The organism is Variovorax sp. P4_B10, from assembly GCF_056402375.1.
The window spans coordinates 1-57,671 of the sequence record NZ_JBFUHN010000042.1; the positions used below are offsets into that span (position 1 = coordinate 1).

Genomic DNA, 57,671 nt, shown 5'->3' on the forward strand with positions numbered 1-57,671 from the left:
CCGCTCAGGCGTCGGGTGACTCCAGGCCAGCGTCGCGGGCAGGCGCAGGCCGCTCCATCGCTCCAGGCGGCTGCGCAGCTCGAGTGCCATCAGGCTGTCGAGCCCGAGCGTGCGCAGCGGCTCGTCCCAACGCACCCGTGCGGCGTCGATGCGAACCACTGCAGCGATCTCGTCCACCAGGCGTGCCATCAGCACGGCACGCCGCGGCTGGCCGGGAGCGGCCGCACGCAGCGCATCGGCCAGCCCTCGCCCGGCCTCCTTCGGGGGGATGCGCCGGCTTGCACCGGCGCCTTCGGCGAGGAAAGGACGCGCCGCGGATTCGGGATAGTGCTCGGCCCAGACGCGAAGATCGAGCCGCATGACGGCGCTCGCGCCCCCCGGCCCGGCCAGCACCCGCGCCAGCGCCCGGAAGCAGGTGGCCGGCGCCATGCTGGGCAGCCCGCGCGCACCGAGCCGCTCGCCGCGTCGCGGRTCGGCAGCGGCCAGCCCCACCTGGGCCCAGGGCCCCCAGGCAACAGCATGCGCGGGAAGTCCGGCGGCGACGCGCAGGCCGGCCAACGCATCCACCGCCGCGTTGGCGGCCGCATAGTTCGCCTGGCCCGGCGTGCCCAGCATCCCGGCCGCCGAGGAGAACAACACGAAGTGCTGCAGCCGATCGGCGATGGTCAGGCGGTGGAGATGCCAGGCGCCGGCCCACTTGGCACCGAGCACGGTCGTCATGCGCTCGGGGGTCTGCGCGCCCATCACCGCGTCATCGATCACAGCCGCCGCATGGAAGATGCCGCGCAGCGGTGCCTGGCGCCGCACCTCGTCGAGCGCGCGGGACAGCGCATCGGCGTCGGCGACGTCCACCGCGAGCACCTTCACCACCACGCCGCGCCCGGTGAGCCGCGCCAGCGCCGCATGGGCCGCCGGTCCCGGCGCGCCGCGGCCGAACAGGGCAATGCACCGGGCGCCCCATTCGGCGAGTTGCTCGACCAGCCGCAACCCGACACCGCCGAGCCCGCCCGTCACGACATAGGCGCCCGAACCCTCCAGGCTCGGCGCCGCGGCCGGGCCGGCGTCCCTGGCGCGGCGAACCAACCGCGCCGCCAGCCGCCGGCCTTCGCGCAACGCGACATGGTCCTCGTCGCCACCGATGAGCAGGTGCTGCGCAAGCCAGCGCCCCTCCATGACCTGTGGCGCGGCCGCCAGATCGACGAGGCGCAGGGCCACCGGCACCTGCTCCGTGGCAGCCACGCGCAAGAAGCCGCGCAGCGCGCCCTGCCCGCACGCGGCGGCGCCCGGGCGCCCGGCGCGGAGCTCGGAAGCCACGACCTCGGCGCCACGGGTGACCAGCCAGAGTGCAGGCCCTTCGCCGTCGCTCACCAGCGCGGCCACCCGCTGCGTCAGGCGCAGCGCGGCGCTCGCCTGCCACGCCTGCGCGGCCATCGGATCGCTCGACCGGTCGTCCACCGCCGCCCGTCCGGCGAGATAGACGAGGTCGCTGCAGTCCGCGAGCGTGGCCGCCGTCAGGGCCGCGTCGATGGACTGGGGTGTATCCAGCCGCACCACCGCGACGCTGGCCCCGGCTGCGGTCAGTGCCTGGCGCAACGCCTCCGCCAGACCGTCCGCCACACCCGGGCCGCCTTCCAGCAGCAACCAGCGGCCGCGGCCGGCCGGCGCCGGCGCCTCCGGCAGCGCCACCCATGCGATGTCATGGAGCTCGGCGTCGGGCTCGGACTCGGCGCCCGCCACCGGCAGCACGGCTCGCCCGCAGGGTTCGCGCGTCCAGCCGAGGATGGGCAGGCGAACCGCCGGCCGCTGCGCGTAGAGAGCCTTGGCATCGGCGATGCCACCCACGCTGTGGATGCGCGCCAGCGCGTCCAGCAATGCCTGCGGCTCCGGATCGTCGCGTCGCAGCAGGCCGATCGCGGTCCCTGTCGTGCCCAGGCAATCGTGCAGCGCAGGCCCCAGCACGGGATGCGCGCTCACCTCGATGAAAAGACCGTGGCCGTCTTCGGCCAGCCGTTGCACCGTCTCCGCAAAACGCACGGGGGCACGCACATTGCGACACCAGTAGCCGGCATCGAGCGCTTGCCCATCGACCGGGCCGGCCGTCAGGGTCGAATAGAAGCGCACGCCCGCCCTCAGTGGCGCTGCCACCAGGCCGGCCAACTCGGCCGCCAGCGGCCCCAGCAACGCATCCGTCTGCGGACTGTGGCTGGCCACATCGACCTTGACCGTGCGACAGAAGACACCGCGGGCCTCGAAGCCGGCGCGCAAGGAGTCCAGGGCGGCCGTTTCGCCGGAGAGCACGGTCGTGCGGGGTCCGTTGATCACGGCCACCGTCACGGCATCGCGCCACGGCGCCAGCGCGGCCTCCGCGTCCGCAGCGGACAGCTCGACCAGCAGCATGCCGCCGCGTCCTGCAATGGTCTTCAGCAGTCGACTGCGATGAACGATGACGCGGGCGGCATCCCCTGGGCTCAGCGCTCCGGCGACACACGCCGCCGCCACCTCGCCCATGCTGTGACCGACCACGGCATCGATGCGCACGCCATGTGCCCGCAGCCAGGTGGCCAGCGCCACCTGCACCGCGAAGCTCAGGGGCTGGACCACGTCGATGCGATCGAAGCGGTCGGCGGCCCGCAGTTCGTCGACCAGCGGGCGTTCGGTCACGGCTTCCGCCGCCTGGCTGATGGCCAGGAAGGCATCGCGAAACACCGCGTCCTCGGCGAGCAGCCGGCGCCCCATGCCGGGCCATTGCCCGCCCTGGCCGGAGAAAACCAGCACGGTGCGCCCCGCCACGGCGGGGGCGGCTCCCGTCGCCACGCCGTCGGTCACCGTGTCGCTGCCACACCAGGCCGACAAGCGCCGGGCCAGCTCGGCGGTGCTCGCGCCGCGCACCACCAGCCGGTGCCGCCGGTGGTCTCGGCCATGCCATGCCGCGCGACACAGCGCCGCGATGTCGACCTCGGCATCCGCCAGCCATGCGGCGGTGCGCCTGGCGAGCGCGCCGAGCGCATCGGCACTTGCGGCCGACAAGGGCAGCAGATGCCCGGCCGTGCCGCACGCATCGCCCGCGGGCTCCCGCGCCGATGTCATCGATGCCACCGGCGCCGGGCCCAGCACCACATGGACGTTGCTGCCCGACCAGCCGAAGGCGCTGACGGCGGCGTGGGGGCTGGCATCGGTCCAGCGCGCCGGTGCCCCGGGCACGGTCAGTCCGGTGCCGAGGTCGATGTGCGGATTGAGGCTGCGGAAATGCGCAACGCCCGGGATCTCGCGGCGCTCGATGGCCAGCACCGCGCGGATGAGTCCTGCCACGCCGGCCGCGGCCTCCGTGTGGCCGATGTTGCCCTTGACCGAGCCGAGCGCGCAGGGTGTCCTGCGTCCGACGCCGTAGACACGCGCCAGGGCGTCCGTCTCCACCGGATCGCCCAGCGGCGTGCCGGTGCCGTGGCACTCCACATAGCCGACATCCGCCGCCGCAATGCGGGCCTCCGCGAGCGCCGCCTCGATCACGGCCTGCTGGGCGCGGCCGTTGGGGGCCGTGATGCCGTTGGTGGCGCCGTCCTGGTTCATGGCGCTGCCGCGAATCACCGCGCGAATCGGATCGCCGTCGGCCAGTGCGTCCGCCAGGCGCTTGAGCACCACCACGCCGCAGCCCTCGGACCTGACGAAACCGTCCGCGCGGGCATCGAAGGGCTTGCAGCGGCCATCCGGCGCCATCATGCCCATGCGCTCGGTGATCATGCCGAACAGCGGCGACAGGATCAGGTTCACGCCCGCCGCCAGTGCCAGGTCGGACTCGCGGCGGCGCAGGCTCGCGCACGCCAGGTGCACGGCGGCCAGGGACGACGCACAGGCAGCGTCGACGGTCAGGGCCGGCCCCTTCAGGTCGAGCTGGTAGGCCAGCCGCGCCGCCGCGATGGCATGCGAGGTGCCAGTGCCCAGGTAGCTGTCCAGTCCCTCGGGCCGGTCCAGGCGCACGTGGAGTTGCGAGAAATCGTCGTTGTAGAGACCGAGAAACAGGCCCGTCCGGCTGCCCGCCAAGCGACTCGCCGGAACCAGCGCGTCCTCCAGCCCTTCGTGGCACACCTCCAGCAGCAGCCGCTGACGGGGGTCCATGGAATGCACCTCGCGCGCGGCCAGGCCGAAGAATCCGCCGTCGAAGCCATCCACGTCGTCGAGGAAGCCGCCCAGCGGCAAGGCGTCGGGCTGCGGCATGCCCGCCAAGGCAGCCCGGCGCGCCGCCGGATACGGGCCGATGGCGTCCTGCCCGTCGCGCGTGCTGTCCCAGAACGCATCGGGCGTGTGGGCGCCGCCGGGGTAGCGGCAACCGATGCCGATCACCGCCACCGGCTCGGTGGCATCCGCTTCCAGTTCGGCCACGCGCGCGCGCAGCTGGCGGATCTCGGCCAGCGCACGGCGCATCAGCGCTTCGTGAGTCGGCGACTCGCTCATTCAGGCCCTCCCCAGCGAGGGAACCGCGTCCAGCGCGCGCTCCAGGAGCGTCGCCAGATCCTCGCCATCCTTCGGTTCGTCCGGCGCGGGCGCTGCCGCCAGCTGGGATGCCAGGTGGGCAGCGAGCTGGGCCGGGCTGGGGTAATTGAGGAAATCCGCCGGTCGAATGGCCAGGCCCAGCGCACGCTCCAGCCTGCGACGCAGGTCCATCAGCATCAGCGAATCGATGCCTGTGGCACGGAATGCCTTGCCGGGATCAAGCCGCTCCGAAGGCAAGCCGGCCACCGCTGCGACCTGACGGCGCACGATGGCATCGAGCTGCTCGCGCCAGTCCGCCAGGCCACGATCGAAGGCAAGGTTCGGCGTGACCTCGGCCACGGCCGGCGCCGACGAGGGACGCACCGGCGCCGTGCCCAGCAGGCGCGACAGCAACGGCGCGACGGCGGCATCCGGATGGGCGGCCGCCCAGGCCGCCCAGTCCACGGTCATCACGCCCAGCGCGGGATCGAAGGACCCGGCTGCTGCCGGGTCGCGCTGCGACGCGACGCACAGCAGTTGCGCCAGGCAATTCAATCCTTCGGCCACCTGGATCGGCCGCACGCCGGCCGGTGCCCAGTCGGCCCGGGCGGCCATGCCTGTCTCGGCCCAGAAGCCCCAGTTGACCAGGGTCACCGGCTTGCCGGCCCTGCGGCGCGCCGCCGCGAGGCCGTCGAGCGCCGCGTTGGCCGCCGCGTACGCGCCCAGTTCCGGCGAATCGATCAGCGATGAAAACGACGAGAACAGCACGAAGAAGTCGAGCGCCAGCTCGCTGGTGAGCTGGTCGAGCCACCACGCCCCATGCAGCTTGGCCCGGAAGACGGCATCGACCGCCACAGGATCCAGCCCCGACACCGGTGCCTGGTGAAGAACGCCGGCCGCATGCACGATGCCGCACAGCGGCGGCCGGTCGAGGGCCGAGCCTTGCAACCACGCCGAGAGCGCTGCACGATCCCCCACATCCACGGCGGACGTGGTCACGCTGACGCCGCGCGCCTCGAGTGCCATCACCGCATGCACCTGCTGGGCGACGGGGTCCTGTGCCGCCAGACCGGCCCACGCATCGCGGGGCGGCAATGCCGTGCGGCCCACCAGGTCGATGTGGCGGGCACCGCCATCGGCCAGCCAGCGCGCGATGCGCAAGCCGAGCCCGCCCAGCCCACCGGTCACCAGGTAGCGCCCGCCCGCCTTGGGCGCCCATCCGCCGCCCGGTGTCGGCATCGGGCGCCGGTCGAGCCGCGCCGCCAGGCGCTTGCCGGCGCGCAACGCAACCCGGGTTTCACCGTCATCGGCCAGGATCGCCTCGAGCAGCGCGGCAGCCTGGGCTTGCGCCGGCACATCGGGGTCGAGATCGACCAGCCCGCGCCACAGCGCAGGATGTTCTGCCGCGATGGCATTGCCGAGACCCCACAGCGGCGACTGCAGCGGCGCCAGCGCGTGCTGCCCGGCACCGGTCGATCGCGCCCCGCTGGTGACCACCGTCAGGTGCGCACCTGGAAGCACCGCCAGGCGCGCTGCCAGTGCGGCGACTTCGCTGAAGGCAATCACCGCCGCATCGGGATCCTGCGGCGCGATCGCCAGCGCGCGCAGGTCGATCACTTCGTGCTCGCCCGGCTCGCCTGGCACATCGCCCTGCACCATGCGCGCCGTGCCGCCCATGGTGCGGATGCGCGCCACCAAGGCCTGCGCCAGGCCGGCATCGGCCTCGGCACCGACCAGCAGCCAATGCCGGCCCCAGGCCTGCTCGGGCGGAGATGCGACGGGCTGCCAATCGACCCCATAGAGGCCCACCGCCAGCTCCGGCGCGCGGGCCTGCGGCAGGTCGGGCCAGAAGCGGGTCCGCTGCCACGGATAGGGCGCCATCGGCGTCCAGCGCCCGCCATCCGGATAGATGGCGCGCCATTCCACCGGCACGCCCACCGCATGCAGGCGCCCCGCGGCAGCGAGCAGGCAACGCAGCTCCGGCTCGTCCCGCCGCAGCGTAGCAGCGACGAGGTCGCCGGCATGGCCGGCCCGGGCCAGGGTCTGTTCCAGAGATCCCGCGAGCGTGGGGTGYGCAGACAGCTCCACGAACACCGAGTCGCTGCCGGCGAGCGCCAGGACGGCCTCCTGGAAACGCACGGGGCTGCGGAGATTGGCCGACCAATAGCCGGCATCCGCTTCCGGCCCTGTCAACACGGCCCCGGTCACGGTGGACAGCATCGTGCGAGCAGCCGCACGCGGCAGCAGGCCCTGGAGCGCCTTCACCAGCGGGTCCAGCAAGACATCCACCTGCGGGCTGTGCGAGGCCACGCTGACGCGCACCATGCGCACGAACACGCCCTCGCGCTCGAGCGCGTGCGCCAGCGCCGTCACGGCGGCGTCGGTGCCGGCAACCACCGTGTCTTCCGGCCCGTTGTGCGCCGCCACGGTCAAGGCACCCATGGCCAGCGCATCCTTGGAGCGCAGGCGGGCGATGGCCTCCTCGGTGGCCTCGCTGCCCAGTCCGACCAGGGCCATGGCACCCGCTCCGCGCACCGCGCCCATCAATCGGCTGCGCGTGCAGATCACCAGCGCTGCGTCATCCAGCGAGAGAATACCTGCGGCATGGGCCGCCGCGACCTCGCCCATGGAGTGGCCGATGACCGCGTCCGCCACCACGCCCCATGCGGCAAGCTGGGCCGTCAACGCCACCTGCAGCGCAAACAGCGCTGGCTGAACGACGGCGATGTCGTCCTGGCGCGGATCGTCGGCTGGCAGGCCCTGCAGCGCCAGGACGCTCATGCCCCCCTGCCGCACGATGGCGGCGTCGCATTCGACGAGTGCGTTGCGGAACACCGGCTCCTGCAGGAGGCCCCGCCCCATGCCGGCCCATTGACCGCCCTGCCCGGAATAGACAAGCACGATCCGGCGCCGCGGCACCGCCTGCAGGCCGACGCCGTTCTCCAGCCACGCCTGTGCTGCCAACCGCAACTCAGCCGCATCGCCGGCCACCAGGGCGCTGCGCCAGCCGCGGTGCGTCGAACGGACTGCACGACTCCAGCCCAGCGACGCCACATTCCCCTCGAACCCGACCAGCGCCGCAACGCTGGCGCGCAACGCTGCCGGCGAATGCGCAGACAGCGGCAGCAACACCGGCCTTGGCATGCGCTGTGCGACGTGTCCCAGCAGCGCCAGGCGTGACAGCGATTCAGACAAGCTGTCCGCACCGGGACGGCCGCGCTCCAGCGTCGCCATCACCGCCACATGCGCACCGCCCGAATGGGCGATGGCGCGGCGCAGCAGGGGGTGCGAGCCCAGCTCCAGGAATGCCGAGGCACCGCCGTCCGCCAGCGTTCGCACGACATCGGCGAAACGCACCGGCGCGCGCAATGCCTCGCGCCAATAGGCAGCGTCGGGCTGCGCATCGGGCCGAATGGTGGAATGGAAGGGCACCGTGGGCGCGCGGACTTGCACCTCGCCGAGGCTCTCGGAGAAGGCATCGAGCTCTGCCTCGATCCACCGGCTGTGGTACGGCACCGGCACCGCCACGCGGACGGCGTCGACGCCGTCTTCTGCAGCGGCCGCCTCGGCCGCGTCGATTGTCTCGGTGGCGCCGGCGAGCACGGTCAACGAGGGCGCGTTGTGAGCGGCCACGTCGAGCACCAGGCTGCGGCGAAGGGCCCAGGCTTGCGAGGCCTCAGGCGCCAGCGCCATCTGCAGCATGCCGCCACGGCCGGCCAGCCGCTGCTCGGCGGCGGCACGACAGCACACCAGCCGACACCCGTCGGCAAGGTCGATCAGACCGGCGGCCACCGCCGCTGCCGCCTCGCCCGTGCTGTGGCCGAGCACCGCATCGGGCACGATGCCCCAGTGTTCGAACAACCGCCAGAGCCCGATCTGCACCGCGAACTGCAACGGTTGCGCGAACTCGGGATCGTCCGGTGCCGCGGGCGAGACGACCAGGGCGCCCAACACCGACCAGCCGAGCCGCGGCGCCATGAGCGCATCGCAGTCCTCCACCGCCCGGCGAAAGGCTGGCTCGCTGGCGAGCAGATCGCGCCCCATGCCCGGCCAGGCGCCGCCGCTGCCGTTGAAGACGAAGATCAGGGACGCTGGCGCCGCGGCCCCGGCCAGCCGGGAAATCGGGGGCACGGGGGACAAGGCAGCTCGAGGCATCGGGACGGACGCCGCGGCGGGGGCGGATCGGAGCACCACATGCGCGTTCGTTCCGCCGAAACCAAAGGCGCTGACGCCTGCAAGCCGGGTCGGCCGGCCTTGGGGCCAGTCACAGGCTCGGTCCACCAGCCGCAGGCCCCACACGGCAAACGGGATTGCGCAAGACGGCCGCTCGGCATGGACGGTGGCGGGGATGCGTCCCTGGCCCAACGCCAGCACCGTCTTGATCAGGCCGGCCATGCCTGCGGCGGCTTCCAGATGGCCGATCGTCGACTTCACGGAGCCGATCAGCAGCGGACGCCCGGACGCCCGGTCTCGCCCCATCACGGCGCCCAGCGCGCTCGCCTCGATCGGATCGCCCAGCGCCGTGCCGGTGCCGTGCGCCTCGACATAGTCGATGTCGGCCGGGGCAACACCCGCACGTTGGCAGGCCTGCGCCAGCACGGCGCGTTGCGCCACCGGGTTCGGGGCCGTCAGCCCATTGCTGGCACCGTCGCTGTTCACCGCACTGCCGCAGACCACCGCCAGGATCGGGTCGCCATCGGCCACGGCCTCATCGAGCCGCTTGAGTACGACGAAGCCGCCGCCCTCGCCCCGGACATAGCCGTTCGCGCCTTCGGCGAAGGGCCTGCAACATCCGTCCGGCGACAAGCCGCCGAACTTCGACATGGCGATCGTGCTCTCCGGCCCGCAGATCAGGTTCACGCCRCCGACCAGAGCGACGTCGCACTCTCCGGACGCCAGGCTTCCACATGCCAGATGCAGTGCCGTCAGCGCGGAGGAGCAGGCCGTGTTGACGGCAAGACTCGGCCCCTCCAGCCCCAGGGCGTAGGAGATCCGGCCGGCCATCACGCCGTGGTCCTGTCCGGTGGCGCTGTGCTGCCTGTACGCGGCAGGGTCGGGCGTGACGATGCGCGCGTAGTCAGACCACATCGCGCCAAGAAAGACGCCCGATCGGCTGCCGCGCAGCCCCTCCAGCGGCAGGCCTGCCGCCTCGCAAGCCTCGACGGCCAGCTCCAGCGCCAGGCGCTGCTGGGGGTCCATCTGCACCGCCTCGACCGGCGCAATGCCGAAGGCATCGGCATCGAAGCCGTCGATGGCGGGCAGGAAGCCTCCCCAGCGCGTGGTCATGCGGCCAGGCACCGTTCGATCGACGTCGAACAAGGCGGGGCCATCCCAACGGTCGGCCGGCACAGGGCCGATGGCACTGCGGCCCGCATCGAGCAGCGTGGCGAACGCCGCCACGGAAGGTGCACCGGGAAAACGGCATGCCATGCCGATAATCGCGACCGGCACTGCGCGAGACGCTGCGGCATCACGCCGGCCGGGTCGCGGATGCCTCACGCCGACGGGTGCGTACGCAAGAGGCGGAACGGGGGGATGTACGCCATCTTCCACCAGGCGGCGCGCCAAGGCGGAGATGGTCGGGCACTCCCACAAGAGGGTGGCGCGCAGGGCGCGGCCCAGGATGCGACCCACCTCTGCGACGATCGCCAACGCGTCCAGCGAATCGACGCCCAGGTCATGAAAACTCCGCTCGCAGTCGACCCCCTCGCCGGCCTGGCCGGTTCGGCGGGCCACCGCCTCCGACAACTGGCGTTCAAGTGCTTCGACCTGCCTTGCCAGCATCACTACGGACCATCCCTCACGGCGGCGCCAGATTGCAGACCGCCCGCCAATGCGACAAGGGGCGCGACCGGGTCTTGCGTCATCCATCCCGAGGCTTCGATCCATCGGAAGGTGGGGGCAAGATCAGCCGTCTCTCCCATGAAGATGGCCTTTTCCCGCAGACGCTCTATCGCCCCGCCAGGCGCGCCATGGGCCTTCGTCTGCAGCACCGCGTCTTCGGGCCACGGATTGAGACGAAAAAAGGCCGCCTCGCCGAGCAGCAGTGCGCACTGCTCCGTCACCAGTTCCATCGGTGCGGAGACCACCACGTCGGTGAACAAACCAGGGCTCCCGGGCTTGAACAGCCAATCCCCGTAGCCCCAGTCCAGATTCCCACCCTTGATGGCCGACGCCCCCATTCCGGTGCCTACGGACAACAGGCGGATGCCAGGCAACGCTTCGCCCACCGACATGTCGGCGCCACGCATTGCGTGCAACAGCAGGCAAAGGGCCGGATTGTTGGCGACCAGGCCGCCATCGACATAGCCCTGGTACACCGGGAAGGTCACGGGGAAGGCCCCTGTGCGCACTCCGACATCCACTGCCAGCACGTCACCGTCTTCCGGATCGACGGCGCTTCGGCTGTCGAACAGCTTGGGGCGCCATGCCCGCTGTCCGCCGGGCAAGGGCGCATTCAGTTGCACGGTCACCGCGACGACCCTGTGGGGCAAGTCCTTCAGGCGCAACGTACCCAGGCGGGAGGCCAGATAGTCCTTGAGAACGGTGTTGCCATAGACCGCTCGCTCACCGAGCAGCGCCCCCAATTCGCGCTGCCACGAGGATTGGTAGACCGGGACATCCCCGTTCCAGAGCGCGAAGGCATCGTCCAATCCATCGACCGGATCCTGATGGCTGCCCATCAGCAAGGCATTCATCCCACCCGCGGAGACGCCGCCGAGTGCATCTACCCGCCGCAGGAAGCCGGGGAACCGGGACTCGATCCGGCGCAGCAGCGTCAGCGTCATGAGGGACATGACCCCGCCGCCATCCATTGACAAAAATCGTCTCATGTACAGCCTCTGTCACAGGTTTTATGGACAGGACCAGACCGTTCGTTCACACGAACGAACCCGGCTCGCGCCTGCCGCGCGAGCGTTGGTCTCATCGGCGCCTCACCGCCGGAAGTCGAAGCGAAAGCCCTGACAGTCGGCCGAGCCCGCGGAAAGGCTCGAACGGCCAGAGCCGTCGGCTCTACTCGACGACGATCTTGCGATTCGTCGCCGGGCCGGCTTCCAGGGCACCCAGGCGCTTGGTGATCAGCTGCTGGTAGCCCACCAGAATCTCGGACTGCGCCTTCAGGTACTGCTTCTCGAGAATGGCGCGCGACTCGCCATCCAACAGCAGCGCACCATTGAGTCCGTTCACGAGGCTACCCAGCAGTTTGCGAAGGCCACCGGCTTCTTCATCCATTTCACTATTCATGGGACATCCTCCTAATCGGTCGGTTAAAAACGAAAAATGCAAGTCACACAAAGTAACGAGAAAGTTCAAAAACGCACCTGCAGCACCCCGTCGTTCATTCGCGCATTCGTCACTTCTTTGCCGAGCAACGAGCGCGGCAACGGGACGTGGCGTTTGAAGGTTCCAATTCGAATGATCAGGTCTTCCTGATTTTTCCGGATATCCAATTCGCACTTTTCTACAAATGGCAATTTGATGCTCAGCAAATAGCCATCATTTTCCTTGGCGAAGGAATATGGCGCGCCCTTGTGATAGAACTGTGCCGGATCCTCATCTCCAAAAAGTGCATTGCTCACGATCTGCAATTTCCCGACGCCAATTACCTCGTCATCAAAAAGCGGGAGAGAAACCGTCGGCACCGGATCGAAATACTCGCGAATATCCTGCGCATAAGCGGTCTGAGCCTTGACCCAGCGCGAGTAATAACCGTCCGGCGTCTCGGGCAGCAGGCGATTGATGATGATGCGGTCGATCGCCACCCCATACATGTTGAAGTACATGAAGGCGCGCTGGGTCTCGCGGATCACCATCTTTTCCGCCTGCGTGACCAGGCGAACACTCGTGGTGTTGACGTCGAGCAGCAGCTTGTCCACGCCGGTGATGCGCTCGAAAAGCTTCATCATCGCCTCGAAGTAGCGGTCGTCCGGCAACTTGTAGTCGGTGAAGCGCTTCGCGATTGGCCCTGCGAAACGCACGATGTTCCGATCGACCTTGAAGCGGCGGCGCACATACCACTCGATGGTCGAGGTGATGCTGACGAACCGCAGGCTTTCGCTCGTCGGCGGGCAGTCCAGAACAATGACGTCATACTTTCCCTCGGAGACGTATTTGTTCACGTACATCAGGGCAATGACGTCTTCCATGCCGGGAATCACCGCCACTTCATCGGCAATGACGTCGGTCAACCCGGACGACGTCATCAGCATGGCGAGATAGCGATAAATATCGCCCCAATGCTTCTCGATTTCGACCTGGACATCGATTTCCTGGACATCCAGATTTTCTGCGGCCCGGACAGGGTCGCCACCGTTGTGATCAAAAAGACCACGCGGCAGATCGAAACAATCGAACAAGCTGTGCGCAAGATCGAAGGAAACGACAATGGTGCGGTGCCCTTTTTGGGCTGCGGCGAGTCCGGTCGCCGCCGACACCGTGGTCTTTCCGACCCCGCCTTTGCCCGACATCAAAATAATACGTGGCACTCGAGTCCTTGTTGGTTCGACCGGAATCGATATTACACTGGACTCACTTGGTAACTTAAAGAATATTTTGCTTACGCAAAAGAGCCTAATCTCTAAGTATTCATGGAGCCAAAATGAGCGTGCCTTTTTTGAACTTCCGGGGAGATGAAAACGACAACGCGCCGTTGAATGGCACGCCTCGCCCGGCAATGGCATTCGACAGCCCGTGGGTGGTTCCATGGAGGCGATCGCCGGACGCAGAAGTCACGCTCGTCGCCTTCCCTTACGCCGGGGGTACGGCATCGATGGTGCGTCCGTGGCTGGACACGCTCCCAGCCTGGAGCGATCTGCTCGCGGTCCAGTACCCAGGACGCGAGACGCGCATCAGCGAAACCCCCATCGATCGAGCCGAATCGCTGGCCGATGCCATCGCCGCCGAACTCGGCCCACGGCTGCGCGGGCGCGTGTGCTTCTTCGGGCACTCCATGGGCGCCTTGATGGCCTTTCTGGTGGCGGGCCGACTGGCGACGCAGGGGTGGGCGCCTCCGGCGCATCTCATCGTGTCGGGGCGGCGGGCACCGCACCTCGCAGACCCCTTCGAGCCTGCGCACGACCTCCCACAGGCGCAGTTCCTGGCGCGCCTGCACCGGCTCGATGGCACGCCCGCGGCTGTGCTGGCGCACACAGAGTTGGTGGAGATCCTGATGCCGATGCTCCGCGCCGACTTCGCCGTCAATGAAACCTACCGCCACGCGCACGCGCCAGTGCCCTGCCCGGTCACGGCACTGGGCGGCACGCAGGATCCGATGGCGACGCCGGAAGAACTGAGCGCTTGGGCGATCCACGCACCGGCCGGTTTGAGCACGCATCTTTTCGACGGCAACCACTTCTTCGTACGCTCCGCGCAAGCTGCAGTGCTGGACCGGATTCACACCATCCTGGCCGCACTGAGGCCTACGGCCACACAGACTCACTGAGGTCATCATGTCGACTGTCCGTATCCTGGCGCTGGATGGTGGCCCACGTGGCCTGTTGATGAATTCCATGTTGCTGCGCCTCGAAGACCAACGACCTGGCCTGCTGGACAGCATCGACATCTTTGCCGGGACTTCCGCCGGCAGCATCTCAGCCGCATTCATCGCCGCAGGCTCGACGCCGCGCGCAGGGCTCATGCGGGCCATCGAGTTCTGGCGAGAGTGGCGCCCGTTCACGAAGCCGGGCCGCCGCAATCCACGGACATGGACCGCCCTGACCGGAATGAGTGCGTTCATGACCCACGACTCGATGCGAAAGAACCTGAAGGCGATGCTGGGCGATCTGCGCCTGAGCGACCTGCCCCGCAGCCTGGTCATCCCCAGCTTCTGCCTCGACAACGAAGTGGTCCTGCACCAGCGGCGCCAATGGTCGGTGCGGGTCTATCACAACCTGATGCTGGACATGCCGGGACACAACGATCCGCTGGCGGACATCTRCATGCGCTCCAGTTCGATACCGATGCTCCATCCTGTCTACCAGGGACACATCGATGGCGGCCTGTTCGCCAACAACCCCAGCCTGTGCGCGATGGTGACGGCGCTCGATTTCGCCGACACCACCTTGCCGCAGATCGAGGTGCTCTCTTTCGGCCAGGGCATCACCAGAACCTACATGCCGGTCAAGGGCGGCGATATCGGCTACAGCCGCTGGCTCCTCGACAAGGACAACCCCGTGGCGGTGATCAAGGTGGTCATGGAAAGCAACACGCAGGCGATCAACTACCAATGCGGGCGCCTGCTGGAGGATCGCTTCATCCGCTTTGACCCGACCCTGTCCACGGATGTCGAACCGGATCCCAAATTCCCGATTCAGGAATTCAACGACCGGCAGGAGTACATGGCCTCGCAGATCGAGTTGGACCAGGTACTCCATCGCTTCGACGCGCTGAACAGCCGCAACCCGTGAAATCGATCGCCTGTCCGATCCAGCCGGCCGCAAGAAGCCACCCCGTGCCGAGAAGACTCGACCGAGGTAGCGAATGACGCCGACGGATCCGGACGCCGAGGCAGACACCTACTTCGTCGGATTGACGCAGCAATCCTCGGCGGGCGGTCTTGCCCGCCTGGCAGGTGGCGCGACCGAGGTGCTGCCGGCTTCACGCGTGTACCCCTGCCGCTCCAGCTTTCTGGAGTTCGTACAGCCCATCGAGCAACGACTTGGCGCCGATCGGCATGTCAGAAGCATTGCCATTCAACCGGTCCTGGGGCGTTACGGAACGAGCCAGGAGCTGTCGGTCGGCCTCGAGATATCCGCCGAGGCCGGCTTCAACGCGGCCGCGTTCGTCGAAGCGGTGTTCCGACAGGCGCAGGCAGCCAAGCAACTCGACGCCTTCGTCGGACGAACGCTGTTGCCCGAGGAATGGACGGACAATGCGCGCCCTGGCCTGACCGTGCTGTTCAAGGAGCCACGCCGCATCGGCCAGCTCAGCGCGTTACGCAACGAAATCCTGAACTTCCCCGGCGACGGGTGGCCGATCGATGGCTTCATGACCATCCCCGCAGAAGGTGGACAGGTGGCCACCGTCAAGGGACTTCGCTACGTCTTTCTGCCCGAGATCAGCATCCGATGGGATCTCGCACTGCGCGCACGGTTGGCGGTGGATCCCGACGAGATGGAGATCATTCTCATCGATCAGGCGACAAAGATCGGCCGCCTTTGCAGATCGCTCATGCAGTCGCCGACCATCGAGAAAGCCTGGCTCAACTGGTTCGATGTCATCGTCGGCGGCATCGAGAACTTCGATGCCCTGATTGCCCGGCTGACCACCCACATGCCTGTTCAGACACCTGAAGAAACACTGATGACGCGCAAGCGCTTCTCCGAGATCCTTCATCTCGACAGCACCAGCGTGCTCGAGGAAAGGTTGTCCTTCGCCGCGGCCCACGATGCCAGAAGCGCCGATGAAACACTGAAGGCCTCTCGCAACAGACACGCCAGGATTCAGCGGGCAAGGGCTCTGTTCAAAACGGTCACCCATGATCGCCTCCACACCTGACCCCAGCGCCAGCCTCTTCGCTCGCTACAAGCGAATCATGTACAGCACCTTCGTTGCGGTGTTTGTCATGGCGTGCGCCCTGATCTATCTTCAATACACGCAGCGCCGGGACTACGAACTCGACATTCTTTCGCAACGCATGCGCGAACATGCCATCGCGCTCGACGCGATGCTCAAGAGCAGTACGGATGCCATCGGCGCCTTGCGCACGCAGGCGCGCACCTGGTATGCGACGCATCCCGAAGAGACCACGGCGTCACCGCTCCTGAATGCCGTGGTCGCGTCATCGTCCGAGGGGCGAGTCAACCTGAACACAGTGCCTGCGCCGTGGACAACCGCGGACTCCGGCAACCTGACAGGCAACGTATCAGCCTTGGACGCCTCGCTGCGCAAGGAGATGGACATGGCACTGAATCTCAACACGACATTCAAGGCCACCAAGCAGAACATCCCCGACGCGAGCTGGATCTACTACACGTCGAAGCGCCGTTTCATCCATATCTATCCCTGGGTCAGCTCCACGGACTTCACCTACGCAGACACCCTGCTCGAGAAGGAGTTCTACGCCGGCGTGACGCCCGAGCAGAACCCCGGGCACTCGATCCTTTGGACGACGGCCTATGTGGACGAAGCCGGCCAGGGCGCGATGGTCACGGCATCGACCGGCATCTACGAAGGGGACGCCTTTCGGGGCGCGGTCTCCCTGGACCTGGCCCTTGACCAGTTGGAGACTTTCGTCAATAGCTGGCAACTGCAGTTCGGCACGCTTTTCATCATCAACGACCACGGTCAGCTGCTTGGGCATCCGACCCTGATCAAGTCCAATGCGAAGGAAGTCCTGCCAGCCACTTTGGCCCTGCCCCCTGGGTTGCCGCTCGACGCCATCACGAGGGCCGAGAGTGGCAAGCCGCAGCAAGTCGGCAAGTACTACGTCCAGACCTTGCTCGTCAGCAACGCACCGTTCAGGCTGGTGCTGGTCGTGCCCGCCGCCGATCTGGTGGTTTCCGCACTCCAGAGCGGCATGCCTACCGTCGTGCTGCTGGTGGGCGGACTGGCGCTCATTTTCCTGCTGTCCAGCTGGCTGACAAGGCGCGAGGCCATAGTGCCGGCACAACAACTCGTGCGCTACATCGAGGACGAGAGCCGCGGCGCCGCACTTTCGATCCCGCGTGTGCCCGCCGCATGGCGGCCCTGGTTCGAGACGATCCGGCGGGTGTTCAATGCCAACAGCCAGCTGGCATCGATCCAGCAGGAGCTGGACGTCGCCCGGCGCATGCAGCAATCGATCGTGCCGACACGGTTTCCGAGCCGTCCCGACCTGAAGCTCTTTGCACGAATGATTCCGGCCAAGGAAGTCGGGGGCGACTTCTATGATTATTTCTGGCTCAGTGATACGCGCATCGGCATCGTGATCGCCGACGTGTCGGGCAAGGGCGTGCCCGCGGCCTTGTTCATGGCGGTCTCGCGAACCTTGTTGCGCGCGACCGCAACGGCCACCGCGACAGAAGCGGCCGGGCCGGGTGCGTGCCTGACACTGACCAATGACCTGCTCAGCCAGGAAAACGATGCAACGATGTTCGTCACCTTGTTCTACGGGATCATCAACCTGAAGACGAACGAGCTGAGTTACGCCAATGGCGGACACAATCCACCCCTCCTCATGGACCCGACCGGCGCGGTCAGGGTCCTGCCGCAGACGGGCGGGATGGCACTGGGCGTGATGGAGGGCATGCCCTACAGCGAGCACTCCGTCACACTCGAGCCGGGAAGCCTGCTGCTGCTCTACACCGATGGCGTCACCGAAGCATTCAATCCGGAGAACGAGGAGTTCTCGGAGGCGCGGCTCATCACGACGCTGGGCGAATGCGTCGATCTGCCGGTCGAGGACACGCTCGAGCGCATCGTCCTGGCAGTCACGACCTTTGCCAACAAGGCACCGCAGTCGGACGACATCACCTGCCTCGCCGTCCGCTACGACCTGCACCCCCCTCTGCTGGACGCGTAAGCCGGTGGCCGAACATCTCTCCCTCAGACTGGGCTCCTCACCGAACGGAATCGGTGTCGTGACGGATTGCGTCGATCAGTTCCTCCGTGACAACGACGTTCCGGTCGCCGGTGCGCAGGTCTTCGGGCTGGTCCTCGATGAAGTCCTAAGCAATGCCCAGGCCTATGGCGGCAAGTCCGATGGACCATTTTTCATCGAAGTGAATGTCGAGGTCGAGGGCACCGTGGTCAAGATCGAAGTGGTGGACGACGGCATTGCCTTCAACCCCTTGCTGGTGCCCGATCCGGATGTGACGCTGGAGCTGGAGGAAAGGGAGATCGGCGGCCTTGGCATCTTCCTCGTCAAGAAGCTGATGGACGACGTGACTTACGAGCGGCGGGATGATTTCAATCGTCTGACGTTGACCAAGGATTGCGCTTCAGCTGGGGATTGATCGCGCCGGGGCGCCTGTTACCGACGATTGACACAGTGTTTCCGTCTGATGCGCAGCATTGGCGATGCGGTCAAGTACCGGTTCTAAATTGAGATGGCGCGATTCGTCTTCCGGTTGCAATGACCGACGCAAACGCAAATGCGCAAGGAGACCAGGATGGACACACTCAACGTATCCGGCTGCTACGAACTGCGGTTTCACCCCTTGCTTGCCAATCACCGCGCCTACGCCTTTCCCTGTGACGCGGTCGGCCACGTCGACATGGACTCGCTCAGCGAGCCGATGCTCAACAACTACCTGTATGCACGCGCGGTGATGGGGCTGGAATTCGCCTGGCCCGAAGTGCGCCTGAGCCCGTCGCACTGACGCGCTGAAGCAAATCCGCCAGCGTGGTGCCGACCGGGCGCGGCTCCTCGATCGCTCCTTGCGCCACGTCAAGCCCGCGCGATCGCACGCGCCCGACACTGGAGGCGGCATGAAAACCCCAAAGGCATTGAACCAACCGGGCGGGCGCAGCGCGCGCGTCTTCGACGACGGCGCCGCGTTGCCGACGGCTTGAGAGCGAGCCTTGTCCCAGGAGATGCGTCATGACCCACAGCAGCCTGAACATCATCCGCCAGGAGCATCGTTCCCTGTCGGCCATGCTGCGCGCAATCACGCTGCTTCTGCGCGAGCACCGGYGGCGCCGCACCCTGCCCGACTTCGACGCCCTGCAAGCCATGGTGTTCTACATCGACGAGTTCCCGGAGAAGCTGCACCACCCGAAGGAAAGCCGACTGCTGTTTCCGAAGTTGCGCGGCCACAACGTGCGAACCGATGCGGTGCTCGATCAGCTCGACCGCGACCATGCGCGCGGCGAGTACGCCATCCGCGAGCTCGAGCACGCGCTGCTGGGGTTCCGGACGATGAGCGGAACCGCCCAATGCGAAATGCGGCGCGACCATTTCGAGAAACTGATGCAGCAATACGTCGACTTCTATCTGGACCACATGCGCGTCGAGGAAACGGAGATCCTTCCGCTCGCCGAGTCGGTGCTCGACGCCGACGAATGGGCCGAGCTCGACGCCGCGTTCCTGACGAATCGCGATCCGCTGGCGGGCCACGAAGCCGACGAGCCGTACAAGCCGCTTTTCCGGACGATCGTCGGCGCACTGCAGAACTCCGGCAATGTCGGCTCGGTGCTCGAAGCGTTCGCGGGCACCGCGCTGCCGACGTTCCCGCCGAATCGCTGAACAGCACCCCGTCCCGTCCCCGCTCCCCACCTGCGCAGGAAACCGTATGCAGCAAGATCGTGATGCCCTCATCGTCGGTGCAGGCCCCGCCGGGCTGGCGCTGGCCATTGCCCTGGCCGACGCCGGCTTCACCGCAGCCGTACTGGACGCGCAGCCGCGCGATGCCCTGGCCGCCCCGGCCGAGGACGGACGGGACATCGCGCTGACCCACTCCAGCGTGGCAACCTTGCGCGCATTGGGCCTGTGGCAACGCCTCCTGCCCGAAGAGATCGGATGCATCCGGGAAGCGCGCGTCTTCGACGGCGACCGGCAGGACTCGGCATTGAGTTTCTCCTCGCACGGCCACGGCGCCGGTGTCCTGGGATGGATCGTGCCGAACCATGCGCTGCGCCGTGTCAGTTTTGCAGCCGCATCGGAACGTCCGGGGCTGCGCTTGCTCGACCATGCGCAGGTGCTTCGCATCGACACCGAGCCCAGCCACGTGCAACTGGATTTCGAAACCTCGCCAGGCATGCGGCAGCACCTGCGAGGCCGCCTGTTCGTCGCAGCCGACAGCCGCTTCTCCTGGGCCCGCAAGCAGCTCGGCATTGCCGCCGACATGCACGATTTCGGCCGCGTCATGATCGTGTGCCGGATGCAGCACGAACTGCCGCACGACGACGTGGCCTGTGAGTGCTTCGGCTACGAACGCACGCTCGCAGTGTTGCCCGCCGTGGGCAATGTGTCGTCGGTCGTCGTCACTGCCGATGCCCCGGCTGCGCAGCAACTGCTGGCATTGCCAGAAAGTGAATTCGCGGCGCTCGTGGAGCGCCAGTTCCGCAGCCGCCTGGGCCGCATGCAACTGCTCGGAAAGCGCTTCCCCTACCCTCTCGTTTCCGCCTATGCCCGGCGCTTCGTGGCCCGGCGCAGCGCACTGGTCGGCGATGCGGCCGTCGGCATGCATCCGGTCACGGCCCACGGCTACAACCTCGGCTTGCAAGGCATCGCGTCTCTCGTGCATGCACTTTGCGGCGCCCGCGCGGCCCATCGGGACATCGGCGGCGCCGAGGTGCTGGCGGGCTACGAACGCGCGCACCGCCGGGATTCGGCCCCGATCTATCACGGCACGAATGCTGTCGCGAAGCTCTATGCCAGCACCGGTGCACCGCAGCGCCTTGCGCGGCAACTGATCCTTCGCGGCGCCCAGCATCTTCCACCGCTGAAGGCGGCGATCACCGCGCGCCTCACGGGCCGCGGCGGCCTGCAACTTCCTGGCGCCGCGGTGTAGGGCTCAGCGCGGGGAAGCGTCGGAAGGCGCGGGCGTGCCCGACGGCGGCAGGCCGTGCTCGCCCGGCCGGTGATCGCGCCAGGACAAGGTCCCGCACGCACGGCACCGCCGCTTGATATGCATCAAGGCGGCCGGAAAGCCCGCTCCTAAGCTCCGGTAGCCCTTCAGGAGACCCACAGTGCAGCAGCGCGCAACCGCATCCAGTCAAGATATCCCGGCGCCACCGGCGCACCAGGCCGCGCCTTCGAAAGCCTGGCGTGTGCTGGCGGTGAGCACGCTGGCGTTCACGGTCTGCTTCATGGTCTGGATGATGTTCGGCGTGATCGGCATCCCGATCCGCAAGGCGCTCGATCTCAACGCGACCGAGTTCGGCCTGCTGACCGCGATGCCGGTGCTCACGGGTTCGCTGGTGCGCGTCCCGCTCGGCATCTGGACCGACCGCTTCGGCGGCCGCATCGTGATGACGCTGCTCATGGCCGCCACGGTCCCCGCCATCTGGCTGATGTCCTACGCCACGCAGTACTGGCACTTCATCGTGCTCGGCATGTTCGTCGGACTCGCGGGCGGCTCCTTCTCGGTCGGCACGCCGTACGTCGCGCGCTGGTTTCCGCGCAGCCGGCAAGGCTTTGCGATGGGCATCTACGGCGCCGGCAACTCGGGCGCGGCCGTCAACAAGTTCGTGGCGCCGGCCATCGTGGTGGCGTTCGGATGGGCCGTGGTGCCCCAGGTCTACGCGGCGATCATGCTCGGTGCCACGGTCCTGTTCTGGATGCTGAGCGAAAGCGATCCCAGGCACCTGGTGGGCAGCAGCGTCGGCTTCGCCGACCAGCTCAGGACGTTGAAGGACCCGCGGGTGCTGCGCTACTGCCAGTACTACAGCATCGTGTTCGGCGGCTATGTCGCCATCTCGCTGTGGATGGTGCAGTACTACGTCGGCGAGTACGGGCTGGACATTCGCATTGCCGCACTGCTGGCCGCCTGCTTCTCGCTTCCGGGCGGGGTACTGCGGGCCGTCGGCGGCTGGCTGTCCGACCGGTACGGCGCGCACAGCGTCACCTGGTGGGTGATGTGGGTGTGCTGGATCTGCCTGTTCCTGCTGAGCTATCCGCAGACCGATCTCACGCTCCTCACGGTGAACGGCCCGCGCACCTTCCACATCGGCCTGAACGTCTACAGCTTCACGGCGCTGATGTTCGTGCTCGGCGTTGCCATGGCCTTCGGCAAGGCCAGCGTCTTCAAGTACATCAGCGACGACTACCCCGGGAACATCGGCGCCATCAGCGGCGTCGTCGGACTCGCCGGCGGGTTGGGCGGCTTCGTGCTGCCCGTCATGTTCGGCGCGCTGATGGACTTCACCGGCATCCGGTCGAGCGCCTTCATGCTGATGTATGGCGTCGTCTGGGTCTCGCTCGTCTGGATGTACTGGACCGAAGTGCGCACCACCCAGGTCATGGGCGGCATGCGCGCACGGACCTCGAACCTCAACCTGGAATCAAGATCATGAGCACCCGCACCATCGTCGTTCCCCCGGGCGCGACCGGCGGCCGCGCCGACATCGCCGACTGGCGCCCCGAGGACGAACAGTTCTGGGAAAGCACCGGCAAGCGCGTGGCATGGCGCAACCTGTGGCTGTCGGTGCCTGCCCTGCTGTGCGCCTTCGCCGTGTGGGGCATGTGGGGAATCATCACCGTGCAGATGAACAACCTGGGCTTCCCCTTCACCCAGGCCGAGTTGTTCACGCTCACCGCCATCGCGGGCCTGGCCGGCGCCACCATGCGTATTCCCGCCTCGTTCCTGATTCGCCTGGCGGGCGGGCGCAACACCATCTTCCTGACCACGGCGATGCTGCTGGCACCGGCCATCGGCACCGGCATCGCGCTGCAGCACAAGGAGTGGCCGCTCTGGGTGTTCCAGCTCATGGCGCTGTGGTCGGGCGTGGGCGGCGGCAACTTCGCCAGCTCGATGTCCAACATCAGCACCTTCTTTCCCAAGCGCCTGCAAGGCACCGCGCTGGGCCTGAACGCGGGCATCGGCAACTTCGGCGTCACCACCATGCAGATCGTCATTCCGCTGGTCATGACCGTGGGCCTGCTGGGCAACATCGGCGGCGAGCCCATGACGCTGCTCAAGGACAGCGGCTGGATCATGGGCAAGATCGCCGCGGGCACGCCCACCTGGATCCAGAACGCGGGCTTCGCCTGGGTGCTGTCGCTGGTGCCGCTGTCGATCCTGTGCTGGTTCGGCATGAACAACCTGAACACCGTCTCGCCCGGCACCGGCGGCGCCATCCAGGCCTTCCTGAAGATCACCTGGCTCTACACGCTGTCGTTCGCCCCGGCGATCGCGGGCCTCTACCTGTACCTGCCGGCGCCCACGGGCCTGGGCCTGCTCAACATGTGGGTGGCGATGCCGCTGATCATCGTGGCCACGCTCGCCACCATGAAGCTGACGGCGTTCGGCACGATGAAGGAGAACATCGCCAAGCAGTTCGAGATCTTCCGCGACAAGCACACGTGGTCGATGACCGCGCTGTACATCGTGACCTTCGGTTCGTTCATCGGCTTCTCGATGGCGCTGCCGCTGTCGATCGCGGTCATCTTCGGCATCAGCCACGTGCCCGACGCGGCCGGCGTGCTGCAGCACACGCTGAAGAACCCGAACGCCCCATCGGCCTTCACCTACGCGTGGATCGGGCCCTTCGTCGGCGCGCTCATCCGCCCGGTGGGCGGCTGGATCTCGGACAAGGTGGGCGGCTCGATCGTCACGCAGGCGATCTCGGTGGTGATGGTGGTGGCATCGGTGGCCGTGGGCTACGTGATGCTGCTGGCCTACAGCTCGCCGCAGCCGGAGCAGTATTTCCTGCCCTTCATGCTGCTGTTCGTGCTGCTGTTCGCAGCCAGCGGCATCGGCAACGGCTCCACCTTCCGCACCATCGGCGTGATCTTCGACCGCGCCAGGGCCGGCCCGGTGCTGGGCTGGACCTCCGCCATCGCCGCCTACGGCGCATTCATCGCGCCCGTGGTCATCGGCGCCCAGATCAAGGCCGGCACGCCCCAGTACGCGATGTACGGCTTTGCCGTGTTCTACGCCCTGTGCCTCGTTCTCAACTGGTGGTTCTACCTGCGCCCCGGCGCCTACGTGAAGAACCCCTGAGCCAATCGAATCAAGACGAAAGACAAACGATGAGCCACTTTCTCGACCGCCTGACCTACTTCGCCCAGCCGCGCGAATCCTTCGCCGAGGGCCACGGCCAGGTCACCGGCGAAGACCGCACCTGGGAGGACGCCTACCGCACGCGCTGGGCGCACGACAAGATCGTTCGCAGCACGCACGGCGTGAACTGCACGGGCTCGTGCTCTTGGAAGATCTACGTCAAGGGCGGCATCGTCACCTGGGAAACCCAGCAGACCGACTATCCGCGCACCCGCTGGGACATGCCCAACCACGAGCCGCGCGGCTGCGCCCGCGGTGCCAGCTACAGCTGGTACCTGTACAGCGCCAATCGCGTCAAGTACCCGATGGTCCGCGGCGCCCTGCTCAAGGCGTGGCGCGAAGCGCGCAAGACGCTCCCGCCCGTCGAGGCCTGGGCTTCCATCGTGCAGGACGAGGCCACGCGGCTCAGCTACCAGAGCGTGCGCGGCCTCGGCGGCTTCGCACGCTCGGGCTGGGACGAGGTCAACGAGATCGTCGCGGCCAGCAACATCCACACGATCCGCCGCTACGGACCGGACCGCATCATCGGGTTCTCGCCGATTCCCGCGATGTCGATGGTGAGCTACGCCGCGGGCAGTCGCTACCTGAGCCTGATCGRCGGCGTGTGCATGAGCTTCTACGACTGGTACTGCGACCTGCCTCCGGCCAGTCCGCAGGTGTGGGGCGAGCAGACCGACGTGCCGGAGTCGGCCGACTGGTACAACTCCACCTACATCATCGCCTGGGGTTCCAACGTGCCGCAGACGCGCACGCCGGACGCGCACTTCTTCACCGAGGTTCGCTACAAGGGCGCCAAGACGGTCGCGATCACGCCCGACTACGCCGAAGTCGCCAAGCTGTCGGACCTGTGGATGCATCCGAAGCAGGGCACCGATGCCGCGGTCGCGATGGCCATGGGCCACGTGATCCTCAAGGAGTTCTACTTCGACAAGCGCACGGCGTACTTCGACGACTACGCGCGCCGCTACACCGACCTGCCGATGCTGGTCATGCTCAAGGAACACACCCTGCCCTCGGGCGAACAGGTGATGGTGCCCGACCGCTACGTGCGGGCCTCGGACTTCGACGACCGGCTCGGGCAGCCGAACAACCCCGAGTGGAAGACCGTCGCGCTGGCCGAGGACGGCCGGGTGGTGGTGCCGCAGGGCGCCATCGGCTTTCGCTGGGGCGCGGACGGCCGTGCCGATGCCGGGCAGTGGAACCTCGAGGCCAAGGAAGCGGAGCACGGCGCTGACGTGAAGCTCACGCTGTCGCTGCTCGACCAGCCAGGCGCTGCGGTGCAAACGGCCTGGGTCGGGTTCCCCTACTTCGGCGGCATCGAGAGCGAGCACTTTCCCAACAATGCGCAAAGCGACGTGCTGGTGCGCACGGTCCCGGTCCAGCGCATTGCGCTCGGTTCGGAAGGCCAGACCGCGCTGGTCGCCACGGTGTTCGACCTGCAGGCCGCCAACTACGGCGTGGCGCGCGGCCTGCCGGGCGAACTGGCGGCCGCCAGCTACGACGACGACGCACCCTACACGCCGGCCTGGCAGGAAAAGATCACCGGCGTGCCGCGCGACCAGGTCATCACCGTGGCGCGCGAGTTCGCGGCCAACGCCGAGAAGACGCGCGGCAAGTCGATGGTGATCATCGGCGCGGCCATGAACCACTGGTACCACAGCGACATGAACTACCGCGGCGTCATCAACATCCTGATGATGTGCGGCTGCATCGGCCAGAGCGGTGGCGGCTGGGCCCATTACGTGGGCCAGGAAAAGCTGCGCCCGCAGACCGGCTGGACCCCGCTGGCCTTCGCGCTCGACTGGATCCGCCCGCCGCGGCAGATGAACTCGACGAGCTTCTTCTACGCGCACACCGACCAGTGGCGCTACGAGAAGCTCGGCATGGAGGAGGTGCTGTCCCCGCTGGCCGACAAGGCCGCGTTCGCCGGCACGATGATCGACTACAACGTGCGCGCCGAGCGCATGGGCTGGCTGCCGTCGGCGCCGCAGCTGCAGACCAATCCGCTGCAGGTGGCGCGCGACGCGCAGGCCGCCGGCATCGACGGCGCCGCGTACACGGCCAAGGCGCTGAAGGACGGCACGCTGCGCATGAGCTGCGAGGACCCCGACCATCCGTCGAACTGGCCGCGCAACATGTTCGTGTGGCGTTCCAACATCCTGGGCTCCTCGGGCAAGGGGCACGAGTATTTCCTCAAGCACCTGCTGGGCACCACGCACGGCGTGCAGGGCAAGGACCTCGGGCCCGACGACGCCAAGCCGACCGAAGTGGTCTGGCACGACAAGGCGCCCGAAGGCAAGCTCGACCTGCTGGTGACGCTCGACTTCCGCATGAGCACGACCTGCCTCTACTCGGACATCGTGCTGCCGACCGCCACCTGGTACGAGAAGAACGACCTCAACACCAGCGACATGCACCCCTTCATCCATCCGCTGTCGACCGCAGTCGACCCGGCATGGCAGGCGCGCAGCGACTGGGAGATCTACAAGGGCTTCGCGCGCACTTTCAGCGCCATGTGCCCGGGCTATCTCGGCGTCGAGAAGGAAGTGGTGCTCACGCCGCTGATGCACGACTCGCCTGCCGAGCTGGCACAGCCCTTCGGCGTGGCCGACTGGAAGCGCGGCGAGTGCGAGCTGATCCCGGGCAAGACGGCGCCGCAGATCGCGGTCGTGGAGCGCGACTACCCGAACGTCTACAAGCGCTTCACCGCCCTGGGCCCGCTGCTCAAGAAGATCGGCAATGGCGGCAAGGGCATCGGCTGGAACACGGAAGTCGAGGTGGACGAACTCGGCAACCTCAACGGCCGCGTCACCGATCCCGGCGCCACGCAGGGCATGCCGTGCATCGACACCGACATCGACGCCTGCGAGGTCGTGCTGCAGCTGGCGCCCGAGACCAACGGCCACGTGGCCGTGAAGGCGTGGAAGGCCCTCGGCGCGCAGACCGGGCGCGACCATACGCACCTGGCGATCTACCGCGAAGACGAGAAGATCCGCTTTCGCGACATCCAGGCGCAGCCGCGCAAGATCATCTCCTCGCCCACCTGGAGCGGCATCGAGAGCGAGAAGGTCTCCTACAACGCCGGCTACACCAACGTCCACGAGCTGATCCCATGGCGCACGCTGACCGGCCGCCAGCAGTTCTACCTGGACCATCCGTGGATGCGGGCGTTCGGCGAAAGCCTGGCGATCTACCGGCCCCCGGTCGACCTGAAGACCACGAAGGACATCCACAACATCCGCAGCAACGGCCACAAGGAGATCCAGCTCAACTTCATCACGCCGCACCAGAAATGGGGCATTCACTCGACGTACACCGACAACCTGCTGATGCTCACGCTGAACCGCGGCGGGCCGGTGGTGTGGCTGTCGGAAGACGACGCGAAGAGCGCCGGCATCGTCGACAACGACTGGGTCGAGCTGTTCAACATCAACGGCGCCATCGCGGCACGCGCGGTGGTGAGCCAGCGCGTCAAGCCGGGCATGGTGATGATGTACCACGCGCAGGAAAAGATCATCAACACGCCGGGCTCCGAGATCACCGGCACGCGCGGCGGCATCCACAACTCGGTGACCCGCATCGTGCTGAAGCCCACGCACATGATCGGCGGCTACGCACAGCTGAGCTACGGTTTCAACTACTACGGAACCATCGGCACCAACCGCGACGAATTCGTGGTGGTGCGCAAGATGAACAAGGTCGACTGGCTCGATACCTCCGCGGACGTGGCCGACGCGGCCGCCGCAACGGCGGCCTGAACGAGGTACCCACGATGAAAATACGCGCACAGATCGGCATGGTCCTGAACCTGGACAAGTGCATCGGCTGCCACACCTGCTCGGTCACCTGCAAGAACGTGTGGACCAGCCGGCCCGGCGTCGAGTACGCCTGGTTCAACAACGTCGAGACCAAGCCCGGCATCGGCTACCCCAAGGAATGGGAGAACCAGGGCAAGTGGCAGGGAGGCTGGGTGCGCAAGGCCGACGGTTCGATCGAGCCGCGCCAGGGCGGCAAGTGGAGCCTGCTCATGCGCATCTTCTCCAACCCCAACCTGCCGCAGATCGACGACTACTACGAGCCCTTCACCTTCGACTACGAGCACCTGCAGTCGGCGCCCACGATGAAGGCGCCGCCCACGGCGCGCCCGCGCAGCCTGATCACCGGCAAGCGCATGGAGAAGATCGAATGGGGACCGAACTGGGAAGAAATCCTCGGCGGCGAGTTCGCCAAGCGCAGCAAGGATGCCAACCTCGACAGCTTCGAAGCGGTGCAGAAGGAGATGGTCGGCCAGTTCGAGAACACCTTCATGATGTACCTGCCGCGGCTGTGCGAGCACTGCCTGAATCCGGCGTGCGTGGCCTCCTGCCCCTCGGGCTCGATCTACAAGCGCGAGGAAGACGGCATCGTGCTGATCGACCAGGACAAGTGCCGCGGCTGGCGCATGTGCGTCTCCGGCTGTCCCTACAAGAAGATCTACTACAACTGGCAGAGCGGCAAGGCCGAGAAGTGCATCTTCTGCTATCCGCGCATCGAGGCCGGGCAGCCCACCGTCTGTTCGGAAACCTGCGTCGGGCGCATCCGCTACCTCGGCGTGGTGCTGTATGACGCCGACCGCATCCAGGAAGCAGCCAGCGTGCCGGACGAGAAGGACCTCTACGAAGCCCAGCTCGGCATCTTCCTCGACCCGCACGATCCGGAAGTGATCGCGCAGGCCCGGCGCGACGGCATCCCCGAGGCCTGGCTCGAAGGCGCCAGGAACAGCCCTGTCTACAAGATGGCAATGGAGTGGAAGGTGGCGCTGCCGCTGCACCCCGAGTACCGCACGCTGCCGATGGTCTGGTACGTGCCGCCGCTGTCGCCGATCACGGCGGCCGCCAACGCCGGGCATGTGGGCGCCAAGGGCGCGATTCCCGACGTCACGCAGATGCGCATCCCGGTGCAGTACCTGGCCAACCTGCTGACCGCGGGCGCCACCGAACCGGTGGTCCGGGCACTCGAGCGCATGCTGGCCATGCGCACCTACCAGCGCGGCAAGCACGTCGACAATTTCGCGGACCCCGCCGTGCTGGCGCAGGTCGGCTTGAGCGCCGCGCAGGTGGAAGAGATGTACCAGGTGATGGCCATCGCCAACTACGAAGACCGCTTCGTCATCCCCTCGACGCACCGCGAATACGCCGAGAACACCTTCGACATGAAGGGCGGCTGCGGCTTCTCGTTCGGCAACGGCTGCTCCGACGGCAGCTCCGAGACCAGCCTGTTCGGCGCCGCCAAGCGCCGCACGATTCCCATCCATGCCAAGGTTTGACGCCGGGAGCGCCACGATGAAAACCCAACGCCACACCCTTCGCGCGCTGGCCCTGCTGCTCGGCTATCCCGATGCGCAGGCGCGCGCACTGATGCCCCGGCTGGCCGATGCGATGGACGCCGAGGCGGCCCTGTCGCCGGCGCGCCGCGACGAGCTCCGGGCGCTTGCCCACTCGCTGGTCTCGATGGATCCGATCGACGCCGAAACGCAGTTCGTCGAGCTGTTCGACCGCGGCCGCAGCACGTCGCTGCACCTCTTCGAGCATGTGCACGGCGACTCGCGCGAACGCGGCCCGGCGATGATCGACCTGGTCCAGACCTACGAGAAATGCGGGCTGCTGCTCGGCCCGCACGAAGTGCCCGACCACCTGTGCGTGGTGCTCGAATTCGCTTCGACGCAGCCACAGGAGGTGGCGCAAGCGTTCCTCGGCGAGATGGCACACATCCTTGCGTCCATCTTCAGCGCGCTGCGCAAGCGCGAGAGCGCCTACGCGAGCGTACTGGCAGCGATCATCGAGCTGGCCGGCCACGAGGCCGAAGCGAAGGTGGTGGCCGACGACCAGCCGATCGACGAGAGCTGGGCCGAGCCCGTCGTCTTCGACGGCTGCAACGCGGCGGGCCAGGCACGCCCCGGCGATGCGCAGCCCATTCACATCGTTCGCAAGACGGCGGCGGCCGCCGCCAGCGGAGCCAGCCTATGAACGCCCTCGACAACTTCCTCTTTGGCATCTACCCGTACATCTGCCTGAGCGTCTTCTTCATCGGCAGCCTGATCCGGTTCGACCGCGACCAGTACACCTGGAAGAGCGACTCCTCGCAGCTGCTGCGCGCCGGCCAGTTGCGCTGGGGCAGCAATCTGTTCCATGTGGGCGTGCTGTTCCTGTTCTTTGGCCACAGCGTCGGGATGCTGACGCCGCACTTCATCTACGAGCCCTTCATCGGTGCCGGCAGCAAGCAGCTCATGGCCATGATCTCGGGCGGCATTGCCGGCCTGCTCGGCTTCGCCGGCGTCACGATCCTGCTGCACCGGCGGCTCGGCGACGAGCGCATCCGCATCAACTCCAAGACCAGCGACATCGTGCTGCTGGTCCTGCTGTGGCTGCAGCTGGCGCTGGGCCTGGCGACCATTCCGCTGTCGGCGCGGCATCTGGACGGCAGCATGATGGTGCTGCTCGCCGAATGGGCGCAGCGCATCGTCACCTTCCGCGGCGGTGCCGTGGAACTGCTGGACAGCGCGAGCTGGGTGTTCAAGGCCCACATGTTCCTCGGCATGTCGATCTTCCTGATCTTCCCGTTCACGCGGCTGGTGCACGTCTGGAGCGGCTTCGCCACGGTGGGCTATGTCTTCCGGCCTTACCAGGTGGTGCGCAGCCGCCGCGTGTTGGTGTCCGGCAAGCCGGCATCGGCCGCCGCGACCAGTGCCGCGCCTCATTCGCCGCCGAAGGCGGTGCCGGCCGGGTCCGTGGCCAAGTCGACGGGGGTGGCCCGGTGAGCGCCGGCGGATGCGGCGGCGGCGCGTGCCAGTGCCGCGAAACCGCGGCACCCGTGTCGGCCTCAACCCCGGTGGCCGTCGAGGCGGCCGCGAGCGTGGCCCCAACCGAGTCCGCATGCGCGGCGATAAACGGCGTCGCCCTGCACCCACCGGGCGAGCGGCCTGACGAATACACCCTGCGCGAGTTGGCCTGGGCCGAAYTGCTGCGGCAGGCGGCCGTCGCGCGCCACCTGCTGCCGCATTCGGATGCGCGCCTGGCGCCACGCCTGGGCAGCCACGAGCAGTCGGTGATCCAGCAGATGCTCGATGACGAGATCGAGGTGCCCGCGGCCAGCGAGGACGAATGCCGTCGCTACTACACGGCACGAAGCGCGCATTTCGCCATCGGCCGTCGCGTGCATGCACGCCATATCCTGTTTGCCGTGACGGAAGGAATCAACGTCGCGGCGCTGGCCGCGCATGCCGAGAAGGCCCTTCTCGAACTGCGCCACAGGGATGCCGCCCCGAGCCGCTTCGCCGAACTCGCGCAGACCCTGTCGAACTGCCCGAGCGGCGCCGGCGGCGGCGACCTCGGCTGGATCCGCCCGGACGATTGCGCCGACGAGCTCACGGCCGAGCTGTTCCACAACACCGAACGGCTCGACGCGCCGGGCCTGCATCCGCGCCTGGTCCACAGCCGCTACGGCTTCCACATCGTCGAAGTGCTCGCGCGCGACGCGGGCCGCCAGCAATCCTTCGAAGAGGTGAGCCAGCGCATCGCGGTGCAGCTCGCCCAGCAGTCGCGTGCCAAGGCCCTGCATCAGTACATGCAGCTGCTGGCCGGCCGCGCCGAGGTGAGCGGCATGGTCCTCGAAGGAGCGGACTCTCCGCTGGTGCAATGACCGCACAGGAACCGGACGACCTCCTCTTGCGCCTGCGCAGGTTCCGCTCCGACTATTTCCCCCGGCACCAGCAGCGCTTCCAGGACCTGGTCGCCGAAGGCCAGCATCCGAAGACGCTCTTCATCGGCTGCTCGGACTCGCGGCTGATGCCCTACCCGATGGTGCGCAGCCGCGTCGAGTGCAACGCGCTCACGCTGCATGGCTGGCACTACGTGATCGAGGAAGGCGAAGTCCATGTGTTCGATGCACTGGCGGGCGACTTCGTGCCGGCCTCGCTCGCCTCCAACGCCGGTACCGGCCCCTATCAACCTTATGTGGAACATGATGGATCGATCCTCTGAGACAGCAGTCGCCCTGGGAGCGCTTTCGCGCGATTCGGGCCTGCGCAACTGGCGCCTCAAGGGTGCCGAACTCCTCCCCGTGATTCAGGGCGGCATGGGTGTCGGCGTGTCGGCCGGCCGGCTCGCCGGCACGGTCGCGGGGCTGGGCGGCATGGGCACGATCTCGGCCGTCGACCTGCGCCGGCTGCATCCCGACCTGATGGCCCGCACCGCGCACCTGAATGCCGAGCCGGACGCGGGGCAGCGCATCGACGCCGCCAACCTCGAGGCGCTGGGCCGCGAGATTGCACGCGCCCGCGAACTCTCCGGCGGACGCGGCTTCGTCGCCGTGAACGTGATGAAGGCGCTGACCGCCTACGAAGCCTACCTGCGCCACGCCATGGCCTGCGGCATCGACGCATTGGTGGTAGGCGCAGGCCTGCCGCTGGACCTGCCCGAACTCGCACGCGACCATCCCGAGGTGGCGCTCATCCCCATCCTCTCGGACGCACGCGGCGTGCAACTGGTGGTGCGCAAGTGGGAGAAGAAGGGGCGCCTGCCCGACGCCATCGTGATCGAGCATCCCCGGCTGGCGGGCGGGCACCTGGGCGCCTCGAAGGTTGCCGATCTGCAGGACCCGCGCTTCGACTTCGACGTGGCCATTCCGCAGGTGCTCGAGTTCTTCAAGACGGCCGGCATCGAGGGCCGCATTCCCCTCATTGCGGCCGGCGGCATCGGCAGCCTGGAAGACATCCGGCGCCTGCAGGGCCTGGGCGCCTCGGCGGTCCAGCTCGGCACCGCTTTCGCGGTGACCACCGAATGCGATGCGCACCCGGCCTTCAAGCAGGTGCTGGCCGACGCCAGGCCCGCCGACATCGTCGAGTTCGTCAGCACGGCGGGCCTGCCCGCGCGCGCCGTACGCACCCCCTGGCTGGAAAAGTACCTGCGGCTGGAAGAGCGGCTGCAGCACAAGGCGCACAAGAAGGAAAGCTGCACCATGCGCTTCGACTGCCTGGCGCACTGCGGCCTGCGCGACGGCACCCCGAGCTGGGGCCAGTTCTGCATCGACAAGACGCTGGGACATGCACTGGAGGGCCACGTCGACCAGGGCCTGTTCTTTCGCGGTGCGGGTGCGCTGCCGTTCGGCAGCGAGATCCGCCCCGTGCGCGACCTGATGCAATGGCTGCTCGGCGGTGTCCGCCCGGCCGTCCCGACCGGGGAGGCCGCGGCATGAAGCGCGAAGACGCCAGGATGGACCCGCTTCCCGTGCAACCCATCAGTCGCGACGTGCTGCGGGAAAAGTACCTGAAGCCCGGCGAGGCCGATGTCGAGGATCTGTTCGCCCGCGTGGCCCGCGCGCTGGCTTCGGTCGAAGCCGAAGGCGAACGCGCGCAGTGGGAAGCGCGCTTTCTCGGCAACCTGCGGGCCGGGGCCATCGGCGCCGGCCGCATCATGAGCGCCGCGGGCACCGACCTGCAGGCCACGCTGATCAACTGCTTCGTGCAGCCGGTGGGCGACTGCATCCAGGGCCAGGATGCCGGAGGCTACGCGGGCATCTACGAGGCGCTGCGCGAAGCCGCCGAGACGATGCGCCGCGGCGGCGGCGTCGGCTACGACTTCTCCCGCATCCGGCCGCGCGGCGCCGAGGTGCGCACCACCGCTTCCACGGCGTCCGGCCCCTGCAGCTACATCGACGTGTTCGACCGCTCGTGTGCGACGGTGGAGAGCGCGGGCGCGCGCCGCGGCGCGCAAATGGGCGTGCTGCGCATCGACCATCCCGACGTGCTGGACTTCATCACGGCCAAGCGCACCCCCGGGCGCTGGAACAACTTCAACGTGTCGGTGGCGGTGACCGACAAGTTCATGCGCGCGCTGGCGGACGACGAGGAATGGCCCCTGGTGCACAGCGCCAGGCCGGGCGCCGAACTGATCGCGCGCGGCGCGGCCCAGGCCGGCGATGGCCACTGGGTCTACCGAAGCCTGCCGGCGCGCGATCTGTGGGACCTGGTGATGCGCTCGACCTACGACTTCGCCGAGCCCGGGATCCTGTTCACCGACACCATCAACAGCGACAACAACCTGCGCTACTGCGAGCACATCGAGGCGACGAACCCGTGCGGCGAGCAGCCGCTGCCGCCCTACGGATGCTGCGACCTCGGGCCGGTCGTGCTGACGCGCTTCGTGGACCATCCGTTCGGCATCGGCGGTACGGCGCAGTTCGATTTCGCGCGTTTCGCCGAATCCGTGGCGCTGCAGGTGCGGGCGCTCGACAACGTGCTGGACCTCACCTTCTGGCCCTTGCCCCAGCAGCGCGCCGAAGCCATGGCCAAGCGCCGCATCGGCGTGGGCTTCACGGGCCTCGGCGACACGCTCGCGATGCTGTGCCTGCGCTACGACCAGCCCGAGGGCCGGGCCATGGCGGTGCGCATCACGCGCTGCCTGCGGGATGCGGCCTACGCCGCCTCGGTGGCGCTGGCGCGCGAGAAAGGCGCCTTCCCGCTGTTCGACGCGGAGCGCTACCTTGCGCGCGGCACCTTCGCCAGCCGCCTGGACTCCGCGCTGCAGGAGCAGATCCGCATGCACGGCATCCGCAACAGCCACCTGGTCTCGATCGCGCCCACGGGCACCGTGAGCCTGGCGTTCGCCGACAACGCCTCGAACGGCATCGAGCCGGCGTTCTCGTGGACCTACCGGCGCAAGAAGCGCGAGGCCGACGGCAGCATCTCCGAGTACGACGTCGAGGACCATGCCTGGCGGCTGTACCGTTTCCTGGGCGGAGACACCGAACAGCTGCCGGCGTACTTCGTCTCGGCCCAGTCGATGCCCGCGGCCGGCCATCTGGCCATGATGGAAGCGGTGCAGCCCTTCGTCGACACCGCCATCTCGAAGACGGTGAACGTGCCCGCCGACTATCCCTACGAGGACTTCAAGGGGCTCTACGTGCAGGCCTGGACCGCCCGCCTGAAAGGCCTGGCCACCTACCGGCCCAACAGCATCCTGGGCTCCGTGCTCGAAGTCGCGCCGGCAGCCAAGCAAGAGGCTCGCCCCGCCGCCGACAACGCCGCGGCCGACCCGATGCGCGCGATGATCGAGAGCCGACCGAAAGGCACCTTGAATGCCGTCGCCGAAAAGATCGAGTACTGGACGCAGCAGGGACGGCAGACGCTCTACCTGGTGGTGTCGTTCCTGCCACTGGCCGACGGCCGCGAACGGGCCGTGGAATTCTTCATGCCCGTGGGCCAGAGCGGTGAGTCGCAGCAATGGATCACCGCCAGCATGCGGCTCTTGTCGCTGGCCGCGCGCGGCGGCTTCCTCGAGCGCGCGCTCGCCGACATGCGCAAGGTCGCCTGGGACCGCGGACCGGTACGCCTGGGCCATCACGTGAAGGCCGACGGCACCCAGGTACCCATGTGGCACGACTCCGAAGTGGGTGCCATCGCCTATGCGATCCAACAGCTGATCGCGCACCGCAGCGGCCAGGCGACCGCGGCGCGGGACGCGCCGACGCCACCGGTTGCCGCCCCTGTTCCGATGGTGGGTGCCAAGTGTCCCGAATGCGGCGCCCACGCCATGATCCGCAAGGATGGCTGCGACTACTGCACGCAGTGCGGGCATCTGGGAAGCTGCGGATGAGTCCGGGCACCGGCGTTACGGCCGATCCGCCCGTGACCGCGCCGCAACTGGCCGCGCTGAAAACGCCCCGGGCGCGCCGTCAGCCGAACTGCACCGGCCGGCCTTCGATGTCGAGCGCGAGATAGCCGCCGAACGCACCGCTTCGCACGCTCTCGACCATGGCCTCCAGCGCACTGTCGATGCGTGCCGGCGATGGCGGCTGGCCGTTGGCACCGGACAGGCCGGCCGCGAACACCACCCGCCAGGGCAGGCTGGTGCGGCGTGACTCCGCCACCAGCGCGGCAAAGGTGGTGAGCTCCGCAATGCTTTTCTCCACGCACGCCACGGGCGTCAGCGAGCCGCCCTGCCCCGCTTCGAAACGGGCCCGCTGCGCCGCATCGGCGTCGCCGGGCAACTCCGCTTCGGCAAACACGAACAGCAGGCGCTGCGGCTCGGGCTGGGCCGCCGCTGCCTGCAGCAGCTGATCGAAATGAGATGAAGGAGCCATGCCGCGAGCGTCGCCGCTCGGGCGCTCCTGGACATTGCGCTGCATCAAGCCAACGCGTGGCGGCCGAGGCGATGCGTGTCCCGTCCTGCACGGCCTTCGCTCCCGTTGTTGATGCAGATCAACTGCCGCTGCACATGCCTTCCTAGCATAGGTGCATCCGAAATACACCTTTCAAGTCCATTCGCTCTCACCGGGGAAAACCCATGAAATCTGCAGGTTCTCCCTCTTCTTCCTCCTCGATCGTCGGCCGCGCGGCCGAACAGTGACACGGCGCCATTGCAGCCATGAAGCTCACCGCCTTCACCGACTACAGCCTGCGCGTGCTGATCTACCTGGCCGCGCAGCCGGAGCGCCGCGCCACCATCGCCGAGATCGCCGCCGCTTTCGAGGTGTCCGAGCATCACCTGGCCAAGGTGGTGCACTTCCTGGGCAAAGAGGGGTGGCTGGCCAACGTCCGCGGCAAGGGAGGCGGCCTGGCGCTCGCGAAGCCACCCGAGGCGATCAACATCGGCGACGTCGTGCACCAGACCGAGGGCGGTGCCATCGTGGAATGCTTCGGGGAAGGCGGCGGCACGTGCCGCATCACCGGCCTGTGCCGCCTGCAAGGCGTCCTGGGCGAAGCCGTGGCGGCGTTTCATGCGGTGCTGCAGCGCTGCACGCTGGCCGATCTCGTCCACAACCGGGAAGCGCTCTCCACGGTGTTCCTGGCAGGCCGCATGGGCGTGTCGCCGCACGAACGGGAGAGCGCGTGATGGCGGATCCGGCGCCTGCCGCGGCCGGCTTTCCTTACGAAGGGCCACAGCAGCTGCGCGAGCCGCTGGCTGCGGCGCTGTCGCGCGTCGTCGATCCGGAGATCTCGATGAACATCGTCGATGTCGGCCTGGTCTACGGCGTCACGGTGGACGCCGCGATGGTGCACGTGCGGATCACGATGACCTCCGCGGCCTGCCCGGTGATCGAACTCATCATGGACGAGGCGGAAACCGAACCGGCCGTCACCGTGGCCGGCGCGGCCGTCGCGTGGCGCATTCAACATGGCGCCGAGGGCGCCCGAAAGGCCAGATGATGGCGTCCTTCATTCCGCTCGAACCTGCGCAGTCCCCTGCCGCCCGCGCGCCCGGCTTTGCCCTGTGGCAGCTCGGCTTCCGTCCCTTCTACCTGCTCGCCAGCGCCTTCGCGGCGCTGTCCATCGCGTTGTGGGCCATGCAGTTCGCCGGCTGGCTGCCGCGCGCCTACCTGCAGGGGCCGATGTGGCATGCGCACGAGATGCTGTTCGGTTTCACGCTGGCCGTGATCGTCGGATTCCTCTTCACCGCGGTGCGCAACTGGTCGGGCCGGCCCACGCCCATGGGCCTGCCGCTGGCAGCGCTGGCGGCGCTGTGGGTGGCGGGCCGCATTCTCGTGCTCACGCCATTCGCCTGGACGGCCGCGGTCGTCAACGCGGCGTTTCCGCTGGCCTGCGCGGTGGCCCTGGCCTTTCCGCTGGTGGCCGCGGGCAACCGCCGCAACTACTTCTTCATCGGATTGCTGCTGCTGCTCTCGGGCGCCGCATTCGCCTTCCACCTGTCGGCGCTCGGCGCGATCGAGGTGCCGGCATGGCTGGGCATCCAGGTGGCGCTGGACGCCCTGTTGTTCATCATGGCCGTCATGGGCGGCAGGGTGATCCCGATGTTCACCAACAACGGCATTTCGGGCGCCGGTGCAACGCGGCACCCCCTGGTCGAAAAGGCCGCGCTGGGGTTGGTGCTCGGGCTGCTGCTGGCCGATGCAACGGGTCTGCCGCCGGTCGTCGGGATTGCCATTGCGCTGCCGGCGGCACTCGCGCATCTGGTGCGCTGGCTGCTCTGGCGGCCCTGGAAGGCGCCCGGCAATACGCTGGTGCTGGTGCTGCACGTGGCCTACGCATGGATTCCGGTTCACCTCGCGCTGCGGGCATTGGCGCTGCACGGCCTGGTGCCTGCATCGCTCGCCGCCCATGCGCTGACCGTGGGCGCCGCGGGCGGGCTCATCATCGGCATGATGGTCCGCACGGCGCGAGGCCACACCGGCCGGGTGCTGCGCGCCGACCAGGTCGACACCGCCTGCTTCGTGCTGGTCCTGCTTGCCGCGCTGGTCCGGATTCTCGTGCCGCTGGCCGCACCGGCCCACACGGTCGCCGCGGTCCTTTGTTCCGCCGCATTCTGGAGCCTGGGCTTCGGCCTGTTTGCCGTGCGCTACTGGCCCGTGCTGACCCGGGCCCGCGTGGACGGCAAGCCCGGCTGAGCACGCGCAGCGCATCAACGCTCGCGCGCGGCGCGGCGCAGCACCTGGGTGATCGGCTCCACCAGGTACTGGAGTGCGGTGCGCTCCTCCCCCTGCAGGTAGATCTCGGCGGGCATGCCGGCAAGCAGCTTCAGGTCTCCCGCCGTCGCGAGCGCAGCCATATCGGCCTCGACCAGCACCGAGTAGTAGGGCGCGTTGGTCGCACGGTCGATCAGGCGGTCGCCCGACACATAGATCACCTTGCCGTGCACCAGTTGCGTGGTGCGGTACTTGAATGCCGTGAAGCGGATCTCGGCCGGCTGCCCGCGCTGGATCCGGCCGATGTCCTCGGGACGGACGCGCGCATCGGTCACCAGACGGCTGTCGTCCGGCACGACGTCGGCGATGGTCTCGCGCGGCGGGATCACTGCGCCGGGCGTCGAATACTTCAGATCGATGATCTCGCCGCTGGCCGGCGCCGTGATCACCTGGCGCGCCGAGGCGTCGGCCGACTTGCGCCGCTCCTGCTCGATCTCGGCGAGCCGGGCCGCCGTGACCTTGAGCTGGTCGCTCGCCTGCTGGCGGTAGTCGCTCTCCAGCGAGCGGATGCGCAGATCGGCATCGACCGTGCGCTGCTCGGCGCGCGCCAGTTCCGCGCGCCGCTCCTCGATCTTCACGCCGTAGTCGGCCACGGTGCCTTCGAGCTGCGCGATGCGCGTGGCCGAGACGAAGCCGTCGTTGAGCAGCTTGCGGTTGGTTTCCAGATCGTTCTTCTGGAACTTCATCGACTCGCTCGCCCGCATGATCTGGGCACGCAGCGCGACGATTTCCTCGGCCACCTTCTCGCGCTGCGAACGCAGCAGGCGCACCTGCCCCACCAGCGCATCGCGCCGCGCCTCGAACAGTGCACGCTCCTTGTCCAGCTGCGCTGCCAGGCGCGGGTCGGCTGCCGCGGTCTCGACCACGTCGGGAGGGAAGGCGATCGCGCGCGCCATGGTCTGCTCCGCGTCGAGCCGCGCGAGGCTGGCGCGCTCGGTCTTGACGCGATGGTCCAACCGGTTGCTGTCGGCATCGACCGAGACGTCGCCCAGCACCAGCAAGGGCTCCCCCTGCCGTACATGCTGGCCGTCGCGCACCAGGACCTCGCGCACGATGCCGCCTTCGGCATGCTGCACCGGGCGCCGGTTCAGGTCCACCTTCACATGGGCCTGCGCCACCACGGCGGACGACAGCGGCGCGAAGCTCAGCCACGCAGCGGCCGGCAGCAAGCCGCAGACCAGCACGGCCAGGCCCCAGTGCGTCAGGCGGCGCGCTTCGCGCACATGGAGCGCCAGGGGGTCGTTGGCCGCGATTGCATGCGCCGAATGAGTCATCGCACAACCTCCGTGCTGCGCACTGCGGTGCGAGCTTGCTTGGGGCGGCCCGGCGCGGCGCTCATGACACCTTCTCCGCAGGGCGCGACGGCATCATCACCACCTGAGCGCCGCCCGTGTTCTGGCCCGAACGCCTGATCGTCTGCATCACTTCCTCCACCGGTCCGTACTGCTTGACGCGACCGGCCTCCAGCACCAGCAGCTTGTCCATGTGCTGCACCAGCGCGCTGCGGTGCGTGACGACGACCACCGTGACCTGTCCGCGCAGCGCCTTCAGGGCCTCGCCCAACGCCAGTTCGCCCGCCCCGTCCAGGTTGGAGTTGGGCTCGTCCAGCACCAGCAGCTTCGGGTTGCCGTAGAGCGCGCGTGCCAGCGCGATGCGCTGGCGCTGGCCCGGCGACAGCATCACGCCCATGTTGTCGACGACGGTGTCGTAGCCCTCGGGCAGTGTCAGGATCAGCGCATGCACGCCGGCACGCTGCGCCGCTTGCACGACCTTGTCCGGGTCGACCTCGCCCAGCCGCGCGATGTTGTCGGCCACGGTGCCGGCGAACAGCTCGACATCCTGCGGCACATAGCCGAGCCAGGGACCGAGCTCTTCGCGCGGCCATTGCGCCAGGTCGACGCCGTCCAGCCGCACGATGCCTGCATGGGGCCTCCACAGGCCGGTCAGCAGGCGCACCAAGGTCGACTTGCCGGCACCGCTGGGGCCGGTGATGGCCAGCGACTCGCCGGGCTCCAGGCTCAACGAGACGCCGGCAACAATCATCCGCTCGCCCTGCGGAGGCCGGAACACGAGGCCTTCCGCGTAAAGGCGGCCGCTCGGAGCCGGCAGCGCCATGCGTTGCGGCTGGCGCTCGGCGACGCGCAGCATCTCGGACAGGCGCGCAAAGGCCAGGCGCCCCTCGGCCAGCACGCGCCAGCTCCCCACCACCTGTTCGACCGGCGCCAGCGCCCGGCCGAGCAGGATGGTGCAGGCCACCAGGATGCCCGGCGTGCCTTCGCCCGTGATGACGAGGTAGGCGCCCAGTGCCTGCAGCAGGACCTGCACCGCCTGGCGCGTGGTGCGCGTGAGCGCAGCCATCGCCACCGACTTGCGCGCGGTCGGCCCCTGCAGCGCGGCGACACCGGCGTTGAGGTCTCGCCAGCGCCCGATCACCGCCTCCCCCATTCCGAGCGACTGCGCCAGCTCTGCGTTCTGCATCGAGGATTCGAGGTAGCGCGTGGCCCTGGCGGCTTCCTTCTGCAGGGCTTCGATATCGCGGCGCGTGATGCGGTCGTTCACCACGGCAAGGACGAGCATCAGCACCGACGCGGCGGCCGCGGCCATACCCAGCATCGGGTGCGCCAGCCAGATGACCGCGACATAGACGAATGTCCATGGCACATCGAACAGGGCCAGCAGCCCCTGGGAAGAAAACAGGTTGCGCAGCGCCGCGACGTCGCGCAAGCCTTCGCAGGGCGCGCGCTCGGTGCGGCGCGCCGTGCGGGCCAGCATGACCTTGGCCACCACCGGAGACAGCTGATCGGCGATCAGGTTGCCCGCGACGCCCTGCAGCCGGCTGCGCAGGTAGTCCAGCATCAGCATCAGACCGAGCGCCACGCCGACGCCGAGCAACAGCACCAGCAGCGTCTCCTGGCTCTGGCTCGTCAGCACGCGGTCGAAGACCTGCAGCATGAAGAGCGCGGGGGCGAGCAGCAGCAGGTTCACGAAGAACGAGAAGCCCGCAACAAAAAGAAGCGGTCGCTCGAGAAGCTGGAGAAGAGGCTTCATGTCGATTTCTCTCGTGTGCCGCCGCCCGCACCTGCGGGCGGCAGGTGGGATCTCACAGGCCGGCCTTGATGTCGTTGCTGTCGAAGGTGTCCGCCGGGTTGCTCAGCGTCAACGTCGCCACCAGCGTGCGGTTGGCGGCGCTCAGGCCGTCGGCGTCGTAGTACAGGTTGCCCGTCGCACTGTCGTAGATCACATGCACGCCCGCACCCACCGTGTCTCCCGCACCACCACCGTCCAGGGACGCGAACTCGGCCGCCGACAGCGTGCTTCCGCTCGCGGTCGTGAGGGCCGTGAACGTGCCGCGCGACAGCTCGATCAGGTCGCCGCTCGCCACCGATCCCGAAGCATCGAAGTCGGTGACCGAATCCACCGCGTTGGGCGCCGAGTCGAAGACGAAGGTGTCGTTGTCCGCGCCGCCGGTGAGTATGTCGGCGCCGGTCCCACCGACGATGCGGTCGTCGCCCGCAAGGCCGTTGATCACGTCGTTGCCGCCGCCGCCGCGCAATTGGTCGTTCGACGCCGAACCGGTGATCGTGTCGCCGAAGGCCGTCCCGATGACGCCCTCGAAGTTCTTGTAGCCGTCGGTGCCGAGCCCGGCGGCGCTGGCATTGAAGCTTGTCGTGCTGCTGCTTTGCGCCAGCGTGAACGTGAGGCCCGCGGTGCCGTCCGAGAAGTCGAGCAGGTCACCGGTGCCCCCTGCCCCATCGAGCGTGTCGTTGCCGGCGCCGCCGCGGATGATGTCGTTCGAGGCGCTGCCGGTGAGGGTGTCGGCCAGGCCCGTTCCGATCACGCCTTCGATGTTCTGGTAGCTGTCGTTTTGGCCGAGACCACCCGTGTTGTTGGCGATGCTGGTCGAACCAGCGCTCTGCACGAGCGTGAAATTGACTGCCACGGTACCGTCCGAGAAGTCGAGCAGGTCTTCGCTGCCGGCGCCGCCGTCCATCGTGTCACCGTTGCCGATGCCACCACGCAGCACATCGTTGCCGGCGCCGCCCGACAGTGTGTCGTTGCCGTCGCCGCCGATCAGGAGGTCGTTGCCGGAAGAGCCGAGCAGCGTGTCGGCCCCGCTGCCGCTTCCTCCGATGAAGACGTCGCCGCCCGCACCGCCGGTCAGGTCGTCGGCGCCGCCGCGGCCGTCGATGAAGGAGGCCTGGTAGGCGCCGGCCGCGCTGAGATCGATCGTGTCGGCGCCGTTGGCGCCGGACACGCTCCTGATGTCGATCGTCGCCGTCGCCGTGGTGGTGCCCCCGGCGCCGTCCGACACGGTGTATTGGAAGCTGCCGGCCGTGGCTCCCGCCGTGCTGCCGCTGGTGAAGCTGATCGTGCCGTTGGCGGCGTCCAGGGTCAGGCCGGAAATCCCGACCGCGCTGCCGACGCTGGTGATCGTCAAGGCGAGACCGTCGATGTCGGTGTCGTTGCCGAGCAGCGAGCTCGTCGACAGCGTGACGAGCGTGCTGTTCGACACGATGATCCTGTCGGCCGCGGCGACCGGGTTGTCGTTCACCGCGCTGACGGTGATGCTCGCCGTGTCGGTCGCGCTCGAGAACGCGGAGCTGTTCCCGTTCGTGACTGTGCTCACCGTGGTGCCCGCCGCGCCGCTCGTCTGATCCCAGGCGCGGAAGGTGATGCCATCGCTGACTGTCCCGTTGAAGTTCGAATTCGCCTGGAAGTAGACACGCGTGTTCCCGTCCGCGGCCAGCAGCAGTGCGGACGCGCCCGACACCGCCCCCACCGCCGCCCAGTTGGCGCCGCCATTGGTGGAATACCACCAGCTTCCGTTGGTGGCATTCACGCCCGTCAACGCGATGCCGGTGATGGCGCCGTTGTCCGCATCGGTCACGTTGTCGAGGCCGCCGGCCGGCGGATTCAGATTCACCAGGCTCGATACGAGCGTCCCGACGGCCCCGACCGGTGCGCCGGCATCCTCGTTGACCGACGCCAGAACGGGTGTCGCGGCAGCACTCAGGACGGGTGCATCGTTGGTGCCGGCGATGGTCACGGTCACCACCCGGCTGGCGGTCCCGTCGGACGAGACTGCAGTGAAGCTGTCGCTGATCGATTGACCAGCGGCCAGCTGCTGGATCGCCGCCTGGCCATTGTTGGCCGTGTAGGTCCAGTTGCCATTGGCCGCCAGCGTGAAGCTGCCGTAGCCATTGCCGCCGGCGGTGCTTGCTTGAGGCGCGAAGTTCGACTGGCCCGCGTCGACATCGGCGATCGTCAGCGCCCCACTGGCCGCGAGGCTGCCACCGGACACCGCAACGTCTTCTTGCGCCGCACCGCTGGCGACGCCGCCGATGACCGGCACGTCATTGGTGCCGGTGATCGTCACCGTCACGAGCTGGCTGGCCGTGCCGTCGGAAGACACGGCGGTGAAGCTGTCGTTGATCGATTGACCTGCGCCCAGCTGCTGGATCGCCGCCTGGCTGTTGTTGGCCGTGTAGGTCCAGCTGCCGCCGGCCGTCAGCGTGAAGCTGCCGTAGCCGTTGCTGCCGCCGGTGCTCGCCTGTGGCGCGAAATTCGACTGGCCTTGGTCGACATCCGCGATCGTCAGCGCACCGCCGGTGCTCAGGTTCGGCGTCGAGGCGTCCTCGCTCACCGCGCCGCTGGCAACGCCACCGATCACCGGTACATCGTTGGTGCCGGTGATGGTCACGGTCACCAACTGGCTGGCTGTCCCGTCGGACGAGACTGCAGTGAAGCTGTCGCTGATCGACTGACCTGCGCCCAGTTGCTGGATCGCGCTTTGGTTGTTGTCGGCCGCATAAGTCCAAGTGCCGTCGGCCGCCAGCGTGAAACTGCCGTGGCCATTGCTGCCGGCAGTGCTCGCTTGAGGCGCGAAGTTCGACTGGCCTGCATCCACGTCGGCGATCGTCAGCGCTCCACCGGTGCTCAGGTTCGGCGTCGAGTCATCCTCGCTGACCGCGCCGCTGGCCACACCACCAATCACCGGCACGTCGTTGGTGCCGGTGATGGTCACGGTCACGAGTTGGCTGGCCGTTCCATCGGACGAGACTGCAGTAAAGCTATCGCTGATCGACTCGCCGGCGCCCAGCTGTTGGATCGCTGCTTGGCTGTTGTCGGCCATGTAGGTCCAGGTGCCGTCGGCTGCCAGTGTGAAGTTGCCGTGGCCGTTGCTGCCGCCGGTGCTCGCCTGTGGTGCGAAGTTCGACTGGCCCTGGTCGACATCGGCAATCGTCAGCGCACCACTGGTGCTCAGGTTCGGAGTCGAGTCATCCTCGCTCGTCGCGCCGGTGGCGACGCCGCCGATCACCGGCACGTCGTTGGTGCCAGTGATGGTCACCGTCACGAGCTGGTTGGCCGTGCCATCGGAGGACACGGCGGCGAAGCTGTCGCTGAGCGACTCCCCGGCGCCCAGCTGCTGGATCGCGCTTTGGCTGTTGTCGGCCGTGTAGGTCCAGGTACCGTCGGTTGCCAGCGCGAAACTGCCGTAGCCGTTGCTGCCGGCGGTGCCGGCCTGGAGGGTGAAATTGGACTGACCGGCATCAACGTCGGCAATCGTCAGTGCACCACCGGTCGCAAGGTTGCCAGCAGCCACCGCAAGATCTTCTTGCACCGCACCGCTGGCCACGCCACCGATCACGGGCACATCGTTGGTCCCAGTGATGGTCACGGTCACGAGTTGGCTGGCCGTGCCGTCGGAGGACACGGCGGTGAAGCTGTCGCTGATCGACTCGCCGGCGCCCAACTGCTGGATCGCCGCCTGGCTATTGTCGGCCGTGTAGGCCCAAGTGCCGTCGGCTGCGAGCGTGAAGCTGCCGTAGCCGTTGCTGCCGGCGGTGCCGGCCTGGGCTGCGAAGCTGGACTGTCCTGCGTCGACATCGGCAATCGTCAGCGCACCATTGGTGCTCAGGTTCGGGGTCGAGTCATCCTCGCTCACCGCACCGGTGGCGACGCCGCCAATCACCGGAACGTCATTGGTCCCGGTGATGGTCACGGTCACCAACTGGCTGGCTGTCCCGTCGGACGACACAGCAGTGAAGCTGTCGCTGATCGATTGACCGGCGCCCAGTTGCTGGATCGCGCTCTGGCCGTTGTCGGCCGTGTAGCTCCAGTTGCCGTCGGACGCCAGGGTGAAGCTGCCATAGCCGTTGCTGCCGGCGGTGCCAGCCTGAGGCGTGAAGTTCGACTGGCCGGCATCCACATCGGCGATCGTCAGCGCACCGCTGGTACTCAGGTTCGGCGTCGAGTCGTCCTCGCTCGTCGCACCGCTCGCGACGCCACCGATCACCGGCACATCGTTAGTCCCGGTGATGGTCACGGTCACGAGCTGGCTGGCCGTGCCGTCAGAGGACACGGCGGTGAAGCTGTCGCTGATCGATTGACCAGCGCCCAGCTGCTGGATCGCCCCCTGGCTGTTGTCGGCCGTGTAGGTCCAGGTGCCGTCGGCTACCAGCGTGAAACTGCCGTAGCCGTTGCCGCCAGCGGTGCTCGCTTGGGGCGCGAAATTCGACTGGCCCGCATCCACATCAGCGATCGTCAGCGCACCGCTGGTGCTCAGGTTCGGTGTCGAGGCGTCCTCGCTCACCGCGCCGCTGACAACGCCACCAATCACCGGCACGTCATTGGTGCCAGTGATCGTCACGGTCACGAGCTGGCTGGCCGTGCCGTCGGAGGACACGGCGGTGAAGCTGTCGCTGATCGACTCCCCGGCACCCAATTGCTGGACCGCTGCCTGGCTGTTGTCGGCCGTGTAACTCCAACTGCCATCAGCCAGCAAGTTGAAGCTGCCGTAGCCATTGCTACCGGCAGTGCTCGCCTGTGGCGCGAAGTTCGACTGGCCTTGGTCGACGTCGGAAATCGTCAGCGCACCGCTGGTGTTCAGGTTCGGTGTCGAGGCATCCTCGCTCAGCGCGCCAGTGGCGACGCCGCCAATCACCGGCGCATCGTTGGTCCCGGTGATGGTTACGGTCACGAGTTGGTTGGCCGTGCCGTCGGAGGACACGGCGGTGAAGCTGTCGCTGATCGATTGACCAGCGCCCAGCTGCTGGATCGCCCCCTGGCTGTTGTCGGCCGTGTAGGTCCAGTTGCCATCGGCCGCCAGCGTGAAGCTGCCGTAGCCGTTGCTGCCGCCGGTGCTCGCCTGGGGCGCGAAATTCGACTGGCCTTGGTCGACATCGGCGATCGTCAGCGCACCGCCAGTGCTCAAGTTTGGGGTCGATTCATCCTCGCTCAGCGCACCGCTGGCGACGCCACCAATCACCGGCGCGTCGTTGGTACCAGTGATCGTCACCGTCACCACCTGGCTGGCCGTACCGTCGGACGAGACTGCAGTAAAGCTGTCGCTGATCGACTCCCCGGCACCCAACTGCTGGACCGCCGCCTGGCTGTTGTCGGCCGTGTAGCTCCAGCTGCCATCAGCCAGCAAGTTGAAGCTGCCGTGGCCGTTGCTACCGGCGGTGCTCGCCTGTGGCGCGAAGTTCGACTGGCMTTGGTCGACATCGGCAATCGTCAGCGCACCACTGGTGCTCAGGTTCGGGGTCGAGGCATCCTCGCTCACCGCACCGATGGCGACGCCGCCGACCACCGGCACATCGTTGGTCCCGGTAATCGTCACGGTCACCACCTGGCTGGCGGTGCCRTCCGACGATACCGCGGTGAAGCTGTCGCTGAGCGACTGACCCGCGCCCAGTTGTTGAATCGCCGCTTGGCTGTTGTTGGCCGTGTAGGTCCAGCTGCCATCAGCCGCCAGCGTGAAGCTACCGTAGCCGCTGCTACCGGCAGTGCTCGCTTGAGGCGCAAAGCTCGACTGGCCCGCATCCACATCGGCAATCGTCAACGCACCGCCGGTGCTCAGGCTCGGAGTCGAGGCATCCTCGCTGACCGCGCCACTGGCCACACCACCAATCACCGGCACGTCGTTGGTCCCGGTGATGGTTACGGTCACCAACTGGCTGGCGGTCCCGTCGGACGAGACTGCAGTGAAGCTGTCGCTGATCGACTGACCGGCGGCCAGCTGTTGGATTGCTGCTTGGCTGTTGTCGGCCGTGTAGGTCCAGGTGCCATTGGCCGCCAGCATGAAGCTGCCGTGGCCATTGCTGCCGGCAGTGCTCGCTTGAGGCGCAAAGTTCGATTGGCCCTGGTCAACATCGGCGATCGTCAGCGCACCACTGGTGCTCAAGTTCGGTGTCGAGGCATCCTCGCTGACCGCGCCGCTGGTCACACCACCAATCACCGGCACGTCGTTGGTCCCGGTGATGGTCACAGTCACCACCTGGCTGGCTGTCCCGTCGGACGAGACCGCGGTGAAGCTGTCGCTGATCGATTGACCTGCGCCCAGTTGCTGGATCGCCGCCTGGCCATTGTTGACCGTGTAGGTCCAGCTGCCATCGGCCGCCAGCGTGAAGCTGCCGTGGCCATTGCTGCCGGCGGTGCCGGCCTGGGCTGTGAAGCTGGACTGTCCTGCATCGACATCGGCGATCGTCAGCGCGCCGCCGGTGCTCAAGTTCGGGGTCGAGGCATCCTCGGTCACCGCGCCACTGGCTACGCCACCAACCACCGGAACGTCGTTGGTCCCGGTAATGGTCACGGTCACCACCTGACTGGCGGTCCCGTCGGACGAGACTGCAGTGAAGCTGTCGCTGATCGACTGACCTGCGCCCAGTTGCTGGATCGCCGCCTGGCCATTGTTGGCCGTGTAAGTCCAGCTGCCATTGGCCGCCAGCGTGAAGCTGCCGTAGCCATTGCCGCCGGCAGTGCTCGCTTGAGGCGCGAAGTTCGACTGGCCCGCGTCCACATCAGCAATCGTCAGCGCGCCGCCGGTGCTCAGGTTCGGCGTCGAGGTATCCTCGCTCAGCGCGCCGCTGGCAACGCCACCAATCACCGGCACGTCGTTGGTCCCGGTAATGGTCACGGTCACGAGCTGGCTGGCCGTACCATCGGACGAGATCGCAGTAAAGCTGTCGCTGATCGATTGACCTGCGCCTAGTTGCTGGATCGCTGCCTGGCTGTTGTTGGCCGTGTAAGTCCAGCTGCCATTGGCCGCCAGCGTGAAACTGCCGTGGCCATTGCTGCCGGCAGTGCCCGCTTGAGGCACGAAGTTCGACTGACCTTGGTCGACATCGGCGATCGTCAGCGCACCACTGGTGCTCAGGTTCGGGGTCGAGGCATCCTCGCTGACCGCGCCGCCGGCCACACCACCAATCACCGGAACGTCGTTGGTCCCGGTAATGGTCACGGTCACCACCTGGCTGGCCGTCCCATCGGACGAGACTGCAGTGAAGCTGTCGCTGAGCGACTGGCCGGCGCCCAGTTGCTGGATCGCGCTTTGGCTGTTGTCGGCCGTGTAGGTCCAGCTGCCATTGGCCGCCAGCGTGAAACTGCCGTGGCCATTGCTGCCCGCAGTGCTTGCTTGAGGCGCGAAGTTCGACTGGCCTGCATCCACGTCGGCAATCGTCAGCGCACCACTGGCACTCAGGTTCGGGGTCGAGGCATCCTCGCTCACCGCCCCGCTGGCCACACCACCAATCACCGGCACGTCGTTGGTCCCGGTCACCGTCACAGTGATCTGCTGATTGACCGTGCCGCCGTGGCCATCGGCGATGCTGACGGTGAAGGTCTCCGTCGCCGTCTGGCCCTGGGCCAGATACTGCGTGGCCGCGTTGGCGACGCTGTAGTTCCAGCTCACCGTGCCATCGCCCGCGCCCGTGGCCGCATCGCTGACACCGGCCGTCAAGACACCGCCCAGCGTGTTGCCTGGACCGGCCGCCACGCTGACGCTGTGCGCATCGCTCAGGTCCACGTCGTCGAAGGTGATCGTGCCGCTGTCGCTCAGGGTCGGCGCCGCTGCATCCTCGGTCACCGCCGCAGCGGCATCGGCCGTGCCGATCGTCGGCACGTCGTTGGTGCCGGTGATGGTCACGTCGATCTGCCGGGTGACGATGCCGCCGTGCTGATCGTTCAACGTGAGGGTGAAGCTCTCGACCCGGGTCTGGCCCGCGGCCAGGTACTCGACGGCCGTGGCGTTCACGGTGTAGGTCCAGGTGAGCTGGCCGCCCGTGCCGGTCCCCGTGGTGTCGCCGTTCTTGACCGCTGTCAGGCTGCCCAGCACGCTGCCGACCGGCGTGCCGGTGGTGCTTACCAGGTGCACATCGCTCAGGTCCAGGTCGCTGAAGCCGATGACGCCGCTGTCGCTCAGGTTGCCCGCCGGCACGACCTGCTCGCTCACCGCACCCGCCAGGTCCTGGGCTGTGATCACCGGACCATCGTTGCTGCCGGTGATCGTGACGGTCACCGTGGCCAGCCCCGTCCCGCCATCGGCGTCCTTCACCTCGTAGCTGAAGGTGTCGGTTGCGTGCTCGCCCGCTGCCAGGTACTGGAAAGCGGCTGCATGGGGCTGGTACTGAAAATACCAGGTCGACGGATCGCCCATCGCCGGCTGAACGAGCGTCGCCGTCCCGTGGGCCGGCGCCGAGGCCAGCGCCAAGCTCTTGACCAGGTCAGGGACCAGATCGTTCTGCAGCACATGGATCTGAATCCCCGGACCGTCTTCGGTCGTCGCGACCGCATCGCCCAGCGCCGTCGCCGCCTCGTTGGCCGGATTCACCTCGACCCCGTCCACGAGGACTCTCAGGGTTTCGGTCATCTGGATGGTCAGCGTGGACGACCCGAAGCTGAAAACGAAATCGCTGGCCGAGCCATTGGAAACCTCGCCGGTCCTGGCATTGGTCACGGCCGCAAGGTGGGCCAGGTAGGCTGCGATCTGCGTCTGGGTGGCAGAGTCCAGCCACTGCGCCCGCGTGAACAGGAGCTGGAGCGTATCGACACCCGCCCCGCCCGTGTACACGTCCTTGGTGCCCGCCGCGATGTTTTCGCTGACGTTGTAGATCAGGGTGTCGTTCCCCGATCCCCCGTTGAGCTGGTCGCTGCCGCTCCCGCCATCGAGCGTGTCGTCTCCCGCGCCACCATTCAATGAATCGTTCCCGGCTCCGCCGTAGACACTGTCGTCCCCGTTGCCGCTGTTGATGGTGTCGCTGCCGGCCGTGCCGGTGAGAAGGTCGCTGCCGTTGGAGCCGGTCATCGTGGTCATGTACTTCCTTGGTGAGCGCCGAAAGGCCGGCGCGTGCCTGTCTCGACGCTGCGTTTCTCTTGTTGCAAATTAGATGGCGCCAGCGACGCGAGCACATGGAAGGAATGTCCTTTCCTTGCCAAGCGATAAGTACCGGGTCGACCTGAAAAGCCTGGTACTTTTGTCCTGCCGAAGCATCCGCAGGCGCGGGCGTGTCGGCAGTCGCGGACATAGACCTGGACCTGGACAAACGGGAACGGCGCGGGCATGGCCCACATTCCGTCGGTCGGACAAATCGGGAGAGGGGCCGGTCAACGAAGACCGGGGCCCTCCCCCATCGCCCGGCATGCGGGTCCGCACCGGGCGGTTCGAGAAGTTGAGGTCAGCGTAGGCGGGGAATACCGAAGTTGTCGAAGTACGCGTTAGTCAGCACCCGATTGACGAGGTTGGCGCTGCAGTACCACCAGCGGCGGGGCATGGGCGGCCACTTGCGCAGCCAGATCAACAAAAGCGCCCAAGGCTCGAAGTTCCCGGATCTGATGAAGGCTGCGGCCGGTCTGCCACCGGGTGATTTGTCTCACCCGTTGTCGGTAGCGTTCCAGCGCTGCCGCCGCCACATCCCAATCACGCGCGCCTCGTCGTCCGTGTCGTGCTGGCAAGGCCGGCCAGGGCGTGCGACGTCGAACACCGCCAGCTCGACACCACCTTGCAGGTGCGCCGCGCGCGCCACACAGCCGTGCGACCCATCTCCGCGACTTGCGTGTCGATGTACTAGTAGTGAATGCTGCGCGGGATTCCGCCGCCGACCGCGATGGCGTCGCCGTTGATCGCCCTGGACCTCGGCGAACACAGGAAGACCACCACGGTGGCCACTTCATTGGCGTCGACGAGGTGATGGATGGAGTTGCCGGCCGCCATCTGCGCCTCCACCGCTTGGGGCGGGATTTCCAGCGCGTCCGCCCGCGCGGCGATCAGCGGCGCCGTGCGCTCCGTTCGCGTCAGGCCGGGGTGGACCACCGTCACGTGGATCCCGGCCGGGCCGAGCTCGTCGGCCATGTTTTTCGTCAAGGCGGCGACCGAGATGTTGCGCATGCTTCCCACCGCATTCCCGGTCTGGCGCGCTGCCTGTCCGCTGACATTCACGATGCGGCCCCAACCTTTCGAGCGCATGCCGCCAACGACCTCGCGGGCACACCGGATGTAGCCCATCACCTTGATGTCCATCTCGGCATGGAAGAAGTCGCCGGTGATCTCGGCAAGCTTGGGCGGCTCTGCGAAACCTGCTGGCTCGGCGGCAGCGTTCACCAGGATGTCGATGCTCCCACCCAACTGCATCGCAGCCTCGGCCACCGCGCGGCGCACTGCAGCGTCGTCACGGGTGTCGGCACTGACGCCGACCACCTTGCGTCCCGTCTCGACTGCCAGTTCGTTCGCCGCCAATGAGAGGGTCTGCGCATCGCGCGCCAGCAGCGCGACGTCGGCGCCTTCTTGGGCCAGCATGCGGGCAATGGCTTTGCCGATCCCCTTGCTGCCACCGGTGACGAGCGCACGTTTGTTCCGAAGTTCCAGATCCATGACGACCTTTCTCAGTTTGAATGACGGGATCGATCGGGCGTTCCTTTCGCATCACGCCCGAAGTTCGACTTCAGCTTCGATTTCGACCGGTATGTCGAATGGAAGCTCGGCCATGCCGACGGCGCTGCGTGAATGGGCTCCCACCTCGGGGCCGAACAATTCGAGAATGAGGTCCGAGAACCCGTTCACGACGCCTGGTTGCCTGTTGAACCCAGGCCCTGAGTTCACCATGCCGAACACGCGGCCCCAGCGTGCAATGCGATCGAGGCCACCGAGCGCGCGCTGGAGGCTGCCGAGCATGGAAAGGCCTGTGAGCCGAGCCGCCGCGTAGCCCTGCTCGACCGTGAGGTTCAGACCGAGCTTTCCCAGGGGCTCGGCGATGGAGCCGTCTGCGTTCTGGGGACCATGGCCAGAGATGAGCGCGCGGGTGCCGACGACTCTGACGAACTGAAACGGCAGCGCGACGCCTGGCGGAGGCTTGATGGGTTCAGGAAGCACAAGTCCAAGTGCAGCGATTCGTTTCTCGATCGTAGGCATGAGATTCTCCGAGTTGTGTAGTGCGATGTACTAGGATTCATTTCGCGCTTGAATGAAGCTACGACTTTCCTCGAGAAGCCGGCACAGAAATCCGTCTTCCGGCTCGGGAATGAACTGGTTGAAATGCAAAATCTGCACGCTTTCGAACAGTCCCGCTCGATGGTAAGGCTCTGCCTGGAGAAACCCGATGGCAGTTCCTTTGTCATCGGTGTCAAGAAGAAGGTACATCCCAACCACGCGTTCGTCCTCAATGATCGCTCCGCCAGCACGTACGAACTCACGATGGGCGATCATGTACTCGACGTGCACATCCCGTATGAGCAGCCGGTCTTCGGCGCCGAAAGGCCGATACAGCAAATGGGCAGCAACTGGCATCGGGCCGCCTAGTCCGCAAACTGGGACGTTAGTTGTTCGAGCTGCGCGTGGTATCGCGCCACGGCGCGCTCCTTGATGTGGCCATAACCACGAATAGCCTCAGGCAAACGGGCGATTTCGATGGCCCGCGCCATGTTTTCCTGGGTAAGGTTGGGAAGCATTGCCTCGATGGTGCTGCGGTAGCCGGCTATCAGGGCTCGCTCCATGCGTCGCTCCGACGTGTAGCCAAAAACGTCCAGCGGCGTGCCTCGCAACTTTTTGAAGTTCGCGAGTACGTTGAAGCCTCTCTGCATCCACGGGCCGAACTCTTTCTTCACCAGCTCACCCTTCGCGTTGCGCTTCGATGTCATGGGTGGGGCCAGGTTGAAGCCGAGTTTGAAATCGCCTTCAAACTGCTCGTGCAGCGACGCCATGAACGCCGGATCCTTGTAGAGGCGGGCAACCTCATATTCGTCCTTGTACGCCATCAGCTTGTGCAGCGACCGCGCGACCGCCTCCGTAAGTTGAAGCCGTTTGCCCGCGATCGTCGAGTTCTCCTTGCGTCTGACCCTGTCGATGAACTCTTCATAGGCTTGCGCATAACGTTCATCCTGATACTCGACCAGAAGCGCACGGCGATGGCTGATGACCTTGTCCACGGCGACGGGCATCTGCAACTGAATCACCTGGGTGACCGGCGCCACCACTCCTTCCAGCCAGAAAGGATCGTGCGCTGCCAGTCGTCCGCATGCAAACGCCTTCTTGTTGCCTTCGATCGACACGCCATTCAGTTCAAGCGCGCGATGCAAGGCTTCCAGCGATACAGGTACCCACGCCTGCTGCCAGGCATAACCCAACATGAACATGTTGGTCGCCATCGCATCCCCCAGCACGGCTGTCGCGGCTTTGCGCGCGTCGAGGGAAATTGTTTTTTCTGCGGATGCGGCCCGCGTCAGCTTTTCAAGCAGGGCGTCCGATCGATCGTCGATGTCCGCATTCCGGGTGAATTCAGCCTGGGGCTGCACGTAGGAATTCACAAGCAGCTGCGTTGCACCCCGGCGTACGGTTCCGATGACATCCGGCAAGTTGCCGACCACCAGATCGCAAACCATGACGAGTTTGGCCTGCTGCCACTCGAGCCGTACGGCGTGGAGCTTGTCAGGATCCGAGGCGATCCGGATATGGCTGACGACCGAGCCGCCCTTTTGCGCCAGGGCCGTAAAGTCAAGAACGCTCGCCCCCTTGCCTTCGAGGTGAGCAGCCATCGTCACCACCTGGCCAACCGTGATGACCCCGGTGCCGCCGACCCCAGCGACCAGCATGTCGTAAGGGACGTGCAGGCCGGGTAGACGCGGCGTGGGAATGTCTTGAAGGCGCTGTCCCAGGGAGTCGTCGACGCCCTGCGGTTTGYCTTTGCGCAGGCTGCCACCGTGCACCGTGACGAAACTCGGGCAGAAACCCTCGACGCAGGAATAGTCCTTGTTGCAGGACGACTGGTCGATCTGACGCTTGCGCCCAAGGGGCGTTTCCAGCGGTGCGATGGAAAGGCAATTGGACTGGACGCCGCAATCACCGCAGCCCTCGCAGACCGCAGCATTGATGAACAGTCGCTTCGGCGGGTCCGGAAACACCGTGCGGTCCGGCCGGTTTTTCTTGCGGCGCCTGCGTTTTTCAGCTGCGCAGGTCTGGTCATAGATCAGGACGGTCACGCCCTTGATTTCGCGAAGCGAGCGTTGCAGTGTGTCCAGCTCGCGGCGGTGATACACCTTGACCCCTCCGAGGTTGACGCCGTCGTAGAGTTCGGGCTGATCGGTCGCGACGATGACATCCTTCGCGCCTTCTGCCAGCATCTCCTGGCAGATCTGGCTCACGCTCATCGTGCCGTCCACCGGTTGACCGCCGGTCATGGCGACCGCGTCGTTGAACAGGATCTTGTAGGTCATGGTGCAGCCGGCGGCGATGGCCTGGCGAATCGCCAGAAAGCCGGAATGGAAGTAGGTTCCCTCCCCCATGTTCTGGAACACATGGGGCGTTTCCGTAAAGAGGGCGTGCCCCACCCAGTCTGCGCCTTCGCCGCCCATCTGGGTAAGGCCGCTCGTGCTTCGGTCCATCCAGCTTGCCATGTAGTGGCAACCAACGCCTGCAAGTGCGACGCTGCCGTCTGGCACCTTGGTCGAGGTGTTGTGCGGACAACCCGAGCAGAAGTACGGAAGGCGCTTCATGCCATCGGCCTGGTTCGAGAAGATTTCCGGATGCCCAAGGCAGGCGCCGTCCCATTTCGCGAGGCCGGGCGCAACGCGCTCCAGCCAGCGAGCCAGGGGAGGCGCCAACAGCGCAGGACGCAACTGACCGATCCAGGTGATGAGGTCGCTGCCGTCCACGTCCAGCTTCCCCGCAATCAGAGGACGCTCTGCCCAGTTGTAGACGATGTCCTTGAGTTGCTGCTCGACGACCGACGCCTTTTCTTCCACAACCAGCACTTCCTGCAGCCCGCGGGCGAACTCGGCCGCGCGAGCGTGGTTGAGAGGAAAGGTCAGGCCCGGCTTGTAGAGGCGGATTCCATTGCGCTCGAGTTCCGGTATCGAAAGGCCAAACTGGACCAGCGCATCGATCAGGTCGTGATACGCCTTTCCGACCGCGATGATCCCGAGCCTGGCGCCGGGCGCCGCCGTGACCATGCGGTCAATCGAATTGGCGTCGGAGAATGCCTTCACCGCCTGCAGCTTGGCTGCGAGGCGCACCTCGATGGCCGGCGTGAGGAAGTCGCTTGTTCGGTACTCCAGCGATCCGACAGGCGACTCGAAACCGACAGGATCGTTGAAGAACGGCAGTCCTGGGGCCTCGATCGAGCGTCCACTTTCAACCGTTTCCGACACCGCCTTGAAGGCCACCCAGGTGCTCGAATACCGGGATGCCGCCCATCCCCAGAGACCGAATTGCTCGTACTCTTCGACCGACGACGGATTGACTATCGGGATGCCCCAGCCCATGAGCGACAGGTCGCTCGCATGGGGAATGGATGACGAAGTGGCTGCATGATCGTCGCCCACAACCATCAGAACACCACCGTGCCGCGATGTACCGGCGGCGTTGCCGTGACGGATGGCATCGCCGGCACGATCGACGCCTGGCCCCTTTCCGTACCACATGGCAAAGACACCGTCGACGGTGCGCTTCTCGTCTTGCCCCACCTGCTGGGTCCCCATCACCACCGTCGCAGCAAGATCCTCGTTGATGCCAGGCAGAAAACTCACCTTGTGCTTGTCCAGTTCCTTCTGTGAACGCCACATTTCCATGTCGACCGCGGCAAGGGGCGAGCCTCGATAACCGCTGACAAACCCGGCAGTGTCCAGCCCATCGCATTCGTCCAGCTTCTTCTGCATGACAAGCATGCGGGTGAGCGCCTGGGTTCCTGTGAGAAAGATTCGCCCGGACGTACGCGTGCGGTTGTCGCCCAGTTGGTAGTCGCGGTCGAGTGGCATTTCCGCGCCCAGTGTTTCGCCGATCTTGATTTCGTTGCCCATGGAGTTCTCGTGGAGGTTAATTTTTCAGACGAATCAAACGAGTGGCGGGTACTTCTCGGGCTCAACCACCTTGCCGGGATTCATGATGTGGCGAGGGTCGAGCGCCCTCTTCATCGCCGCCAGGACCACCATGGAACCACCGCGCTCCTGTTCCAGGTATTTCAGCTTTCCGTAGCCGATGCCGTGTTCACCGGTGCAGGTGCCTTCCATGCGGATCGCACGCCGAACCAGTCGGTCGTTGAGCTCATCGGCCAGCGCCATCTCCGACGCATCGGAAGGATCGACCACCACACAAAGGTGAAAATTGCCGTCGCCGACGTGGCCGCACATCGGTGCGGTCATGCCGAGCGCGTCCACATCCTCGCGCGCCGCGAGCACCGCCTCGGCCAGTCGTGAAATCGGGACACAGACATCCGTTGGAATACCCTCGCAACCCGGGCGCAGGGCGAGCGCCGCCCACCACACGTCATGACGGGCTTTCCAGAGGCGGCTGCGCTCCTCAGGCGTTTCCGCCCAATTGAAGTCGGTGCCACCGTTCTCCTTCGAGAGCGCTTCGACAGTCTCCACTTGTTCCTTGACGCCAGTCGGCGAACCCTGGAATTCAAAGAACAGCGTCGGAGCCACCGGAAGGTCCAGCCTTGAATAGGCGTTGCACGCTGCGACCTGACGTTCGTCGAGCAGCTCGACACGGCCGATGGGCAGGCCAAGCTGGATCACCTGGATGACGGTGTCGACGGCGGCCTTCAGGGAGGGATAGGCGCATCGCGCCGCGCTGACATGTTCCGGGATGGCATGCAGCTTCACAGTCACCTCCGTCACGATCCCCAGCGTGCCTTCGGCACCGATGAAGAGGCGGGTCAGGTCGTAGCCTGCGGCCGATTTCCTGGCACGACTTCCTGTCTCGATGATCTCGCCGTTGGACAGCACCACCTGGAGTGACAGGACGTTTTCCCGCATCGTGCCGAACCTCACGGCATTGGTGCCCGATGCCCGAGTGGACACCATCCCACCGATCGAGGCATCCGCCCCGGGGTCGAT

At 67.0% G+C, this 57,671-nt stretch carries 35 protein-coding genes (1 of these 35 running past the window's edge); 22 read left to right on the forward strand and 13 right to left on the reverse strand.

The genetic code is table 11. From position 1 onward, the window contains the following. The 5 genes from AC1DXX_RS19635 to AC1DXX_RS19655 form a co-directional block, all read right to left on the reverse strand. The coding region (locus AC1DXX_RS19635; protein WP_478135878.1) for a type I polyketide synthase at positions 1-4,449 on the reverse strand (4,449 nt) is incomplete at its 3' end. After that, positions 4,450-10,251 (reverse strand): SDR family NAD(P)-dependent oxidoreductase, encoded by a 5,802-nt coding sequence (locus tag AC1DXX_RS19640; protein WP_478135879.1) that lies wholly within the window; start codon positions 10,249-10,251, stop codon positions 4,450-4,452. Between the two features lie 2 nt (positions 10,252-10,253). Then, entirely contained in the window at positions 10,254-11,300 is a 1,047-nt protein-coding gene (locus AC1DXX_RS19645) for a patatin-like phospholipase family protein (protein WP_478135880.1), read from the reverse strand. A gap of 181 nt (positions 11,301-11,481) precedes the next feature. After that, complete coding sequence (locus tag AC1DXX_RS19650) at positions 11,482-11,700, reverse strand: hypothetical protein (RefSeq protein ID WP_478135881.1); 219 nt, start codon at positions 11,698-11,700, stop codon at positions 11,482-11,484. 77 nt (positions 11,701-11,777) lie between these two features. Continuing rightward, entirely contained in the window at positions 11,778-12,953 is a 1,176-nt protein-coding gene (locus tag AC1DXX_RS19655) for an ArsA family ATPase (protein WP_478135882.1), read from the reverse strand. 113 nt (positions 12,954-13,066) lie between these two features. Between AC1DXX_RS19655 and AC1DXX_RS19660 the strand changes: the two genes are divergently transcribed. The 18 genes from AC1DXX_RS19660 to AC1DXX_RS19745 all read left to right on the forward strand — a co-directional run bounded on the left by AC1DXX_RS19660 (position 13,067) and on the right by AC1DXX_RS19745 (position 35,743). Then, complete coding sequence (locus tag AC1DXX_RS19660; RefSeq protein WP_478135883.1) at positions 13,067-13,909, forward strand: thioesterase II family protein; 843 nt, start codon at positions 13,067-13,069, stop codon at positions 13,907-13,909. Positions 13,910-13,916: 7 nt separating this feature from the next. Continuing rightward, complete coding sequence (locus tag AC1DXX_RS19665) at positions 13,917-14,873, forward strand: patatin-like phospholipase family protein (RefSeq protein WP_478135884.1); 957 nt, start codon at positions 13,917-13,919, stop codon at positions 14,871-14,873. A gap of 73 nt (positions 14,874-14,946) precedes the next feature. Continuing rightward, the gene (locus tag AC1DXX_RS19670; protein WP_478135885.1) at positions 14,947-15,963 is read left to right on the forward strand and encodes a hypothetical protein; all 1,017 of its coding nucleotides are present in this window, start codon (positions 14,947-14,949) and stop codon (positions 15,961-15,963) included. After that, positions 15,944-17,968: a SpoIIE family protein phosphatase gene (locus AC1DXX_RS19675; RefSeq protein ID WP_478135886.1), complete on the forward strand. Its 2,025-nt coding sequence runs from the start codon at positions 15,944-15,946 to the stop codon at positions 17,966-17,968. Before AC1DXX_RS19670 ends, AC1DXX_RS19675 begins: the two co-directional genes overlap by 20 nt. A 4-nt stretch (positions 17,969-17,972) precedes the next feature. Continuing rightward, positions 17,973-18,401 carry an ATP-binding protein gene (locus AC1DXX_RS19680; protein ID WP_478135887.1) on the forward strand — a complete coding sequence of 143 codons (429 nt, stop codon included), beginning with the start codon at positions 17,973-17,975 and terminating at the stop codon, positions 18,399-18,401. 156 nt (positions 18,402-18,557) lie between these two features. Then, positions 18,558-18,767 carry a hypothetical protein gene (locus AC1DXX_RS19685; RefSeq protein WP_478135888.1) on the forward strand — a complete coding sequence of 70 codons (210 nt, stop codon included), beginning with the start codon at positions 18,558-18,560 and terminating at the stop codon, positions 18,765-18,767. Between the two features lie 221 nt (positions 18,768-18,988). Further along, positions 18,989-19,633: a hemerythrin domain-containing protein gene (locus AC1DXX_RS19690; RefSeq protein ID WP_478135889.1), complete on the forward strand. Its 645-nt coding sequence runs from the start codon at positions 18,989-18,991 to the stop codon at positions 19,631-19,633. A gap of 46 nt (positions 19,634-19,679) precedes the next feature. Then, positions 19,680-20,900 (forward strand): 5-demethoxyubiquinol-8 5-hydroxylase UbiM, encoded by a 1,221-nt coding sequence (gene ubiM / locus AC1DXX_RS19695; protein WP_478135890.1) that lies wholly within the window; start codon positions 19,680-19,682, stop codon positions 20,898-20,900. 211 nt (positions 20,901-21,111) lie between these two features. Further along, positions 21,112-22,404, forward strand: a complete 1,293-nt coding sequence (locus AC1DXX_RS19700) for an MFS transporter (RefSeq protein ID WP_478135914.1) — start codon at positions 21,112-21,114, stop codon at positions 22,402-22,404. Then, entirely contained in the window at positions 22,401-24,053 is a 1,653-nt protein-coding gene (locus AC1DXX_RS19705; protein ID WP_478135891.1) for an MFS transporter, read from the forward strand. The genes AC1DXX_RS19700 and AC1DXX_RS19705 overlap by 4 nt, the downstream gene beginning before the upstream one ends. Positions 24,054-24,082: 29 nt before the next feature. Beyond that, positions 24,083-27,871 carry a nitrate reductase subunit alpha gene (locus AC1DXX_RS19710; protein ID WP_478135892.1) on the forward strand — a complete coding sequence of 1,263 codons (3,789 nt, stop codon included), beginning with the start codon at positions 24,083-24,085 and terminating at the stop codon, positions 27,869-27,871. Between the two features lie 14 nt (positions 27,872-27,885). Beyond that, the gene (gene narH / locus AC1DXX_RS19715; protein ID WP_478135893.1) at positions 27,886-29,418 is read left to right on the forward strand and encodes a nitrate reductase subunit beta; all 1,533 of its coding nucleotides are present in this window, start codon (positions 27,886-27,888) and stop codon (positions 29,416-29,418) included. Between the two features lie 16 nt (positions 29,419-29,434). Next, a complete protein-coding gene (gene narJ / locus AC1DXX_RS19720; protein WP_478135894.1) occupies positions 29,435-30,118 on the forward strand; it encodes a nitrate reductase molybdenum cofactor assembly chaperone in 684 nt (227 codons plus the stop codon). Further along, positions 30,115-30,909 carry a respiratory nitrate reductase subunit gamma gene (gene narI, locus AC1DXX_RS19725; RefSeq protein WP_478135895.1) on the forward strand — a complete coding sequence of 265 codons (795 nt, stop codon included), beginning with the start codon at positions 30,115-30,117 and terminating at the stop codon, positions 30,907-30,909. The genes narJ and narI overlap by 4 nt, the downstream gene beginning before the upstream one ends. 53 nt (positions 30,910-30,962) lie before the next feature. Then, on the forward strand, positions 30,963-31,790 hold the full coding sequence (locus AC1DXX_RS19730; protein ID WP_478135896.1) for a peptidylprolyl isomerase: 828 nt from the start codon (positions 30,963-30,965) through the stop codon (positions 31,788-31,790). After that, on the forward strand, positions 31,787-32,131 hold the full coding sequence (locus AC1DXX_RS19735; RefSeq protein WP_478135897.1) for a hypothetical protein: 345 nt from the start codon (positions 31,787-31,789) through the stop codon (positions 32,129-32,131). The genes AC1DXX_RS19730 and AC1DXX_RS19735 overlap by 4 nt, the downstream gene beginning before the upstream one ends. Further along, entirely contained in the window at positions 32,115-33,344 is a 1,230-nt protein-coding gene (locus tag AC1DXX_RS19740) for an NAD(P)H-dependent flavin oxidoreductase (RefSeq protein WP_478135898.1), read from the forward strand. The genes AC1DXX_RS19735 and AC1DXX_RS19740 overlap by 17 nt, the downstream gene beginning before the upstream one ends. After that, positions 33,341-35,743 carry an adenosylcobalamin-dependent ribonucleoside-diphosphate reductase gene (locus tag AC1DXX_RS19745; protein ID WP_478135899.1) on the forward strand — a complete coding sequence of 801 codons (2,403 nt, stop codon included), beginning with the start codon at positions 33,341-33,343 and terminating at the stop codon, positions 35,741-35,743. Before AC1DXX_RS19740 ends, AC1DXX_RS19745 begins: the two co-directional genes overlap by 4 nt. Before the next feature lie 79 nt (positions 35,744-35,822). Here AC1DXX_RS19745 and AC1DXX_RS19750 read toward each other — a convergent pair whose 3' ends face one another. Next, positions 35,823-36,275 (reverse strand): ribonucleotide reductase subunit alpha, encoded by a 453-nt coding sequence (locus tag AC1DXX_RS19750; RefSeq protein WP_478135900.1) that lies wholly within the window; start codon positions 36,273-36,275, stop codon positions 35,823-35,825. Between the two features lie 239 nt (positions 36,276-36,514). Between AC1DXX_RS19750 and AC1DXX_RS19755 the strand changes: the two genes are divergently transcribed. From AC1DXX_RS19755 to AC1DXX_RS19765, 3 genes are read left to right on the forward strand one after another with little or no spacing between them, the layout of a single operon-like run. After that, entirely contained in the window at positions 36,515-36,982 is a 468-nt protein-coding gene (locus tag AC1DXX_RS19755; protein ID WP_478135901.1) for an RrF2 family transcriptional regulator, read from the forward strand. After that, entirely contained in the window at positions 36,982-37,296 is a 315-nt protein-coding gene (locus tag AC1DXX_RS19760; RefSeq protein ID WP_478135902.1) for a metal-sulfur cluster assembly factor, read from the forward strand. The genes AC1DXX_RS19755 and AC1DXX_RS19760 overlap by 1 nt, the downstream gene beginning before the upstream one ends. After that, positions 37,296-38,492, forward strand: coding sequence for an NnrS family protein (locus tag AC1DXX_RS19765; RefSeq protein ID WP_478135903.1), 1,197 nt, complete (start codon positions 37,296-37,298; stop codon positions 38,490-38,492). Before AC1DXX_RS19760 ends, AC1DXX_RS19765 begins: the two co-directional genes overlap by 1 nt. Before the next feature lie 14 nt (positions 38,493-38,506). On the opposite strand, the gene AC1DXX_RS19770 is transcribed toward AC1DXX_RS19765, so the two are convergent. The 5 genes from AC1DXX_RS19770 to AC1DXX_RS19790 all read right to left on the reverse strand — a co-directional run bounded on the left by AC1DXX_RS19770 (position 38,507) and on the right by AC1DXX_RS19790 (position 52,755). Further along, positions 38,507-39,844 carry an HlyD family type I secretion periplasmic adaptor subunit gene (locus tag AC1DXX_RS19770; RefSeq protein ID WP_478135904.1) on the reverse strand — a complete coding sequence of 446 codons (1,338 nt, stop codon included), beginning with the start codon at positions 39,842-39,844 and terminating at the stop codon, positions 38,507-38,509. A gap of 61 nt (positions 39,845-39,905) precedes the next feature. Next, a complete protein-coding gene (locus tag AC1DXX_RS19775) occupies positions 39,906-41,618 on the reverse strand; it encodes a type I secretion system permease/ATPase (protein ID WP_478135905.1) in 1,713 nt (570 codons plus the stop codon). Positions 41,619-41,670: 52 nt separating this feature from the next. Further along, complete coding sequence (locus AC1DXX_RS19780) at positions 41,671-50,664, reverse strand: VCBS domain-containing protein (protein WP_478135906.1); 8,994 nt, start codon at positions 50,662-50,664, stop codon at positions 41,671-41,673. Positions 50,665-51,414: 750 nt separating this feature from the next. Continuing rightward, positions 51,415-52,218, reverse strand: a complete 804-nt coding sequence (locus AC1DXX_RS19785) for an SDR family NAD(P)-dependent oxidoreductase (RefSeq protein WP_478135907.1) — start codon at positions 52,216-52,218, stop codon at positions 51,415-51,417. Between the two features lie 51 nt (positions 52,219-52,269). Beyond that, positions 52,270-52,755, reverse strand: coding sequence for a RidA family protein (locus tag AC1DXX_RS19790; RefSeq protein WP_478135908.1), 486 nt, complete (start codon positions 52,753-52,755; stop codon positions 52,270-52,272). Between the two features lie 48 nt (positions 52,756-52,803). Between AC1DXX_RS19790 and AC1DXX_RS19795 the strand changes: the two genes are divergently transcribed. Beyond that, the gene (locus AC1DXX_RS19795; protein ID WP_478135909.1) at positions 52,804-53,142 is read left to right on the forward strand and encodes a hypothetical protein; all 339 of its coding nucleotides are present in this window, start codon (positions 52,804-52,806) and stop codon (positions 53,140-53,142) included. Here the strand turns inward: AC1DXX_RS19795 and AC1DXX_RS19800 are convergent. Further along, positions 53,139-56,633 (reverse strand): indolepyruvate ferredoxin oxidoreductase family protein, encoded by a 3,495-nt coding sequence (locus AC1DXX_RS19800; protein ID WP_478135910.1) that lies wholly within the window; start codon positions 56,631-56,633, stop codon positions 53,139-53,141. The two genes, AC1DXX_RS19795 and AC1DXX_RS19800, sit on opposite strands and share 4 nt — an antisense overlap. A gap of 33 nt (positions 56,634-56,666) precedes the next feature. Continuing rightward, a protein-coding gene (locus tag AC1DXX_RS19805) for an FAD-linked oxidase C-terminal domain-containing protein (RefSeq protein ID WP_478135911.1) crosses the window boundary here: on the reverse strand, positions 56,667-57,671 show its 3' portion. The gene runs 402 nt beyond the window's last position; the window shows 1,005 of its 1,407 coding nt (coding positions 403-1,407); its start codon lies off the right edge, out of view — the gene reads right to left on this strand; its stop codon occupies positions 56,667-56,669.

Bases quoted from the DNA above. Each gene is read 5' to 3' on its own strand.
- AC1DXX_RS19645 (WP_478135880.1), bottom strand. From the start codon at position 11,300: ATGAGACGATTTTTGTCAATGGATGGCGGCGGGGTCATGTCCCTCATG.
- AC1DXX_RS19650 (WP_478135881.1), bottom strand. From the start codon at position 11,700: ATGGATGAAGAAGCCGGTGGCCTTCGCAAACTGCTGGGTAGCCTCGTG.
- AC1DXX_RS19660 (WP_478135883.1), top strand. From the start codon at position 13,067: ATGAGCGTGCCTTTTTTGAACTTCCGGGGAGATGAAAACGACAACGCG.
- AC1DXX_RS19670 (WP_478135885.1), top strand. From the start codon at position 14,947: ATGACGCCGACGGATCCGGACGCCGAGGCAGACACCTACTTCGTCGGA.
- AC1DXX_RS19675 (WP_478135886.1), top strand. From the start codon at position 15,944: ATGATCGCCTCCACACCTGACCCCAGCGCCAGCCTCTTCGCTCGCTAC.
- AC1DXX_RS19685 (WP_478135888.1), top strand. From the start codon at position 18,558: ATGGACACACTCAACGTATCCGGCTGCTACGAACTGCGGTTTCACCCC.
- ubiM (WP_478135890.1), top strand. From the start codon at position 19,680: ATGCAGCAAGATCGTGATGCCCTCATCGTCGGTGCAGGCCCCGCCGGG.
- AC1DXX_RS19705 (WP_478135891.1), top strand. From the start codon at position 22,401: ATGAGCACCCGCACCATCGTCGTTCCCCCGGGCGCGACCGGCGGCCGC.
- narH (WP_478135893.1), top strand. From the start codon at position 27,886: ATGAAAATACGCGCACAGATCGGCATGGTCCTGAACCTGGACAAGTGC.
- narJ (WP_478135894.1), top strand. From the start codon at position 29,435: ATGAAAACCCAACGCCACACCCTTCGCGCGCTGGCCCTGCTGCTCGGC.
- narI (WP_478135895.1), top strand. From the start codon at position 30,115: ATGAACGCCCTCGACAACTTCCTCTTTGGCATCTACCCGTACATCTGC.
- AC1DXX_RS19735 (WP_478135897.1), top strand. From the start codon at position 31,787: ATGACCGCACAGGAACCGGACGACCTCCTCTTGCGCCTGCGCAGGTTC.
- AC1DXX_RS19740 (WP_478135898.1), top strand. From the start codon at position 32,115: ATGGATCGATCCTCTGAGACAGCAGTCGCCCTGGGAGCGCTTTCGCGC.
- AC1DXX_RS19745 (WP_478135899.1), top strand. From the start codon at position 33,341: ATGAAGCGCGAAGACGCCAGGATGGACCCGCTTCCCGTGCAACCCATC.
- AC1DXX_RS19750 (WP_478135900.1), bottom strand. From the start codon at position 36,275: ATGCAGCGCAATGTCCAGGAGCGCCCGAGCGGCGACGCTCGCGGCATG.
- AC1DXX_RS19755 (WP_478135901.1), top strand. From the start codon at position 36,515: ATGAAGCTCACCGCCTTCACCGACTACAGCCTGCGCGTGCTGATCTAC.
- AC1DXX_RS19760 (WP_478135902.1), top strand. From the start codon at position 36,982: ATGGCGGATCCGGCGCCTGCCGCGGCCGGCTTTCCTTACGAAGGGCCA.
- AC1DXX_RS19765 (WP_478135903.1), top strand. From the start codon at position 37,296: ATGGCGTCCTTCATTCCGCTCGAACCTGCGCAGTCCCCTGCCGCCCGC.
- AC1DXX_RS19770 (WP_478135904.1), bottom strand. From the start codon at position 39,844: ATGACTCATTCGGCGCATGCAATCGCGGCCAACGACCCCCTGGCGCTC.
- AC1DXX_RS19775 (WP_478135905.1), bottom strand. From the start codon at position 41,618: ATGAAGCCTCTTCTCCAGCTTCTCGAGCGACCGCTTCTTTTTGTTGCG.
- AC1DXX_RS19785 (WP_478135907.1), bottom strand. From the start codon at position 52,218: ATGGATCTGGAACTTCGGAACAAACGTGCGCTCGTCACCGGTGGCAGC.
- AC1DXX_RS19790 (WP_478135908.1), bottom strand. From the start codon at position 52,755: ATGCCTACGATCGAGAAACGAATCGCTGCACTTGGACTTGTGCTTCCT.